Source organism: Streptomyces ipomoeae 91-03 (assembly GCF_000317595.1).
Classification (GTDB): domain Bacteria; phylum Actinomycetota; class Actinomycetes; order Streptomycetales; family Streptomycetaceae; genus Streptomyces; species Streptomyces ipomoeae.
This window is the reverse complement of the sequence record NZ_AEJC01000517.1, coordinates 1-57,671: the sequence shown is the minus strand read 5'-3', so window position 1 is coordinate 57,671 and position 57,671 is coordinate 1. Positions and strand designations below refer to the sequence as shown.

Genomic DNA, 57,671 nt, shown 5'->3' with positions numbered 1-57,671 from the left:
GGCTTGAGCGGGGTGGCGGTGGCGGCGCTCATACGGCGACCTCCTCATAGGCGGGGGACTGCTCGGCGTCCTGCGGGGCACTGGCCTTGTGGCCGGTGAGCGACAGGAACACCTCGTCCAGGCTGGGCAGTTCGGTGCTGATCGAGCCGATCGTGATGCCGCGGGCGGTGATCACGCCCACGACGGCGGTGAGTTGCTCGTCGCTGAGGATCGGGACGAGCAGGGTGCCGTTCTCGGTGTCCACGGTGGTCGTGGCGAGGCCGGTGATGCCGAGCTCGTCCAACTCCTTGGCGAGCGGACGCAGTTGCAGCGGATCGGTCGGCCGGACCCGGAGCGTACGCCCGCCGACCTGGGCCTTCAGCTCCTCGATGCCGCCCTTGGCGATGACCTTGCCGCGGTCGATCACGGTCAGCTCGGAGGCCAACTGCTCGGCCTCCTCCATGTACTGCGTGGTCAGCAGCACGGTCACCCCGTCGGCGACCATGCGCTTGACCTCGGCCCACACCTCGTTACGGGTGCGCGGGTCGAGGCCGGTGGTCGGCTCGTCCAGATACAGCACGGTCGGCTGCCCCATCATGGACGCGGCCAGATCGAGCCGCCGCCGCATACCGCCGGAGTACGTCCCCGCCGGGCGTCCGGCGGCCTCGGTCAGCGAGAAGCGCTCCAGCAGCCCCCCGGCCCGCCCCTTCGCTTCCTTCCTGGACAGATCGAGCAGCCGACCGATCATGTACAGGTTCTCGAAGCCGGACAGCTTCTCGTCCACCGAGGCGTACTGTCCGGTCAGCCCGATCACCCGACGCAACTGCCGCGGCTGCCGTACGACGTCGTAGCCGGCCACGGTCGCATGTCCCGAGTCGGGCGTGATGAGCGTGGACAGACACCGCACGAGGGTCGTCTTCCCCGCCCCGTTCGGCCCGAGCACCCCCATCACGGTGCCCTCACGCACATCCAGGTCGACACCGTCCAGCGCCCTGGTCTCCCCGTAATGCTTGACCAGCCCCCGCACGGTGACAGCGCCCTTCGCGCCGCTGGTTTCCTTGTCGATTCGCGTCATGGCGACGACGATGCCAGCAGCCACCGACAAACCACCGACAGGTCGCCGATACCTACCGACAGGCCGCCGATACCCACCGACAGGATGCGCCTGCCGCCCGTCTCGAAGGCTGCCGGTGCGCCGCGACCGGGGCCGTCTGATGTGCGGGTGTCCTTACCGCTGCCGTGCCGCCAGGTCGGCCAGCACCTGGTGCAGTGGCTCCGTGGCGCGGCGGCGGTACTCCTGGATGGACCAGCCGTTGCCGTCCGGGTCCTTGAAGTACATGAACGTGGCGCCGTCGTTCGGGGCGTACTGAACGGGCTCGGAGACGTCGAGGCCCCGTCCGACGAGTTCGGCGTGGGCCGCCTCGATGTCGGCGACGCACAGTTGCAGGCCCTGGTAGGAGCCGGGGGCCGGCTTCGGGCCCTGGGCCATCTCCCAGATCGTGTCGCCCAGGGCGATCGAGCAGCCGGAGCCGGGCGGTGTGAGCTGGACGATGCGCATGCCCGGCATGACCTCCTGGTCGATGTCGACGTGGAAGCCGACCTTGTCCCGGTAGAAGTCCCGGGCGCGGTCGATGTCGCTCACGGGCAGCGGGATCACTTCGAGCGTGAAGTCCATTGGCGTGACTCCCTTGTCGACGTCGGACGACGCCGTATGGCATCGGATATCAGGTGAACCGCAACCGCGTCGCGTCCGGCTGAACGGCTCCCTCTCACCGAAGCCGAAAACCGTGCCGGGCGCCACCGAGAAGACGAGGGCAGGGCCGGCGCCGTGATCGTCGTCGGCGACGCGGGTCGCCGGCAGCGCGCCGCCCGACCGGACCGCGGGGAGGGGAGTGACGTGGGGGCGTCCGTCGGGTCGTACGGTCGAGATCCAGAACAGCTCGGCCTCGGCCGGCGACGCCTCGGTCGGCGACGCCTCGGCCCCCGGCCAGGCGGGCGCCGTGGCCGCCGGGTCGCTGTAGCGGGGCTGAGGCGGGTCTGCGGGGGCGACGGGGCGAGAACCCCCATCAGCCGCGCACGGCCTCCGTCCCGCCCCTCGATGGTACGTGGGACGCCGCCGACCAGCCCGATCAACCCGTCGACGTGTCGATCGTCACCCGTGCCGCCACCGGCAGATGGTCGCTGCCCGTCTCCGGGAGGTTCCAGGACGCCATCGGTTCCATGCCGCGGACCATGATCTGGTCGATGCGGGCCATGGGGAAGGACGCCGGCCAGCTGAAGCCGAAGCCGTTGCCGGCGGCGCCCTGGGTGGAGCGCATCTGGGCGGTGACGGCGTTGAGGGCGCGGTCGTTCATGGTGCCGTTGAGATCGCCGAGGAGGACGACCTGCTGGATGGGTTCGGCGGCGATGGCCTCGCCGAGGGCGTTGGCGCTCTTGTCGCGCTGACGGGCGGTGAAGCCGGCCTCCAGCTTCACGCGTACCGAGGGCAGATGGGCGACGTACACGGCGACCGGGCCCTCGGGGGTCGTCACGGTGGAGCGCATGGCGCGTTCCCAGCCGAGCTTGATGTCGACGGCCTTGGTGGCGCTCATCGGGTACTTGCTCCACAGGCCGACGGTGCCGACGACCTTGTGGTACTTGTACGTCGGCGCGAGCGCCTTCTCGTACACCGGTACCGCGTTCTCCGACAGCTCCTCCAGGGCCACGACGTCCGCGCCGGAGGCGGCGACGTCGCGGGCCGTGCCTGAGGGATCGGCGTTGTCCGCGTTGACGTTGTGGGTGACGACCATGAGGTCGCCGCCGCTGCCGGTCTTGCTGGTGACGAGTCCGCCGAACATGTTCAGCCAGACGATCGTGGGCACCAGGACCGCGATCAGCGCCGTCGCGGACTTACGGACCAGCGCGAGGAGCAGCAGCAGCGGGATCACCACGCCCAGCCAGGGCAGGAACGTCTCGGTGAGACTGCCGAGGTTGCCGACCGCGTTCGGGATCTGGGCGTGCAGCACCATCACCAGCGCGAGGAGCAGGGCGAGAACCGCGACGACGATGCCGCGCCGCCAGATCCGCCGGTCCCCTCTCCAGCCGCCGAACAGCCGTCCGAACAGGCGCCGAAGCCGGGATCCCTCGCGGCCCTGGCCCGTGCCGCCGCCGCCCGTCTCCGTCATGTACGCCTGCGCCATACCGTCGCCTCACTACCTGCCGTGCACATCGTCCCCCCGCGCCCTCAAGACCCTAGGGGATGATTGCCGTCGATCCTGCCGCCCCACGGCGGCCGTACGGGGACGAGGACGAAAACGTCGCTGTTCGGAGTTCCGAACCCGCGATCACCGCACGGGGTCTGTAACGAAACGCGCACATTGAACCGTGATTCATTTCGCAGTCGGGCGAAGCCCTTCGAGGAGGGTGTCGACGATGCGCACGGCGAGGTCCTCGGGGAGTTCCGCGTTGGGGCGCAGGATGGTGCGGACGAGCATGGGGCCGAAGACCAGATCGCCGACGAGGTCGATGTCCAAGTCGGCGCGGATCTCGCCGTTGAGCTGCCCTCGGCGCAGGACTTCGGTGCCCATCCGACGGCGTGGGGCGACGACGGCGGCGTGGTAGGCGTCCCAGATCTTCGGGCTGCTCTTCATCTGGGCGAAGACGTTGTGCAAGATCGCCGACGACCGTTTGAGCAGCCCGCGTTGGCGCGTCGATTCCAGGAGCACCACCAGGTCGTCACGCAGGGAGGTGCCGGGCAGTTCCGGGTCCGGGGGCTCGGCGGCGCGCACCACATCGAGGAAGAGCTCTTCCTTGCCGCTCCAGCGGCGGTAGATGGTGGCCTTGCCGACGCCGGCGGTGCGGGCCACCCGCTCGATGGACAACTCCGAGAGCGGCACGCCCTCTTCGATGAGCCGCATCACGCACTCGATGATGGAGCGCTCCACGGCCTCGCTGCGGGGCCGCCCCCGCACGGGACCCGCGTCCCTGGCCCGTTCATCTCCGGCCCGGCTTTCGGCGAGGCTCACGGTCGACTCCGTCTCTCTGTCGTTGTGCCCCCGTGATTCTCCCCCGTTGACCGGTGGGGCGGAGGATCCGGCTCCGCCCCGGGTGACCGGACTCAGTGGTCCGCGGTCACCAACTCGGCCTCCTGTTCGCTTCCTTGATCGGTCTTTGCCCTGCCCGGCAGGAACAGAATCATGGCCACCGCCCCGACGACGGCCACGGCCGCGCCGCACAGCGCCGTGACGTGCATGGCGTGCAGGAAGGCGTCGTGGGCCAGGCCGACGAGGGCCGTACCCCGGTCGCCGAGGCGGGCGGCGAAGCCGAGGGTGGCCTCGATGGACTCGGCGGCGGCGTGCGGGGCGCCGGCGGGCAGGTCGCCCTCGATGGCGCCGCGGTAGGCGGTGGAGAGCACGGAGCCGAGTACGGCGATGCCGAGGGCGCCGCCGACCTGGCGGAAGGTGTTGCTGAGGGCGGAAGCGGAGCCCGCCTTCTCCCGGGGCAGGGCCTGCATGATGACCACGCTGAGCGGGGTCATCACATGCGCCATGCCCAGACCCATGGCGAAGAAGATCACTTCGAGGGCCCAGATCGGCGTGTCCGCGTCCAGCCCGGCGAACGCGGCCAGCATCGCGGCGATCAGCAGCATGCCCGCCGTGCACACCGCGCTGTTGCCGAAGCGGTCGACGACCAGCCGGGCGCGCGGCGCGAAGAAGAGCTGCGCGGCGGCGAGCGGCAGCATCAACAGGCCGGTCTGAAGCGGTGAGTAGCCGCGTACGGTCTGGGTGTAGAAGACGGAGAAGAAGGTCACGCCCATCAGCGCGAAGAAGACCAGGCCGATGGTGCCGATGGCGGCCGAGAACACCTTGTTCTTGAAGAAGCCGATGTCGATGGACGGGTGGTCGCTGCGCTTCTCGAACAGCACGAACCCGGCGAGGACCGCGAGTCCGGCCGCGATGGTGCCGAGCACCGTGGCGTCGGTGAAGTCGGCGAGCTGGCCGCCCCGGATGATGCCGTAGACGAGCAGCACGAGACCGATGACGGAGAGCAGTACGCCGACGGGGTCGAGACGGCCGGGGGCGGGGTCGCGGGAGTCGGGGACGAGCCAGATCATCAGGCCCAGGGCGAGGAGCACGATCGGCACGTTGATCAGGAACACCGAGCCCCACCAGAAGTGGTCCAGCAGGACACCGCCGGTGATCGGCCCGATCGCGATGGCGAGCCCGACGCCGCCCGCCCAGATCCCGATGGCCTTCGGCTGCTCGTCACGCTCGAAGACGTTCATCAGGACGGCGAGTGTGGCGGGCATCACGAAGGCGGCGCCGAAGCCCATCATCGCGCGGAACGTGATGAGTTCGGCCGGCGTACCCGACCCGGCGGCCAGCGCCGAGCCGATGCCGAACACGACGAGACCGCCGAGCAGCACCTTCTTGCGGCCGAGCCGGTCGCCGAGCAGCCCCGCGGTGAACAGCAGCCCCGCGAAGACCAGCGTGTAGGCGTTGATCGCCCACTCCAGCTCGCTCTGGGTGGCGCCGAGTCCGGTCGGCGCCGGGGTGGAGATCGTCTTGATGGCGACGTTGAGGATCGAGTTGTCGAGCACCACGATCAGCAGGCTCAGCATCAGCACACCGAGAATCGCCCAACGGCGCCTGTGCACCGCTTCGGGCACTCGCCGTTCGGCAGGGGCGGCAGGAGTAGTCATGCGCTCGACGATAGGCCAGTTCCGATACGGGACCGTCTCGTATCGAAATCCTTTACGGAGGCATGGAGAACGGACCTAGGGCACGGGACGTAGGCGGGGTGGGGGCGGGCGGCGCAGGGCTTGGGCCGTGGGCGCGGGCGGCGCAGGGCGTGGATCGTGGGGCGCGGGCGCAGGCAGCGCAGGACGTGGGGCGCGGGCGGCGCAGGGGGGAAGCCATGTGACGCAGGCGCCGGGGGCGTGGGCGGCCGGTCGGCGGCGCGGGACATGGGGCCTGGGGCCGGTGGCACATGCGCCAAGCCGCGGACGGCCGGTCGGTCCTGCCGGGCGGCGGGATACGTGACCCAAGTCCCGTGCCCCGGTCTGGCCGAGCGTGGCACGAGGTGCCACCATGGAGCTGATCCGGGGACGCCGTCAGGGCGCCTCGAGATGACATGAAGGAGCCGTTGCGATGACGCAGCTTCCTGCTGCCCAGAAGCAGCCGCAGGGTGTACGGCCGGCCACCGACAGCAGCAAAGCGCTGTACGGGGGCAAGAGCACCCGGCGCATCACCGTCCGCGACATCACCGCCGCCAAGGAGCGCGGTGAGAAGTGGCCCATGCTCACCGCCTACGACGCGATGACCGCCTCCGTCTTCGACGAGGCCGGCATCCCGGTCATGCTCGTCGGCGACTCGGCGGGCAACTGCCACCTGGGGTACGACACGACCGTGCCCGTCACCCTCGACGAGATGACCATGCTCTCCGCGGCCGTCGTACGGGGCACCAGCCGGGCCCTGATCGTCGGCGACCTGCCCTTCGGCTCCTACCAGGAGGGCCCCGTGCAGGCGCTGCGCTCGGCGACCCGGCTGGTCAAGGAGGCCGGGGTCGGGGCGGTCAAGCTGGAGGGCGGGGAGCGCTCGCACCGCCAGATCGAGCTGTTGGTGGAGTCCGGCATCCCGGTCATGGCCCACATCGGGCTGACCCCCCAGTCCGTCAACGCCATGGGCTACCGCGTCCAGGGTCGTGGCGAGGAGGCCGCCCAGCAGTTGCTGCGCGACGCCAAGGCCGTGCAGGACGCGGGGGCGTTCGCGGTGGTCCTGGAGCTGGTTCCGGCGGAGCTGGCGGCCGAGGTGACGCGGGTGCTGCACATCCCGACGGTCGGGATCGGGGCCGGTCCCGACACGGACGCGCAGGTCCTGGTCTGGACCGACATGCTCGGTCTGACCGGCGGGCGGGTACCGAAGTTCGTGAAGAAGTACGCCGACCTGCGCACCGTCATGGGCGACGCGGCGAAGGCCTTCGCCGAGGACGTCGTAGGCGGAACGTTCCCGTTGGAAGAGCACTCCGTGCACTGACACCTACGCGCACGGACACCTGAGCGGACACCCAAGGGCCCCAGCGGACCCTGACGATCACAGAACCACCGCGGCACCACAGCAGCCCGCCGATCTTCCCCCGTCGGCGGGCTGCTTCCTGTGCCCCCCCGGGCTCAATCCCAAGGACCCGGACGGCAACGGCTGGAGCCGAACTTCCCCGGCGGTGGGCGACGGAAAGCGAAACGAACCGGCGGTTCCATGCCGCCGGTCCGCTCATGCGACCAAGGCGTCCGACCGGGGCGGGCCGGGGCGGGGGTGCCCCCGCCACCCCACCCCTACAGCACCGGCAGATTCTTCCGCAGCTCGAACTGGGTGACCTCGGAGCGGTACTCCTCCCACTCCTGCTTCTTGTTGCGCAGGAAGAAGTCGAAGACGTGCTCGCCCAAGGTCTCGGCGACGAGGTCGCTGTGCTGCATGAGGGACAGGGCCTCGCCGAGGTTCTGGGGGAGGGGCTCGATACCCATCGCGCGGCGTTCGGCGTCCGACAGGGCCCAGACGTCGTCCTCGGCGCCCGGCGGGAGCTCGTAGCCCTCCTCGATGCCCTTGAGGCCGGCGGTCAGGAGGACGGCGTACGCCAGGTACGGGTTCGCGCCGGAGTCCAGGGAGCGGACCTCCACCCGTGCCGAGCCCGTCTTGCCCGGCTTGTACATCGGGACACGGACCAGGGCCGAGCGGTTGTTGTGGCCCCAGCAGATGTACGAGGGGGCCTCGCCGCCGGCGCCCGCCGTGCGTTCCGTGCCGCCCCAGATGCGCTTGTAGGAGTTGACCCACTGGTTGGTGACCGCGGCGATCTCGGCGGCGTGCTTCAGCAGGCCCGCGATGAAGGAGCGGCCCACCTTCGACAGCTGGTACTCCGCGCCCGACTCGTAGAACGCGTTCCGGTCGCCCTCGAAGAGGGAGAGGTGGGTGTGCATGCCCGAGCCGGGGTGCTCACTGAACGGCTTCGGCATGAACGTCGCCTGTACGCCCTGCTCCAGCGCCACCTGCTTCATGACCAGGCGGAACGTCATGATGTTGTCGGCCGTGGACAGCGCGTCGGCGTAGCGCAGATCGATCTCCTGCTGGCCCGGCGCGCCCTCGTGGTGGGAGAACTCGACCGAGATGCCCATCGACTCCAGCATGGTGATCGCCTGGCGGCGGAAGTCCATGCCGACGTTGTGCGGGGTGTGGTCGAAGTAGCCGGAGTAGTCGGCCGGGGTCGGGCGGGAGCCGTCCGTCGGCTTGTCCTTCAGCAGGAAGAACTCGATCTCGGGGTGGGTGTAGAAGGTGAAGCCCAGGTCGGAGGCCTTGGCCAGCGCCCGCTTCAGCACATACCTCGGGTCGGCGAAGGACGGCGAGCCGTCCGGCATGAGGATGTCGCAGAACATCCGCGCCGTGCCCGGGGCCTCCGCGCGCCACGGCAGGACCTGGAACGTCGACGGGTCCGGCTTGGCGATCATGTCGGACTCGTACACCCGGGCGAAGCCCTCGATGGCCGAGCCGTCGAAGCCGATGCCTTCGTCAAACGCCTGTTCCAGCTCGGCGGGGGCCACGGCCACGGACTTCAGGAAGCCCAGCACGTCCGTGAACCACAGGCGTACGAAACGGATGTCGCGCTCCTCCAACGTACGGAGCACGAACTCCTGCTGCTTGTCCATCTTCCGCTTCCACCCATTCCTTGCTGGTCAGGCCGCCTTGCTCCCGATCACGGGAGGCGGTCGGGCACCTGAGCATGACACCACAACACCGTTTCGCGCGCGTTGCGCACCCTGATCGGCGAACCGACCTCCGGCTGAACGCCCGGCATACGACAGGTGTACCGCTCGCCGCGCCACACCATCGCCGGCCACCGGGCTGTCCACCCGGCAGTCCGTCCCGCCAACCGCTCTGCCGCCCATCTTGCCTGCTCGCGCCGCCATTCGTAACGCCTGCGCCGCCCGACATCCGACGATATCCACGGCTCCCGTGCCCTCGCTCCTCCCCCGACATCCGCACGTAACACCCCTGTCACACCCGGGGCGGGCGGCCCGTGCCCGAGGGAGCATGGAGGCGGGATCCCTCGTTTACGCGGAGGATCAGATCAAATTACGATCGAGTGGTCCGACCGTCCCATCCGCCCCATCCCCCACTAAGGACTCAACCCATGGCCGCCAAGAACAACAGCAGCGCGGCGCGCAAGGCGCGCATCGAGGAGATGCGCCGTGCCGAGCGCTCCCGTGAGCGCCGGAACCGAATCCTCACGATCGGCGCCAGCGTGCTGATAGTCGCCGGCCTCGTGGTGGGCGGTACGGTCCTGATCCAGTCGCAGTCCGACGACAGCAGCGACTCGGCGAGCGACTCCAAGGCCAAGGGCAAGTGGGAGACCGGCTCGGACGGCGTGAAGACCTGGAGCACCAAGCTCACCCAGAACCACGTCACCAAGAGCGTGAAGTACCCGATGGAGCCCCCGGTCGGCGGCGACCACAACCCGGTCTGGCAGAACTGCAACGGCGACGTCTACGACAAGGCCATCAAGAACGAGAACGCCGTGCACTCCCTGGAGCACGGCGCGGTGTGGGTGACGTACAACAGCAAGGCCTCCGACGCCGATGTCAAGGCGCTCGCGGAGAAGGTCAAGAAGACCCCGTACACCCTGATGAGCCCGGTCGAGGACCAGAAGGACCCGATCATGCTCAGCGCCTGGGGCCACCAGCGCACGGTGACCAGCGCCACCGACCCCAACCTCGACAAGTTCTTCGAGAAGTACGTCCAGGGCGAGCAGACCCCCGAGCCGGGTGCCGCCTGCACCAACGGCGTCTCCTGACAGCGGCGGCCTGACACAGTGGGAAGCATGAAGCTCATCGGTTGGATCGCTTCCGGGGCCGCGGCGGTGCTCGTCGCGGCCGGCGCGATCACATGCGCGGTCGCCGACGGCGACGACTCCGGTCTGAAGGCCCCGGCCGCCGACTCCGCGGACGCCGGGTTCGCCCGGGACATGGCGGTCCACCACCAGCAGGCCGTCGAGATGTCGTACATCGTCCGTGACCGCACGGACGACGTGGAGGTCCGGCGGCTCGCCTACGACATCGCGCAGACCCAGGCCAACCAGCGCGGCATGATGCTCGGCTGGCTCGACCTGTGGGGTCTGCCGAAGGTGTCGTCGGACAAGCCGATGGCCTGGATGGGCATGGGCGACATGGCCTCCGGCGAGGACGGCTCCCTGATGCCCGGCATGGCGACCGACGCCGAGATGGACAAGCTCGGCAAGCTCAACGGCAAGCAGGCCGAGATCTTCTACCTCCAGCTGATGACCGACCATCACAAGGGCGGCATCCACATGGCGGAGGGCTGCGTCGCCAAGTGCACGGTCGGCGTCGAGAAGAAGCTCGCGCAGGGCATGGTCGACGCCCAGGAGTCCGAGATCACGCTGATGACCGACCTGCTCAAGGATCGGGGCGCGGCGCCGCGGTCGTGAGCTCGTCACCTGCGTGACCTCGGGGCGCCCCCAGGGGCGTATGCAGCAAATCCCTTGCGCATACGGTTTCTTGGGGCGCCCATACGTTTGCTTGGGGGCTTCTTGGCCCAGCCCTGCCCCTCACCATTCCCTGGCATGAACGGTTCAACGCGAGAGTGATCGCCATCGGGTGAACCACTCCATCCACTCGATCCACTCGCGACGAACCACATCCCAGGGGGTTCTCCAATGAGGTCCAAGAGGACCAGGCGCGCAGCCCTGCGCGCCGGGGCGAGCGCGGCAGCGACTCTGCCCCTGCTCGCCGGCGCGCTGACGCTGGGCACACCCGCGGCGCAGGCCGCGACCGGCCCGGGCCGGGACACACTGCGGGGAACCAGACCCGCGTGGGCCACCGCCGAGGCGGACGCGGGAGCCACCGCCGACGGCTCCCGGCTCACCCTCCGCGTCTATCTGGCGGGCCGGGACGCCACCGGGCTGGCCGCGTACGCCCGGGCCGTCTCCGACCCGTCTTCGGCGTCGTACGGCGAGTATCTGAGCCCCGCGCGGGCCCAGGCCCGCTTCGGCGCGACGAAGACTCAGGTCGCGGCGGTGAGCACCTGGCTGACGTCAGCGGGGCTGAAGGTCACCGGAACGACCCGGCACTACCTCTCCGTGACGGGTGATGTGGCCGCCGCCGAGCGGGCGTTCGGCACACAGCTGCACAACTACCGCAAGGACGGCCATACTTACCGCGCGCCCACGAAGACGGCCTCCGCCCCGGCCGACCTGAACGGCGCCGTCCTCACCGTCACCGGCCTGGACACCGCACCCCACCGGGCCACCCACGACGACCAACTGCCGCCGCCGAGCACGGTGTTCCGCAACGCCGGACCGTTCTCCTCGTACTACGGCTCGAACACCGCGAGCACGCTCCCCGAGGCGTACGGCACGAAGATCCCGTACGCCGTGAAGGGGTACACAGGGCGGCAGTTGCGGGCGGCATACGGGGCGGGGAGCCGTACGGGCAAGGGGGCGCGGATCGCGATCACGGACGCGTACGCCTCGCCGACGATCGCGAACGACGCGGCCACGTACGCGCGGAAGCACGGCGACGCGGCCTACCGGAACGGCCAGTTGCGACAGGTGCTGCCGACGACGTACACACACACCAAGGACTGCGACGCGGCCGGCTGGTACGGCGAGGAGACGCTCGACGTGGAGGCCGTGCACGCCGTCGCGCCCGCCGCGGACATCGTGTACGTCGGGGCCTCCTCCTGCAACGACGACGATCTGATCGACTCCCTCGGGAAGATCGTCGACGGGCACCTCGCCGACATCGTCTCCAACTCCTGGGGGAGCATCGAGTCGGCCGAGACCCCCGACCTTGCCGCCGCCTACGACCAGGTCTTCCAACTGGGCGCGGTCGAGGGCATCGGCTTCTACTTCTCCTCCGGCGACGACGGCGACGAGGTCGCGAACACCGGCACCAAGCAGGTGGACTCACCGACCAACTCCGCGTGGGTGACGGCGGTCGGCGGAACGTCGCTGGCGGTCGGCAAGGGCGACACATACCTGTGGGAGACCGGCTGGGGCACGATGAAGGCCACGCTGTCCGCCGACAGCAGGAGCTGGACGGACTTCCCCGGCGCCTTCACATCGGGCGCGGGCGGCGGCACCAGCAGGATCGTGGCACAGCCCTTCTACCAACAGGGCCTGGTACCGACGGCGCTCGCGACGGCCAACGGCTCCCGGCCGATGCGCACCGTCCCGGACATCGCCGCCATCGCCGACCCCAACACCGGCTTCCTCGTCGGCCAGACCCAGACCCTCCCCGAGGGCGGGCAGGCCTACGACGAGTACCGCATCGGCGGCACCTCCCTGGCCGCCCCGGTCGTCGCAGGCGTCCAGGCCCTGGCCCAGGAGGCACACGGCGGCCACCCGCTGGGCTTCGCCAACCCGGCGATCTACGCCCGGTACGCGGCCTCGTCGCACGGGTCGTACGCGGTGTACGGGCCCAGCGTGTTCCACGACGTGACCGACGACCCCACCGGCTCCGGTCTCGCCGTGGCCCGCGTCGACCACGTCAACGGCTACGACACGACCGACGGGCTCACCACATCGGTCCGCACCCTCGGCCGCGACAGCTCACTGCACGCGGTACGCGGCTACGACGACGTGACAGGGGTCGGATCGCCGGGCAGGGGTTACGTGGAGTCCTACCACCGCTGAGGCGCCGGAGGCCTCACGTCCCGTAGAACAGCTCCTCCACCACCGCCCTGGCCCGCCGCGTGGTCCGCCGGTAGTCGTCGAGCATGTCGCCCACATGCCCGGGGCCGTAGCCCAGGTAGCGGCCCACGGCGGCGAGTTCGCGGGCGTCGGAGGGGAAGGTGTCGCCCGCGCGGCCCCGTACGAGCATCACGGCGTTGCGGACCCGGGTGGCCAGGACCCACGCCTCGTCCAGGACGGCCGCGTCCTCGGCGCCGACCAGTCCGGCGGCGCGGGCCGCGGCCAGGGCCTGGCGGGTGCGGGTCGTGCGCAGGCCCGGCTCGGTCCAGCCGTGGCGGAGCTGGAGGAGCTGGACGGTCCATTCGACGTCCGACAGGCCGCCCCGGCCGAGCTTGGTGTGCAGCGTCGGGTCGGCGCCGCGCGGCATCCGTTCCGACTCCATACGGGCCTTCAGACGGCGGATCTCGCGTACGGCGTCGTCGGCGAGTCCGCCCGCCGGGTAGCGCAGCGGATCGATCAGCTCGACGAAACGGCGGCCCAGATCCTCGTCCCCGGCGACGGGCTCGGCCCGCAGCAGGGCGTGGGACTCCCACACCAGCGACCACCGGCGGTAGTACGCCTCGTACGACTTCAGCGTCCGGACCAGCGGCCCGGACTTGCCCTCGGGCCGCAGGTCCGCGTCGATGAGGAGCGGGGGATCGGTGCTGGGGATCTGGAGGAGGCGGCGCATCTCGGCGACGACCGTGTTCGCCGCGCGGGCCGCCTCCTGTTCGTCGGCGTCGTCCCGGGGCTCGTGGACGAACAGGACGTCGGCGTCGGAGCCGTAGCCCAGCTCGTGGCCGCCGAAACGGCCCACGCCGATGATCGCGAAGCGGGTGGGGAGGGTGTCGCCCCAGCCGTCGCGTACCACGGCCCGCAAGGTGCCTGCCAGCGTTGCCGCCGTCAGGTCGGACACCGCGCCGCCCACCAGGTCCACCAGCGCGCCCTGGTCGGCGGTCACGGGGGACGACTCGGTGCCGTAGGAGCCGACGATGTCCATGGCGGACGTACGGAACAGCTCGCGCCGGCGTACGCCGCGTGCGGCCGTGACCGCCTGTTGGGCGTCGTCGGCGCGGCCCACGGCGGCGAGGATCTCCTGCTCCAGCTGGGCGCGCTCGCGGGGTTCGAGCCCGCCGGCGCCACCGGCGACGCCGTCACCGTCGCCGAGCAGCGCGACCGCCTCCGGGGCGCGCATCAGCAGGTCGGGGGCGAGGCGGCCGGCGGAGAGGACACGCGCCAGGTTCTCGGCGGCGGCTCCCTCGTCGCGCAACAGCCGTAGGTACCAGGGGGTCCTGCCGAGCGCGTCCGACACCTTGCGGAAGTTGAGGAGACCGGCGTCCGGGTCGGCCGAGTCCGCGAACCAGCCGAGGAGCACGGGCAGGAGCGTCCGCTGGATCGCCGCCTTGCGGGAGACACCGGAGGCCAGCGCCTCCAGATGGCGCAGGGCGGAGGCCGGATCGGCGTAGCCGAGCGCGACCAGGCGTTCGCGGGCCGCGTCGGCGCTCAGCCGGCTCTCGCCGGGGGCGAGCTGGGCGACGGCGTCGAGGAGCGGGCGGTAGAAGAGCTTCTCGTGCAGCCGTCGTACGACGGCCGCGTGGCGCCGCCACTCGCGGTTCAGCTCGGCGACCGGCTCCGTGCGCAGGCCCAGCGAGCGGCCGATGCGGCGCAGATCGCCCTCGTCCTCGGGGACCAGGTGGGTACGGCGCAGACGGTACAGCTGGATGCGGTGCTCCATGGAGCGCAGGAAGCGGTACGCGGCGTCCAGCTGGGCCGCGTCCGCCCGGCCCACGTACCCGCCCGCCGCCAGCGCCCGCAGCGCGTCGAGCGTGGTGCCGCTGCGCAGCGAGGTGTCCGCGCGGCCGTGCACCAGCTGCAGCAGCTGCACCGCGAACTCGACGTCCCGCAGCCCGCCCGGCCCCAGCTTCAGCTGCCGGTCGACCTCGGCGGCCGGGATGTTCTCGACCACCCGGCGGCGCATCCGCTGCACATCGGCCACGAAGTTCTCGCGCTCGGCGGCCTTCCAGACCAGGGGTTCCAGCGCGGCGATGTACGCCTCGCCCAGCTCCAGGTCCCCGGCTACCGGGCGCGCCTTCAGCAGCGCCTGGAACTCCCAGGTCTTCGCCCATCGCTGGTAGTACGCGAGATGGCTGCTGAGCGTCCGTACGAGCGGGCCGTTGCGTCCCTCCGGCCGCAGATTGGCGTCGACGGGCCAGATGCTCCCCTCGACCGTCGTCTCGGAGCAGATCCGCATCATGTGCGCGGCGAGGCGGGTGGCGGCACGGACGGCCTTCTGCTCGTCGGCCCCGTCCGCGGTCTCCCCGACGAAGATGACGTCGACGTCGGAGACGTAGTTCAGCTCATGGCCGCCGCACTTGCCCATCGCGATCACCGCCAGCCGGCACTGGGCGGCGTCCTCGGGCGCGGCGGCGCGGGCGATCGCGAGGGCGGCGCGGAGGGTGGCGGTGGCCAGGTCGGCGAGCTCGGCGGCGGCCTGGGCGACATCGGTGGTGCCGCAGACGTCCCGGGCGGCGATGGACAGCAGACAGCGGCGATACGCCACGCGGAGGGACACCGGGTCGGTGGCCTCGGCGAGCCCCCGCTCGAACTCCTCGATCCCCGGATGCAGGTCCTGCGGCTCGTACATCACCAGCGCCTGCCAGTCGTGCGGGTGGCGCGCGAGGTGGTCCCCGAGCGCCGCCGACGCGCCGAGCACGCCCAGCAGACGGTCCCGCAGCGGCTTGGCCGCTATCAGCGTGTCCAGCACCTCGCGGCGCGCCGTGCGGTCCGGCTGCGCCTCCAGCAGTCGTACGAGGCCCAGCAGCGCGAGGTCCGGATCGGCGGTCGCGCCCAGCGCGTCCAACAGGACCGGGTCGTTCCGTACGGCCGTCAGCTCCACGCTCTCCAGGAGTCGCTCGGCGGCCTGCGGATCGGTGAAACCGTGCCGCAGCAGCCGCGAGAAGGTACTGCTCCTGCGCCCCGGCGCCGCCGTCATGCCCGGCCTCCCGTCGAATCCAGGTCGGTTCCCGCTCGATCCCCGCTCGATTCCCGCACGGTTCTCGTTGGGTTCCCGCTCGATCAAGGTCGTACGGGCATGAGCCTAACCGGAGAGTCCGGCTTCGGCGCCGGTCGACTGCGGCCGGGCTACGCCTTCGTCGGGGCCAGTTGCCGGCCGCAGTCGCTCGCTGTCACCGTGCGTGGCAGGGCGTACGGCAGGGAGCCGTACCAGAGGCGGGCCACCGTGTAGCCGAAGGTGAGGCAGATCATGCCGCCGACCGCGTCCAGCCAGAAGTGGTTGGCGGTGGCGACGATGACGACCAGGGTCAGTGTGGGGTACAGCAGGCCCAGTACGCGCACCCATGGGACCGAGGCCAGCGCGAAGATCGTCAGGCCGCACCAGAGGGACCAACCTATGTGCATGGAAGGCATGGCCGCGTACTGGTTCGACATGTTCTTCAGGTCGCCGGAGGCCATGGACCCCCAGGTCTGGTGGACGACGACCGTGTCGATGAAGGTCTCGCTGGTCATCAGGCGGGGCGGGGCCAGCGGATAGAAGTAGTAGCCGACCAGGGCCACCGCCGTCGTCACGAACAGCACCAGACGCGTCGCCGCGTAACGGCCCGGATGACTACGGTAGAGCCACACGAGGACACCCAGCGTGATCACGAAGTGCAGGGTGGCGTAGTAGTAGTTCATGCCGACGATCAGCCATTCCACCGAGTTCACGGTGCGATTGACCGTGTCCTCCACGGCGATCCCGAGGTGGTGCTCCACCTTCCAGATCCAGTCGGCGTTGGCGAGCGCCTGCTCCTTCTGCTCCGGCACCGCGTTGCGGATCAGTGAGTACGTCCAGTAGCTCACCGCGATCAGCAGGATCTCGAACCAGAGACGAGGACGACGCGGAACCCGCAGCCGATGCAGGACCACCTGCTCCGGCGCGTCCGTGACGGACCGGGGAGCGGCCTGCTCCCGGCCTTCCTCCAGCGTCGTCACGGTCGTGTCACCCATGTGCACAGAGTTTGCCAGATAAGGCGTTCCCCTCCGATCATCCTCTGGTCGGGTTCCTCACGCACATTCGTGGGGGTACCTCAGGGGTACGTCTCCTACGCACGTATCACCCCACCTCCCGTTTTGTCCCCCTCAGGTACGAGGCCGCTCCCCAGGGGCCGAAGCGGTCGACCCCCGCACCACCAGCTCCGGCATGAACACGAACTCACTGTGCGGCGCCGGTGTACCACCGATCTCCTCCAGCAACGTACGCACCGCCGCCTGACCCATCGCCGGGACCGGCTTGCGGACGGTCGTCAGGGGCGGGTCGGTGAAGGCGATCAGGGGGGAGTCGTCGAAGCCGACGACCGAGATGTCCCGCGGCACCTCGAGGTCCCGCTGCCGGGCCGCCCGGATCGCGCCGAGCGCCATCATGTCGCTCGCGCACACCACCGCCGTACAGTCCCGCTCGATGAGCGCCGTGGCCGCCGCCTGGCCGCCCTCCAGGGTGTACAGGGAGTGCTGGACGAGCTCGGACTCGATGTCCGCGGTGCTCAGCCCCAGCTGGTCCTGCATCGTGCGCACGAAGCCCTCGATCTTGCGCTGCACGGGGACGAACCGCTTCGGGCCGAGGGCGAGACCGATACGGGTGTGGCCGAGCGAGACGAGATGGGTCACCGCGAGGTGCATCGCCGCGCGGTCGTCCGGTGAGATGAACGGCGCCTGCACCTTGGGGGAGAAGCCGTCCACCAGCACGAACGGCACCCCCTGCGCCCGCAGCTGCTCATAGCGCTGCATGTCCGCCGAGGTGTCCGCGTGCAGACCGGAGACGAAGATGATGCCGGCGACCCCGCGGTCGACGAGCATCTCGGTCAGCTCGTCCTCCGTCGAACCACCGGGGGTCTGGGTGGCGAGGACCGGGGTGTAGCCCTGCCGGGTCAGCGCCTGGCCGATGACCTGGGCCAGGGCCGGGAATATCGGGTTCTCCAGCTCCGGGGTGATGAGGCCCACCAGGCCCGCGCTGCGCTGTCGCAGCCGTACCGGCCGCTCGTAGCCCAGCACGTCGAGGGCGGCCAGCACGGACTGGCGAGTGGTCGCGGCGACGCCCGGCTTCCCGTTCAGGACGCGGCTGACGGTCGCCTCGCTCACCCCCGCCTGGGCTGCGATGTCGGCAAGCCGTGTGGTCACAGCACCGGACTGTACCGGCCGGGTCTCCGCTTGCCCACCGGCCCGGCGCCGGGTGCGGGCGGGGGTGCGGCCCGCTGCGGGCTGCTGCGTCATCGCGGTCCCTCGTGATTCTCGTCGGTGCCCGGTGCCCCGCGTCCGCAAGGGCTGACGGGGTGATGATTGCCGTTCCGGGTCGGCCGTGGCAAGAGCTTGCAGGGTCTTGCACAGTCCCGCCAAGCCCCGCTGATCGGCTCCAACACAGGGTTTCGACCCCGTCGAGCGCAGGTCACGGACACGTAATCGTCACCGGTTCTTGCATTTTTTTGCAGCAAGGTCTTTCGTCCGGCTTGCATCGCTGTTACGTTCTGCCACGCCCGGCGGCATCGGCGCGGCCGGCACCTCGGCAGGAGCGGCGGACGGGGCCCTCTGCCCAGCACACGGGCTTTCACCCTCAAGGAGAACTCATGCGGCGTGGCATAGCGGCCACCGCGCTGGTGGCGTCGATCGCCCTCACGGCGACGGCCTGCGGCGGAAGCGACAGCGGCGAGAGCGCCGACGGTCCGGTCACCATCACCTGGTGGGACACCTCCAACGCCACCAATGAGGCACCGACGTACAAGGCCTTGGTCAAGGAGTTCGAGGCCGCCAACAAGGACATCAAGGTCAAGTACGTCAACGTGCCGTTCGACCAGGCGCAGAACAAGTTCGACACCGCCGCCGGCGCCACGGGCGCCCCGGACGTGCTGCGCTCCGACGTCGGCTGGACCCCCGCCTTCGCCAAGAAGGGCTTCTTCCTGCCGCTGGACGGCACCGAGGCCCTCGCGGACCAGGACAAGTTCCAGGACAACCTGATCAAGCAGGCCCAGTACGAGGGCAAGACCTACGGTGTCCCGTTCGTCACCGACACCCTCGCGCTGGTCTACAACAAGGAACTCTTCGAGAAGGCCGGCATCACCGAGGCCCCCAAGACCTGGGACGACCTGAAGAAGGCCGCCGCCACGATCAAGGACAAGACCGGCGTCGACGGCTACTGGGGCTCCACCCAGGCCTACTACGCCCAGACCTTCCTCTACGGCGACGGCACCGACACCGTCGACGTCGCCGCCAAGAAGATCACGGTCAACTCCGCCGAGGCCAAGAAGGCGTACGGCACCTGGCTGGACCTCTTCGACGGCAAGGGCCTGCACAAGGCCGACACCACCGCAGACGCCTACGCCCACATCCAGGACGCGTTCGTCAACGGCAAGGTCGCCGCGATCATCCAGGGCCCCTGGGAGATCACCAACATCTACAAGGGCTCCGCGTTCAAGGACAAGGCCAACCTGGGCATCGCCACCGTCCCGGCCGGCTCCACCGGCAAGGCGGGCGCCCCGACCGGCGGCCACAACCTCTCCGTCTACGCCGGCTCGGACAAGGCGCACCAGGCGGCAGCGCTGAAGTTCGTCAACTTCATGACCTCGGCGAAGTCCCAGGAGACCATCGCTCTGAAGAACTCCACGCTGCCCACGCGTGACGACGCCTACACCGCCGAGGTCAAGGCCGACCCGGGCATCGCCGGCTACCAGGCCGTGCTCGGCACCGCCCAGCCGCGTCCCGAGCTGCCCGAGTACGGCTCCCTGTGGACCGCGCTCGACACCGAACTGCTCGCGATCGCGGGCGGCAAGGAGTCCCTGGACAAGGGCCTGAGCAACGCGGAGACCGCGATCGCCAAGCTGGTCCCGGACTTCAGCAAGTGACCCCGAGTGGCCGTCGCATCCGACCGGGCGCGGGTTCTCGGGGGACGGATGCGGCGGCCACCGGCCCGCACCCACCTGCTCACCCCCCCAGCGATCTTCCAGAAGGTGTCCAACCATGACCGTCGCCATCGACCGAGCGATCGGCAAACGCCGTGGTGAGCCGGGCGGACGCCGGGGCCCGCTGACCCGTCTGAAGCGGGCGTACCAGCGGTACTGGTACGCGTACGCGATGATCGCCCCGGTGGTCGTCGTACTCGGCGTCCTGGTGCTGTACCCCCTGGCACGCGGCTTCTATCTCACCCTCACCAACGCCAACAGCCTCAACTCGGCCCGCACGATCGGCGTCAACCGGATCGAGGCGACGTACGAGTTCATCGGCTTCGACAACTACGCCGACATCCTGTGGGGCCCGACATCGTACGACCGCTTCTGGTCGCACTTCATCTGGACGATCGTCTGGACGGCGCTCTGCGTCACCCTGCACTACGTCATCGGCCTGGGCCTCGCGCTGCTGCTCAACCAGAAGCTGCGCGGCCGGACCCTCTACCGGCTGATCCTGGTCCTGCCGTGGGCGGTGCCGACATTCGTCACCGTGTTCGGCTGGCGGTTCATGCTCGCCGACGGCGGCATCATCAACGCCGGCCTCGAAGCGCTGCACCTGCCGACGCCGCTGTGGCTGGAGGACACCTTCTGGCAGCGCTTCGCCGCGATCATGGTCAACACCTGGTGCGGGGTGCCGTTCATGATGCTCTCGCTGCTCGGCGGCCTCCAGTCCATCGACGCCTCGCTCTACGAGGCCGCCGAGATGGACGGCGCGAGCGCCTGGCAGCGCTTCCGGTACGTCACCCTCCCGGGCCTGAGGGCCGTCAGCTCCACCGTCGTACTTCTCGGCGTGATCTGGACGTTCAACCAGTTCGCCGTCATCTTCCTGCTGTTCGGCGACACCGCGCCCGAGGCGCAGATCCTCGTCACCTGGGCGTACTACCTCGGCTTCGGACAGCAGCCGCGTGACTTCGCGCAGTCGGCGGCGTACGGCATCCTGCTGCTGGCCATCCTGATCGTCTTCACCTCCGTCTACCGCCGCTGGCTGAACCGCGATGAGCAGCAGCTCGCGATCTGAGGCAGGAGCCACCATGAGCACCACGACGCCCCCGACGACCGTGAAGACCGCTCCGGCGGACCGCACCGTCGCTGATACGACCGCGCCCCGCAAACCGCGCGGACGCGGCGAGCGGGGCCCGGCCGGCACCCTCGCCTCGCACGCGATCCTCATCGTGGCGAGTCTGGCGGCCCTCTTCCCGATCGTCTGGCTGATCTTCCTCTCCCTCGGCCCGGACAAGGACGATTACCTGCATCCCGGGCGCATTTTCGGCAAGATGACGTTCGACAACTACTCGTTCGTCCTCCGGGAGACGCCGTTCTTCGACTGGCTCGTCAGCACCCTCGTGGTCTCGCTCGGCACCACCGTCATAGGGGTGCTGATCGCGGCCACCACCGGCTACGCGGTCTCCCGCATGCGCTTCCCGGGCTACCGGAAGTTCATGTGGGTGCTGCTGGTGACCCAGATGTTCCCGGTGGCCGTCCTGATGGTGCCGATGTACGAGATCCTGTCGGAGCTCCGGCTCATCGACAGCTACCTCGGACTCATCCTCGTCTACTGCTCGACGGCCGTGCCGTACTGCGCCTGGCTGCTGAAGGGCTACTTCGACACGATCCCGTTCGAGATCGACGAGGCCGGACGCGTCGACGGGCTGACCCCCTTCGGCACGTTCGCACGGCTGATCCTGCCGCTCGCCAAGCCGGGTCTGGCGGTCGCCGCGTTCTACAGCTTCATCACCGCCTTCGGAGAGGTCGCCTTCGCCTCGACGTTCATGCTGTCGGACACGAAGTACACCTTCGCGGTCGGCCTGCAGAGCTTCGTCAGCGAGCACGACGCCCAGCGCAACCTGATGGCCGCCACCGCGGTACTGGTCGCGATTCCCGTCTCCGCGTTCTTCTACGTCGTACAGAAGAACCTGGTGACCGGGCTGACGGCGGGCGGCACGAAGGGCTGACGCCGACCCGTACCGACCCGAGACCCCGATGACCTCGCCTCCGCCACGCATTCCCTCACGAACTCCCTCACGAACTCCCTTACGCACCAAGGACGCCATGAGCCAGCACTCCTCCACCGACCCGGCCGAAAACTCCGCTCTCGCCACCGTCGCCTCCCGCCGCGACTGGTGGCGCGACGCGGTGATCTACCAGGTCTATCCGCGCAGCTTCGCCGACAGCAACGGCGACGGCATGGGCGACCTGGAGGGCGTACGGTCCCGACTCCCGTATCTGCGCGACCTGGGCGTGGACGCCGTATGGCTCAGCCCCTTCTACGCCTCCCCGCAGGCCGACGCCGGCTACGACGTGGCGGACTACCGCGCGGTCGACCCCATGTTCGGCAACCTGCTGGACGCCGACGCGCTGATCCGCGACGCCCATGACCTGGGGCTGAGGATCATCGTCGACCTGGTCCCGAACCACTCCTCCGACCAGCACGAATGGTTCAAGCGGGCGGTGGCGGAGGGCCCGGGCTCGCCGTTGCGGGAGCGCTATCACTTCCGCCCGGGCAAGGGCGCAGACGGCGACCTTCCCCCGAACGACTGGGAGTCCATCTTCGGCGGCCCGGCATGGACGCGGGTGACGGAACCGGACGGCAAGCCGGGGGACTGGTACCTCCACCTCTTCGCGCCCGAACAGCCCGACTTCAACTGGGACCACCCGGCGGTGGGCGACGAGTTCCGCTCGATCCTCCGCTTCTGGCTGGACATGGGGGTCGACGGCTTCCGCGTCGACGTGGCACACGGCCTGGTGAAGGCGGAAGGCCTCCCTGACATTGGTTCCCACGACCAGCTGAAGCTCCTGGGGAACGATGTCATGCCGTTCTTCGACCAGGACGGCGTGCACGAGATCTACCGCGAGTGGCGCCTGGTCCTGGACGAGTACGCGGGCGACCGTATCTTCGTGGCGGAGGCCTGGACCCCCACGGTGGAGCGCACGGCGAACTACGTCCGCCCCGACGAACTCCACCAGGCCTTCAACTTCCAGTACCTGAGCACGGAGTGGGACGCGGCGGAGCTGAAGGTCGTGATCGACCACACGCTGGACGCCATGCGCCCGGTGAACGCCCCCGCGACATGGGTCCTGTCCAACCACGACGTGACGCGCCACGCGACCCGCTTCGCGAACGAACCGGGCCTGGGCACGCAGATCCGCGTCGCCGGGGACCGCGAGCTGGGCTTGCGCAGGGCTCGGGCGGCCACGCTGCTGATGCTGGCGCTGCCGGGCTCGGCCTACATCTACCAGGGCGAGGAGCTGGGCCTCCCCGACGTCGTGGACCTCCCGGACGAGGTCCGCCAGGACCCCGCCTACTTCCGAGGCGCCGGCCAGGACGGCTTCCGCGACGGCTGCCGGGTCCCGATCCCATGGACGAGGGCGGGGTCGTCGTACGGCTTCGGCTCGGGAGGCTCCTGGCTGCCGCAGCCGACGGAATGGGCCGAGCTGAGCGTGGAGGCCCAGACGGGAGTGCCGGGCTCGACGCTGGAGCTGTACCGCAGCGCGTTGGCTGTCCGCCGCGAACAGCCGGGGCTGGGCGCGGGCGACGCGGTGGAGTGGCTGAAGTCCACCGAAGGCGTCCTCGCCTTCCGCCGCGGGGAGTTCGTGTGCGTCGCGAACACCACGGGGGAGGCGGTACGGATCCCGGCGTACGGCCGGGTCCTGGTCGCCAGCGGCGAGGTGACCGTGGCGGACGACGAGGCGAAGCTGCCGGGGGATACGACGGTTTGGTGGGCGATGGCCTGAGGACCACGTCAGGACGGGTCTTTCCGTCATCTGCGGTCGATCCTTCAGGGGCCCGCTGCCCGGTTCGGGGCGGCGGGCCCCTGATTTCGGCGCGCTACCGCCACTCCTCCCATTGCTGGTCGGTGTTCTCCGAGCACGTCCACTGAATGGCCTTGATGGCGTCGGTCGTGTCGCTGTAGGGGATGACCAGGCACAGGGCGCTGTTCCGGTTCTTGAGCCGCTTGAGGTCGTCCTGCACCCAGACCTGCTCGTCGCCACGGCCGCAGGGCCGCTGAATGACCGGCTTGCCCCTCGGGCTGTCGTAGCCGTTGGCCAGGCAGTGGCCACTCGCCAGGTTGCGCACCCGGTATCCGCCCGACACGGGTTCGAGCGTCCAGAGCTGGCTCTTGCTGGTCGAGCAGGGCCACTGGATCGCCGGCTCGTCGGCCTTCGTGCTGCTGTAGGCGATGGCCAGGCACTTTCCGGTCCGTCGGTTGTAGAGCCGTACGGGATCCTCCGCGGTACTCCGGTCCTCTTGGGAATCTTTCTTGTCGGGGTCGGTGGTTGGAGGCTTCGAGGCGCCTCGCGGCGCGTCTCCCGGGGCAGGGTCCTTTTCTGGCCGCTGGGTTGCACCGGGTGCGGACGTCGGAGAGGCCGTCGATACCTCCGAAGTGGCCGGCGCAGGAGGTGCCGCCGACGATTCCGGTTTGCTCCTCCGGTCGTTGTCGTGGCCGGCGCACTGCGACGCCTCACCGCTGCAGTTGTTGTTGATCTCCGTTCCACCGCATCCGGACAGGGCCAGGACGACACCCGCCGCCAGCACAGCCTTGCGCAGCACGCCCGCTCTCCCCCTGTTGCCAGGCACTCTCGGGCGTCTCACGGCCTGACGTTCTCAACACGGCTGTTGTCCTCGCCGGCGCACTGCGACGCCTCACCGCTGCAGTTGTTCTGGATGCCGCCGGAACCCGCCAGAAGCATGGCCGCAGCAGTGATCAGCGCAGCGACAAACGTGGCCACCACGGACCCAAGGGCAATCCACTGGTTCCTGGTCAATCGTGCCACTGTCAGCCGTCCCTTCCGCCCCGATTGCGTGAGTACTGTTCAGAACGCTTCCGCTGCCCAAATGGTTACCCAATTCCCTTGCCCGGAACGGCAGTTCGGATCCAGCGAAGCGTGGCCACGCGCGGTGAGGCGTGGCCCGGCGCCCCTCGTTCGCCGCGACAAGCATCTGGCGACAGTCCTGGGGGGCAGGTGAACGCCCCCGCACACAGCCCAAGACCCCACCAACACAGTTGGAAAGCGTGTCGGTCCAGGGCTCAAGGGGGATCGACGGCTGCAAAACGAGTGCCGGCGCTCGGTCCATCGTCGAGGATGCCGTCATGAACAACGACCTGGTGGGGTTCCTCAATGCGCGCCTGGACGAGGAGGCCGATCTGGCCAGGCGCTGCGACAGGGTCTGGACGACCCCACGACCGACCTGGTGATCGACGAGCTGCACGGTTTGAAATCACCGTGACATCCGATCAGTCGTCGATCACCTGGCCCGGTGGGTGACATGTGCCGAACGGCTCGGTCCACCACTCCAGCAGCGGACCGAGCCGTTAATCAGTACCGGCTTACTTCCACATGCATCGGCATTTGCGTCATGTGCGGCTCCGGAGGCAGAGGGGCGCAACCCGATCAGGAGGTCAGGGAGGTCAGGGATTCAACAACTCATGAGAGTGAGGGAGCTGAGAAGGGCACGTCAAGGTCATGAGTGAAGGTTCTTTCTGTTACTTGCAAGACTCTTGCTGTAAACCTTGCGCCAGGGATACGGTCACGCCGCCACCAGGCAAGGGTGCCCGGCTGTCACCGCAAGGAGTTCGCCCGTGATATCGAGATGGACTGTCGCCCTGACCGCGCTCACCGCAGCCGCGGCAACCGTCATGGCCCCCGGCGCCGCCGACACCGCGTACGCCTCCCCGCCCGGCACCAAGGACGTCACCGCGGTGCTGTTCGAGTGGAGGTTTGACTCGGTCGCCAAGGAGTGCACCAACACCCTCGGTCCCAACGGCTACGGCTATGTCCAGGTCTCGCCGCCCGCCGAGCACATCCAGGGCTCGCAGTGGTGGACGTCGTACCAGCCGGTGAGCTACAAGATCGCCGGGCGCCTCGGCGACCGTACGGCGTTCCAGAACATGGTGAACACGTGTCACGCGGCCGGCGTGAAGGTCGTCGTCGACACGGTCATCAACCACATGTCGGCAGGTAGCGGCACCGGGACCGGCGGCTCGTCGTACACGAAGTACAACTATCCCGGCCTGTACTCGTCGTTCGACTTCGACGACTGCACCAGCCAGATCAGCAACTACCAGGACCGCTGGAACGTCCAGCACTGCGAACTGGTGGGGCTCGCCGACCTGGACACGAGTGAGGAGTACGTCCGCGGGGCCATCGCCCGGTACATGAACGACCTGCTCTCCCTCGGCGTCGACGGCTTCCGCGTCGACGCGGCCAAGCACATGGACGCCGCCGACCTGGCCAACATCAAGTCGCGGCTGAACAATCCGTCGGTGTACTGGAAGCAGGAGGTCATCTACGGCAGCGGAGAAGCCGTCCAGCCGAGCGAGTACACGGGCAACGGCGATGTGCAAGAGTTCCGGTACGCGTATGACCTGAAACGGGTCTTTAACAATGAGAACCTCGCCTACCTCAAGAACTATGGTGAGGGCTGGGGTTACATGAGTAGCGGCGTCTCCGGTGTCTTCGTCGACAACCACGACACCGAGCGCAATGGCTCCACGCTCAGCTACAAGGACAACGCCAATTACACGCTGGCCAACGTCTTCATGCTGGCCTGGCCCTACGGCGCCCCGGACATCAACTCCGGCTACGAATGGTCCGACTCGGACGCGGGGCCGCCCAACGGCGGTACCGTCAACGCCTGTTGGCAGGACGGCTGGAAGTGCCAGCACGCCTGGCCGGAGATCATGCGCATGGTCGCCTTCCGCAACGCCACCCGCGGCGAGTCCGTCGCCAACTGGTGGGACAACGGGGGCGATGTGATCGCCTTCGGCCGTGGCAGCAAGGGTTACGTCGCCATCAACCACGAGTCGAGCAGCCTCAGCCGTACGTACCAGACGTCCCTCCCGGCCGGCACGTACTGCAACGTCCAGAACAACACGACGGTGACCGTGAACGGCTCCGGCCAGTTCACCGCCACCCTCGGCTCCAACACCGCCCTCGCGATCTACGCCGGCAAGTCCAGCTGCTGAGCCACCGGCCGACGACCCCCGGCAAGGACAAAACGGCCGCAGCCGCCCTACCCGGCAGCCGGGTCGCCTGAAAACACTTGCCGTCTTTTTCAAGACTCTTGCTGAAATGCTTTCGGCGGCGATACGGTCGCGCGCGGGTCGGCCCCGAAGAGCCGTACGCCGTACAGCGCAAGTCGTACACCGCAAGGAGTCCACGTCTTGATACCGAGATGGCCGGTGCCGTCCAGGCGCCGAACCACCCACGCCGGGCGAGTCGCCGCGGTCACCGCGACCGCGCTGGCCGCAGCGCTCGTCCAGCCCCTCGCCGCCGACGCCGCCACCCCGCCCGAACCCCTGTCCGACGCGAAGCTGGCCGCCGAGCCCGCCCGCCACGACCTCACCCGCGAGCAGTTCTACTTCGTTCTGCCGGACCGTTTCGCCAATGGGGACAAGGGCAATGACAGGGGCGGCCTGACCGGCTCGCGTCTCGCCACCGGGTACGACCCCACCGACAAGGGCTTCTACCAGGGCGGCGACCTCAAGGGGCTGGCCCAGCGGCTCGACTACATCAAGGGCCTGGGTACGACTGCCATCTGGCTCGCGCCCATCTTCAAGAACCAGCCCGTCCAGGGCACCGGTGAGAACGTCTCCGCCGGCTACCACGGGTACTGGATCACCGACTTCACCCAGGTCGATCCGCACTTCGGGACGAACAAGGACCTGGAAACCCTCATCTCCAAGGCCCATGCCAAGGGCATGAAGGTCTTCTTCGACGTCATCACCAACCACACGGCGGATGTCGTCGACTATGAGGAGAAGTCCTACGACTATCTCTCCAAGGGCGCGTTCCCGTATCTCACGAAGGACGGGAAGCCCTTCGACGACGCCGACCACGCGGACGGGAACAAGGCGTTCCCGAAGGTCGACCGGGACTCCTTCCCGCGTACGCCCGTCGTCCCGGACGCCAGGAAGAACCTCAAGGTCCCGGCCTGGCTCAACGACCCGACGATGTACCACAACCGGGGCGACTCCACCTGGGCCGGCGAGTCCGCCACGTACGGCGACTTCGTCGGGCTCGACGATCTGTGGACCGAGCGTCCCGAGGTCGTCGAGGGCATGGAGAAGATCTACGAGCGCTGGGTGCGGGACTTCGACATCGACGGCTTCCGGATCGACACCGTGAAGCACGTCAACACGGAGTTCTGGACGCAGTGGGCCACCGCGCTGGACGCGTACGCGGCGAAGCGGGGGCGGGACGACTTCTTCATGTTCGGGGAGGTCTACTCCGCCGACACGGCCGTCACCTCGCCGTACGTCACCCAGGGGCGCCTCGACTCCACGCTCGACTTCCCCTTCCAGGACGCGGCCCGCTCGTACGCCTCCCAGGGCGGCAGCGCACGGAAACTGGCCGCCGTGTTCGGGGACGACTACAAGTACACGACCGACAAGGCCAACGCGTACGAGCAGGTCACCTTCCTCGGCAACCACGACATGGGCCGGATCGGGACCTTCCTCGAGCAGGACGATCCGAAGGCCACCGACGCCGAACTGCTCGCCAAGGACAGGCTCGCCAACGAGCTGATGTTCCTCAGCCGCGGCAACCCCGTCGTCTACTACGGCGACGAGCAGGGCTTCACCGGCGCGGGCGGCGACAAGGACGCCCGGCAGACGCTGTTCGCCTCGAAGGTCGCCGACTACCTCGACGACGACCAGCTCGGCACCGACCGCACCCACGCCGAGGACGCCTACGACACAAGTGCACCGCTCTACAAACAGATCAGTGCTCTCGCCAAGCTCCGCAAGGCCAACCCGGCCCTCGCCGACGGCGTCCAGACCGAGCGCCACGCCACCGACGGCCCCGGCGTCTACGCCTTCTCCCGTACCGACGCCAGGACCGGCACCGAGTACATCGTCGCCTTCAACAACGCGGACCAGGCGAGGACGGCGACCTTCGCGACCGGCGCGGCCGACATGACCTTCAAGGGCATCTACGGGACGTCCGGGAGCCCCGGCCATGTGACCAGTGGAGCCGACAAGAACGTCACCGTCACCGTTCCGCCCGGCTCATCGATCGTCCTCAAGGCCACCGGCAGGCCCGCCCAGCCCACCACCAAGCCGTCCCTCACCCTGAAGGCCCCGGCCCCCGGCGCCACCGGCACCGTAGAGATCGGCGCCGATGTCGACGGCGGTCAGCTCAACAGGGTCGTCTTCGCCGCCCAGGTGGGCAACGGCAAGTGGAAGACCCTCGGCTCCGCCGACCACGCGCCCTACCGGGTCACCCAGACCATCGACGAGGACATCACGCCCGGAACCACCCTGCGCTACAAGGCGGTTGTGATCGACTCCGCCGGACGTACGGCGAGCGCCATGGCGAGCTCCACCACCGGCACCCCGCCCGCCCCCGAGGTCCCGACCGCCTCCTCGCGGGACTACGCGATCGTCCACTACAAGCGCGCCGACGGCGACTACACCGACTGGCGGCTGTACGCCTGGGGCGACATCGCCGACGGCGAGGGGACCACCTGGCCCGACGGCCATGACTTCATCGGCCGGGACGCGTACGACGCCTTCGCCTACGTCAAACTCAAGCCGGGAGCGTCGAACGTCGGCTATCTCGTCATCGACAAGGACGGCGACAAGGACGTCTCCGCCGACCGCTCGATCGATGTCACCAGGACGGGCGAGATCTGGGTCGAGCAGGGCAAGGAGGCCGTACTGACGGAGAAACCCGCAGCCGACTACCCGGAGCAGGACAGGACCAAGGCCGTCCTCCACTACCACCGCCCCGACGGGAACTACGACGGCTGGGGCCTGCACATCTGGACGGGCGCCGCGAACCCCACCGACTGGTCGAAGCCCCTGGAACCGGTGAGGACGGACGCGTACGGCGCGGTCTTCGAGGTGCCGCTCACCGAAGGCGCCACCAGCCTGAGCTATATCGTCCACAAGGGCGACGAGAAGGACCTCTCCGCCGACCAGTCCCTCGATCTCAAGGCGGACGGCCACGAGGTGTGGCTGCTGAGCAGCCAGGAGAAGTACCTGCTCCCGCAGCCGGCCGGTTCCGCCGCCGCCCTCGACCTCACCACCTCCAAGGCGGTCTGGATCGACCGGAACACCCTTGCCTGGAACGGCGACGAGAGCGCCGCCTCCACCCAGCTGCTGTACTCGCGCACCGGCTCGATCGCCCTCCGGAACGGCACGCTCACCAGCACCGACGAGCGCTGGCTCCGCCTCACCAGGTCCGCCCTCACCGACGCCCAGAAGGCGAGATTCCCGCACCTGAAGTCGTACACCGCCTGGACCGTCGACCCACGCGACCGCGACCGGGTCCGCGAGGCCCTGCGCGGTCAGCTCGTCGCCTCCCAGTGGGCCGCTGGGGGTACCTCCCAGGCGTTCAGCTCCGGGGGAGGTGTGGTGCTCGCGGCGACGGGCGTGCAGATCGCCGGTGTACTCGACGACGTCCACGGAACCGCCGCGTCGGACGCGGATCTCGGCCCCACCTTCCATGACGGCCGCCCCACGCTCGCCGTCTGGGCGCCCACCGCGCAGAAGGTCTCCCTGGACCTGGACGGCACGACCGTCGCCATGCGGCGGAACGACACCACCGGCGTCTGGTCCGTCACCGGCAGCAGGTCCTGGAAGAACAAGCCGTACCGGTACGTCGTGAAGGTGTGGGCGCCGAGCGTCGGCAAGGTCGTCACCAACAAGGTCACCGACCCGTACTCCGTCGCCCTGACCGCCGACTCCGAGCGGAGCCTGGTCGTCGACCTGGGGGACAGGTCCCTGGCGCCGAGCGGCTGGACGTCGTACACGAAGCCGAAGGCCGTACCGCTCAAGGACGCGCGGATCCAGGAGCTGCACGTCCGGGACTTCTCGATCGGGGACAGGACCGTCCCGGCGAAGGACCAGGGCACCTATCTCGCCTTCACCGACAAGGACAGCGACGGCTCACGGCATCTTCGTGAGCTGGCGCAGGCGGGCACGTCGTACGTCCATCTTCTTCCCGTCGCCGACATCGCCACCGTCCCCGAGAAGAAGGCGGACCAGGCGACGGTCGACTGCGACCTCGGCTCGTACGCGGCCGACTCCGACAAGCAGCAGGAGTGTGTGGCCAAGGCCGCCGCGAAGGACGCGTACAACTGGGGCTACGACCCGTACCACTACACGGTCCCGGAGGGCTCGTACGCGACCGACCCGGACGGTACGCGGCGGACGGTCGAGTTCCGGAAGATGGTGAAGGCGCTCAACGACGACGGCCTCGGGGTCGTGCTGGACGTGGTCTACAACCACACCCCGGCGAGCGGGCAGGCGGACAAGAGCGTCCTCGGCAAGGTCGTGCCCGGCTACTACCACCGGCTGCTCGCCGACGGTTCGGTCGCCACCTCCACCTGCTGCGCCAACACCGCGCCCGAGAACACCATGATGGGTAAGCTCGTCGTGGACTCGATCGTCACCTGGGCCAAGGAGTACAAGGTCGACGGGTTCCGCTTCGACCTCATGGGCCACCACCCGAAGGCCAACATCCTGGCCGTCCGGAAGGCCCTCGACGGGCTGACCCCCGCCAAGGACGGCGTCGACGGGAAGAAGATCATCCTGTACGGGGAGGGCTGGAACTTCGGTGAGGTCGCCGACGACGCCCGGTTCACGCAGGCCACGCAGAAGAACATGGCCGGCACGGGCATCGCGACCTTCTCCGACCGCGCCCGTGACGCCGTACGCGGCGGCGGCCCCTTCGACGCCGACCCCGGCGTCCAGGGCTTCGCGTCCGGCCTCTACACCGAACCCAACTCCTCGGACGGCAACGGCACTTCGGCCGAGCAGAAGGCCCGCCTGCTGCACTACCAGGACCTCATCAAGGTCGGCCTGAGCGGCAACCTCGCGGACTACCGGTTCACCGACACCAGCGGCAAGGAGGTCAAGGGCGCCGACGTCGACTACAACGGCACCGCCGCCGGATACGCGGACGCACCCGGCGACGCCCTCGCCTACGTCGACGCACACGACAACGAAACGCTGTTCGACGCGCTCACCTTCAAGCTGCCGAAGTCGACGAGCCCGGCCGACCGGGCCCGTATGCAGGTCCTCGCCATGGCGACGGCCGCGCTCTCCCAGGGCCCGGCCCTCTCCCAGGCGGGCACCGACCTGCTGCGCTCCAAGTCCCTCGACCGGAACTCCTACGACAGCGGCGACTGGTTCAACGCGATCCACTGGGACTGCCGGGACGGCGGCAACGGCTTCGGACGGGGCCTGCCACCGGCGGCGGACAACCAGTCCAAGTGGCCTTACGCCAAGCCCCTGTTGACCTCGGTCGAGGTCGGCTGCGCGCAGATCGAGGGCGCCTCGGCGGCGTACCGGGACCTGCTGAGGATCCGTACGACGGAGAGCGCCTTCTCGCTCGACACCACCGCGCAGGTCCAGTCGACGCTCTCCTTCCCGCTGTCGGGCAAGGACGAGACACCCGGCGTGATCACCATGGAACTCGGCGACCTCGTCGTCGTCTTCAACGCCACCCCCGAGAAGCGGGACCAGACGGTGGCGGACCTCGCCGGGACGGAATACACCCTGCACCCGGTGCAGGCGGAGGGCGCGGACTCTACCGTCAAGAACGCGTCATACGAAGCGGAATCGGGCACGTTCGCCGTTCCGGGGCGGACCGTCGCCGTATTCGCACGGGCGGCCCAGTAGGACGCTAGCTTGGTGGTGCAGGTCGAGAGGGGCCTGCACCACCGAGTCCGAGAGGGGCCCGCGCCATCGAGCCCCGTACCCAGTCCGCACTCCAGCCGGCCCCTTGGGCCTCAGCCCGTCCCGCACGGACGCCCCCTCGTCCCCCTGTCCCCGGGTCCTCCGCGAGCGCCTCATGAGTCTCTTGGTCGACGAAGCAAGCACCACGGTCATGGTGGTCGACGACGCGGCAGCCAGCCGTTACGCCATGGGCGCGGTGCTGCGCCGGGCCGGACACAGCGTCGTCCCGGTCGCCAGCGCCGGCGAGGCCCTGGTCGAACTCGACCTGCGGCTGCGCTCGGGCGCCCTGCCCGATGTGGCCCTCGTCGACGTCGGCCTGCCCGACATGAGCGGCTTCGAACTCTGCCGCCGCCTCAAGGCCCAGCCCCCGACGGCCGCCCTGCCCGTCGTCCACTTCTCCGCCGCGGCCGTCGCCCCCAGCGACCGCTGCCGGGGGCTCGACGCGGGCGGCGAGGCCTATCTGACGGTGCCCGCCGAACCCGAGGAGATCCAGGCCGTCGTACGGGCCGCGGTGCGCGGCGCCCGGATGCGCAACGACGCCGAGGCCCTGGTACGCCGCCTCACGTTGCTGTCCGAGACCATCGTCGACGTCCAGGCCGCCCGCAGCCTGGAGGAGCTGGCCGGTGCCGCCGCCGAGGGAGCCGCCCGGCTCACCCGGTCACCCGCCGCCGTGTTCGTCCTCGGCGAGGACGGCGAGCTGTACAGCGGCACCTCCCGGGCCAGGGCCCGCACCACCCTCCCCGACGCCGGCGCCCACGAGACCGTGGCCCGGCTCATCCGCCGCATCACCGCCGCCGACCCCCGACCGCACGACACCGTCGTACCGGCGCCGCTGTGGCCCGCCGGCTTCTTCCGGCCCGGACTCACCGACGACGCCCACCTCGTGCTCGCCCGCACCGAGGGCGGCACCCCCGTGTGCGTCGCCACGCCGGTGCGTGGGGCGCGCGGCGCCACCCCCGACACCGTCGCCCTGGTCGCCCGCCTCGCCCAGGCCACCGCGCTCGCCGCCCAGCCGCTGCTGATGTACCAGGTCGAGCGGCATGTAGCGCTCACCCTCCAGCACAGCTTCCTGCCCAAACGGGTGCCCGAGTTCCCCGGCCTCGAAGTGACCGTGCGATACGTCCCCGCGTCCCGGCAGACCGAGATCGGCGGCGACTTCTACGCCGCCGTCTCCACCCCCGGCGGCATCCTCACCGCCGTCGGCGACGTCGTCGGGCACTCACTGGACGCGGCCACCGTCATGGTCGAACTCCGGCACGCCCTGCGTGCGTACGCCGTCGAGCAGGCCGACCCCGCCGCGATCGCCGTGCGGCTCGACCGGATGCTCCAGCACTACCACCCCGACGTCACCGCCACCGTCTGTCTCGCTCTCGTCGAGCCCACCAGCGGGCACGTCCGGATCGCCAACGCCGGCCACATACCGCCGCTGATCGTCCACGAGTCCGGTGGCGCCGAGTATCTGAAGGCCGCCGGGCCCCTCCTCGGACTCGGCCTCGAACGGCCCGAGCCCACGGAGACGGTTCTCTTTCCGACGGATCGGCTCCTCATGGTCACGGACGGGCTGATCGAGACCCGGGGGATCGATCTCTCGCAGTCCCTTGAGCACCTACGGGCCGCCGCGACGGGCGCTCCGCTCGGGACCGCCGCGCTGTGCGACACCTTGCTGCACTGTTTCGGCAGGGACCGGGAGGACGACATCGCGATGCTGGCGTTGCGGCTGCGGTTAGGGTGAGCTGACTTTCGTAGAACAGGGGTGCCCCATGCCGCAGATCACTGTTGATTACTCCGCCGTCCTCGCCGATGGCTTCGACCGACCCGGGTTCGCGAGAGCCCTGCACGAAGAGGTCGTACGGACGGCCGCCGCGAAGCCGGAGGCCTGCAAGACGCAGTTCCGGGCCACCGAGGACACGACGGTCGGTGCCGATGTGAGTGGGCATGCGGTTGTGCATGTGACGTTGGGGCTGCTGGCGGGGCGGACCGAGGAGACGAAGGTGGCCCTGACCGAGAATGTGCTGGGGCTGCTTCGGGAGTACGTGAAGCCTTCGGCGGGGCTGGCGCTTCATGCGTCGGCGGAGGTACGGGACCTTGATCCCTCGTACCGGAAGTTCGACCTCTAGGGCCCTAGGGGCTGGTCAGAGCCACAAGGTGCCCTGCCAAGTCGCTGAACGGGCCGTCCTTCGGCTCATCGGCGAGCCTCTTGCGGAGCAGTGCCGCCATTTCCATGTCGTACGCGGCGCTCACGGCCGTCAGCGCCGCGAAATCGTGGACCAACTGGACCTCCAGCTCCTCCCTGGGGATGCGGCGGCCGTCGAGCCATATCAGAGCCGTGGACTCGGCGAGGGAGATCCAGGAGCGGACGACGAGCTCCAGGCGGGCCGGGGGATCTTGGATCTCCAGGTGCGAAAGGATTTGGACATAGGCGGCCTGGCGTACGCCGTCGATCAGGGCGTTGGTGCGGGAGGAGCCGACGGCCGGGCCGCCGCGCATGAGGGCGGCGAAACCGTGGCCGTGTTCGTCGACGAAGTCGAAGAAACGGTGCATGACGCGGAGCAGCCGGGTGCCGAGCGGGCCCTCGTGGGGTTCGATGAAACGGGTGGCCAGATCCTCGGAGGCGCGCTTCAACGCGGCCTCGTACAGGCTGAGTTTGCCCGGGAAGTAGTGGTAGACGAGCGGCCGTGAGATACCGGCCGCCGTCGCTATCTCATCGATGGAGACCTCGTCGGGCGAGCGCCGGCTGAAGAGTTCGAGAGCGACGCCGATCAACTGCTGGCGTCGTTCCTCCACGCCCATCCTGCGGCGCACACCGGTTGTCATACGAACACCTTACCGATTGATTCCGGCCCGCAATGGGCTGGATCGAGCGTGGGTGTTCAGACACGGTCTGTGGGCATCGTCGTCAGAGTCGGTTGATCTCCCGGCCGTTCGCGAGGGTTCCCTTGACCTGGGCCTGTGCGTTCTTCTCGGCCGGTAGGGCGAGCAGGTTGCCCGGTGCCGAGCCGGTCACGTCGCCGCTCGCCTTGATGGAGACGGTGTCCTTGCTGCCGGCGGCGAGGAGGTAGGACTCGCCCGTCGAGGACTTCCAGGGGGCGGCGGCCAGGACATGGGGGTCGGTGGGGCCGCAGGTCGCCCGGTCGTCGACGGCCGCGGTCATGAAGGCGCCGCCGGGAGTGTTGAACTGGGCCAGTACACGGGTGCCCGTGCCCCGCCAGGTCTCGGCCCGGGTGCACACCCAGTCCGCGGTGCCGCTTCCGTCGGGCAGCGGCTGCCGGGCGAACTGCCAGGCGTTCACCGCACGCACGCCCCGCGACCGCACGGCACCCAGCGAACAGGCGAAGGGCGCCCAGGTCTCCAGTGCCTGGGTGGCTTCACGAGCGGGCACGGCCGAGGGGCGGCCGGCCGTGAGATGCGCCGGGACCACCTCGGAGAGATCGGACAGCAGCCAGGTACGCCCCGTGGCATCGGTCAGCTGCAACACCTCCCACGACTCGCACCGCCCGGTACGCACCGCCGGGCTGGCGAACGGCGCCGTCACCCCGTCCTTCGACAGCTCCAACGTCGACGTCTCGGCCGTGGCCCGCGTCAGATCCCGTACGGCCGCCTCACGCACCCAAGGGGCCGTCAGATAGCGGACGTTGCCGTCGACCCGGCCCAGCACCAGCGCGCTCGCCCCGGCGCCGGACGCGCCGTCGACCCGGATCAGGTCGAGGGCGGCGAGGCTCGTGCCGTCGAGCGGCTCGGCGTAACGGGCGATGCGCAGACCGTCGTGGAGCAGGACCACCCGCAGGTTGTCGACCTCGCCCGCGTACAGCAGCTGCGGCGGCCCGGGCGGGGGCCCGGCCGGCGTGCCGAGGGTCACCGACACCTGGACGGACTCGCCGGGCCGGGCCCAGACGGCGAGGGCGCGCCGAAGCAGTCTCCTGTCCTTCTTCAGGTCGCCGCGGGCGGGCCAGGTGGAGAAGTCGGTACGGCCGGTCGACTGCCAGGCCGTGGCCGTCGCCGTGGTCAGTCGGCCCGGGTCCAGCGCGGCCTGGGCCGCCGGGTTCCGTGCGTACGGGGGAGCCGCCGGGCCGTCCGGCCCCCACCACTCACTGGGCAGCCCGAGGAACCCCCCGCACACGGCCAACGCCGCCGTCGCCGCCAGGGCGGCCTTCATGTGCTGGCGGCGCCGCATCAGATCGGTCGGGCGGGCGTACAGCGAACAGGGGTCGAACTCGGCGGAGGAGAGCAGCGCGTAGTACTGCGCCGACACCGAGTTCGCCTCCGTCATCGGTGTCGCCGGGTGACCGACGCCGGCCTCCTCCAGCAACGTCTTGATCGCCGGGTCGGGAAGCTTCTCCAGCCCCCGCAGCACATACACGGCGCGGGCCGGGCAGGACAGCGCCGACAGCCGCTGGTCCAGGGCCAGTTCATCGGCCCCACCCGAACGCGGGAACAGCCGCAGCCCCCACACCCTCGGCAACAACGGCGGCAGCTGCGCCCGCTTCGGCCATGCCTTGCGCCGCAACGGAAGCCCGGCCTCCAGCGCCGTACGAATGACCTGGAGACGGACGTACGCGTACCCCGGATTACGCTCCCGCCCCGTAGCCTGCGCCGGAATCACCGAGGTCGACGTACGCCCCCGAGGCAACGCCCGCTGCACCAAGGCATGCGCCGTCAGCACCCGCCGATTACGGCCCCACGTCGGCGGCAACGTCAGATAGGCCAGCCGAACCAGACGCGGATAATGCTCAACGAGCGCCGCCTCCGCCTGCTCGACATCCACCACCGACTCCTGCGCCCGAGAGGGCGCGGCGCGCCGGGCGACATCCTGTGACTGCACGTTCAGCAGAACGAGCGAATGGTCCGATGGTCACGTAGACGCTCCGCTTCGGGGCCGGGTACGGAGAACTCGGGCGCCTGGGATTGTCGGGCGAGGCGCGGGTTGTACGCGGTCGCTCGCGCCCACGCGGCGGAGCCGCACATCGACACAGCCCCGCGCCCCTTCAGGGGCGCGGGGAACTGCGCGAACGCCCCTCACTCACCCGCACCCGCCAACCGACCCCAACCTCCCGAGCCAATAGGCGGGGGTCGAAGGGGCGCAGCCCCTGGGGACGGGAATGGGTAGGGGCGACGGGGGCGAGAACCGCTACGTGAGCTCCCAGCCGCTGAACTCGACCAGCCCCCGCACCCCCGATCCCCCATTGGTCGCACTCATGAACAGCCCCACATCCTGCGCCCCGGCGGCAGCCCCCGGCACGGTCACAGTCGCCACCACCCGCCAGCTCACCCCCTCATCGGTCGAGCACTCACCCGTGTACGAACCCGAAGCCGCCCGCGTCAACCGCAACAACACCGGCGCCTTGATCCCCGTGATCCGCCGATACGTGTCGAGCGTCCCGTCCCCCGTGCTGTCGTACGACAGCACAACCCCGTTCGCCGGAGTCACCGCCAGATTCAGGAATCCCGGCGCCCCAGCGGTCCCCAGGCTGTTGCGCACCACGATCCCCGCCCGAGCCCAGTTCCCCGTCACCGCCTGCGAGTCGACCCGCAGGGTCACCGACCCCCCGTCCCGGAAGACCCCCTCCCGGTAAACGGCCCCGAACTCGGCGGTCCCCCGCCAAAGATCCGTCCCCGCCCCATCGATGGCGAACCGATCCCCCAACTGCCCGAACACGGCGTCGTTGTTGCTGTACGTGGACCACTCCGCCCCCAACGGCCCCGCTTCGAACAGCGTCCCCGCGAACGCACTGCTCACCCGCTCCTCCCCCCGCGGCCCGTACTCCACGGTGATCGTGTAGGGGTGAGGCCGCAGAGGCCGATCCAGCGGAACCCCGGGCGCGTCGGCACGCCAACGCACCGTCCCCACCCCCGCGGCCGGCACACTCGCGATCGACGTCGGGCCCTCGGCCTCCACCGTGCCGTCGAACCCACTGAGCGCGAAGTCCACCCGCCCCGTGGCCCGCAGCCCATTGACGTTCCGGAACTCGGCCGACACCCGCGCACTCCCACCGGGCGGAAGCACGGCCGGATCCGCACTGACGGCCAGCGCCCCCTGGTACGGCGCCCGCGCCAGCACCTCCCGCACCCGCCCGGCCAGGGCGTACGCGTCCCCCACCGGCCGCAGCGCATAGTCCTTCCGCTCCCGCGTCCACGGTTCCTCGAACGCGAACCAGTCCACGGCCGCCGGAGCGGTCCCCGTGGCGAGCGCGTCCTCAAGGGTGTCGAGCCACTTCTCCCAGCGCGGGACGTAGAAGTCGGCCATGAGGCCGTGCCACTCCCGGTTGCCGTACTCGTGGAGATCCCCCGCGTCGGACGTCGCCCGCCCACCCCACACGGTGATCAGGACCTTCGCCGTCCGTTCGAACTCGGCCCGCTCGGCGTCGTTCGTGGCGAGCAGCCGCGCGTCGTTCACCCACGGCCCCAGCAGGAACGCCGAGTTCGCCCCCGTGACCTCGTCCGACAGCCGCATCAGCCGCAGCCAGAGGGTGGACAGCGCACGGAAGGTCGCCAGGTCCTTGCGCTGGTACGCCGCCCGCAGCTGCGGCAGATACTGGCGGCTGCGGTGCGCGAGCGCCTGCCGCGCCACGTCCACCACGTCGTACTTGTACGCCGCGCTGCCCCGTAACCCGCCCGCCACCCCGAGCAGCCCGGCGAGGGCCGCGTCGAAGCGGCCGGGGTCGTACGTCAGGGCCCTCGGCGCGTACTCGGCGGCCCGGTCGGCGGCGAGGTCGGGGCGGGCGCAGAAGAGGGAGTCGTGCGGATCGCTGCGCTCGACGGCCCGCTGCTGGTACGCGGTGTCGTGCAGCGCCCGCCAGGCACGGCGGGCGGAGTCGTCGCGGGCGCCGTAACGGTAGTCGGCGTACGCCGAGAACCAGGCGGCCCGGTCGATCTTCGTCGGCGTCCACGCCAGTTCGGAGAAGAGCTCGAAGGCGGCCGGGTCGCGATCGGTGGCCTCCGGCATGAACGCCGTACCGGCCAGCGCGCTGTTCGCCTTGTCCCGCCAGGCGAAGAACTTCTCGTTCCAGATGTGCGCGCGGGCACCGATCGTCGTACGGCCGCCGAAGTTGGGGATCGTGCCGAAGCAGTACGGGGTGCCGCCCCAGTCGCGCTCCCGGTCGGTGACGCTCGTGTAGCGGTCGGAGACGCCGTCGACGATCAGCATCCTCGACTTGTCGATGGCGTCCAGGAGTTCGGGCAGGGGGTTCTCCTGCCAGCCGAGGATCACCCAGGTGGCGCCCGGGCGGGCCTTCTGCAGGGCCCGTTCCACGCCCTGCGCCGCGCCCGGCACCGGTACGTCGCCGGCGGTGCCGCCCTCGTGGAGGAGGTCCATCTTGAAGTGGGCCGCCTCGCCGAACACATCCTCCTGGTGGCCGTAGAACGAGGCGGCGACCTTCGCGAAGGAATCGGTGCGCGGATCCAGCCAATCAGGGCGTTCGAAGCCGTGCCAGACACCCTGCGGGACGACGTGCGCGTCACCGCCGTTGCGCTCCACGAACTCCTTGGGGACGTGGCCGTAGTAGCCGGGCAGGACCGGGGACATGCCCAGCTCCCGCAGCCGGTCGGCGATTCGGCGCCCCAGCGCGGCCCGGCGGTCGATCAGCTCGGGGGAGAGCGGGCCGCCGTAGCCGGAGAGGTTCTGGAGCAGCCACCAGGGCTGGTGCGAGGGGGCGGGCAGCCAGGCGCGGGACTCCTCGTCGGAGTAGCCGAAGTCCTTGAGGAGGCGGTGGTAGACGGCCTCCGTGCCCGCGATGACCAGGACCTCGTTGCAGCCGTGCGCGGCCAGGAGGTCGATCTGGCGTTCCCAGTACGGCCAGTCCGCGTACGGGGCCGTGTAGCCGTCGTTGGTGTCGTTGAGGGCGAAGCGGTGGGGGAGGGCGGTGGATCTCTCCAGGGGGCGGGCCGGCGCGGGGAGGCGGCGCGGCAGGTCGAGTTGGCTGCCGTTCCACGCGAGATGGGCACCGCAGACGTACTTGAGGTACCAGTGCACGCCCATGAGCAGGGTGGCCGGTGTCGTGGCCTGCACCTGGACGCGGCCGGTGCCGCCGCTGACGCGGAAACGGTCGCCCGTACCCTCCCTTCTGACGAGAGTGAGCCGGAACTGGTCGGCGTGGCCGGGCAGCAGCCGATTGAGTGCTGCGCGCGCGGGAGCCGTATCGAAGGCAGGGCCCTGGCCGGGGCTCTCAGCGGCGTGGACCGGGACCGTCAGTCCCAGGGTGGTCCCGAGGCCGATGGCACCGGCCGAGCCCAGCACCGAGCGTCGCGACGGAGAGTTCATGACTGTGTGCCCCCTGTGTCGACAGATGCGGCACGCTAACCGGACGGACGCCTGTGCTCAACGGTGCGTACGGAGCTGGCGAGTTCATGTCGCCGGAATGGACCGGAGGTACGACGGATGAAGATGACGCGCGAGAGGCTTGCGGTGCGCAGGCTCGCCATGAGTGCGGCCGGTGCGGCCGCGACCCTGCTGATGCTGACCGGCTGTGGATCGGGCTCGGCCGACGAGGGCGAGAAGATCCCCGAGACGGCCACCGGCACGCTGGAGCACATCGCGGGCGAGGTGGGCTGCAAGCCGGACATACAGACGGACGCCGACACGATCCGTCAGGCCCTCTGCACCAACACCGACGGCGACTTCGACGGCAAGTTCGTCCTCGCGACCTTCGCCACCGACCGCGGACAGGCCGAATGGCTCAGCGGTGCCAAGGACTACGGCGGCTACTACCTCGTCGGCCGCAAGTGGGTCGCCGTCGGCGAGGAGAAGACGGTCAGCGGTCTGCAGAACACGCTCGGCGGCAGCCTGGAGGAGGGCTCCGAGCACATGAACCCCGGTGGCAGCCACAACAACAGCGGCCACGACGGCTGAGCACGCGGGCACCGGGAACGGGGTCGGGGGTCGGGGGCGGGAGGCAAACGAAAGCCGGCGGTGGGAAAACCCACCGCCGGCTTCCTAGTGGCTCAGAGGCTCAGCCCTACTGGCAGTCCTGGCCGCTGTTGATGCACTGGACCATCTGGTTCATCGTGTTCTGGTCGAAGAAGTTGATGAAGTCGTTGTGGTCCGTGATCGCCTTGTGCAGCTGGTCCGGGAAGGAGTCGATCGCGTACGCGTTCTGCAGCTGCCCGTTCTGGATCGACGGCGCCGGGATGTCGTAGACCAGGCGGACCTGGAGCTGGGGGATGGCCTGGAAGCCGTTCGAGCAGCTGCCGTCCGCCTCGACGAAGTCGACGTGCGTACGGTGGTTGGCGCTGTCGATGTTCTGGCCGTCCCAGCAGCTCTGGAAGAAGGACGTCCGCACCACGGAGCTGCCCTGCGGGCAGATCGGGTACTTGTCCGTCACGACCCGGTCCTCGAAGCCGGTGCAGCTCCAGTTCGTGTTGGCGTTGCCCAGGCCGTTCACGAAGGACTTGGCGTCACCGGTGATGATGCGCAGGGCCTGCGGCATCGCGACGACGTCGCCCTTCTTGTTGCCCACGAACTTCAGCTCCGCCTGGCTGGGCTCCACGATCCGGCCGACGTTGCCGTCCTGACCGCCACCGGGGGCGTTGGCGTCGATGTCGTTCGTACCGTCCTGCAGACGAATGACCGGCCAGAAGTACGACGACTTGTCACCCTGGTTCTGGCAGGTGGTCTGCGCGTTGGCCAGGTCCTGGTCGCTCGCGAACGCGTTGTTGCTCTGGTTGCCGACGTAGTCGTGCTGGTGCTGGGCACCGTTGCTGACACCGGGAGCGACGATCACGTTGTCCGAGTTGCGGTTCTCGTTCTCGTTCGTGCCGCAGCTCGTGGTGAACGTACCCGTCGAACCGCTGTCACCGTTCGCCGCCAGACCGTTGCCGTTCACGCCCTTCGGGCCGCCGTTCGGCTGGACGGTGGTGATGTCCACGAAGTCGGCCGCGGCCGGACCGTTGCCGCCCTGCCCCTGGTTCTGGCCCTGACCGTTGTTGCCCTGGCCCTGACCGTTGTTGCCCTGGTTCTGGCCGTCGCCACCCTGGTTCTGGCCCTGGTTCTGGCCCTGGCCCTGGTTCCGGCCCTGGTTCCGGCCACCGCCACCCTGGTTCCGGCCGCCGCCCTGGCCGCCACCGGCGTTGGGCTGGTTCTGGTCAGCCTTCCCCTGGCAGGTGGCGAGCTGTTCCAGCCCCTGCGGAGCCTGGCCGCCCGCGTTCCGGATGTTGGTGCCGATCCGGTCGAGGGTGGCGACTCGCTTGGACTTCAGCGGGCTGAGAATGGCGTTGTTGACGAAGCCGGGGTCTCCCGCCTGGGCCTGCCGGGTGTCCGCCAGGCGCTTGTACGCCTGGGTGATCTGCTGGTCCAGCAGTGCCAGCTCCTTGGCGACGCCCGCGCGCGCCTTCGTGGGCACGCTGGTCAGCTGCTGGCCGACGTCCGGGCAGTCGATGGTGGCCACCTGCGCGGAAGCCAGCGTGCTGTTCTGCTCGGACTTGTTCTCGCCCGCTGAGGCGTAGAAGTTCGCCCAGACCAGCCCGCCGCCCGCGACCGCGAGCGCCGCCGATGCGGCAACGGCCCGAACGGCCAGCGGCGAACGTCGTTTGCGTGTGTTGCGTCCCATGGAACTCCTCTGACTTCCTTGCGGGGCATCGAGGCGCCCGACAGGAGTGAAGCGGCTCCCTCCAATACGGCGCGCGCCTCAGGAGTGTTCAGCCGACTCAGAAATTGCTGAGAGATTCGCGGGACAAACTGGTTTCAACACCCCACGAAATACGGGGAGTTGCAGTTCCGGCACGGGCTGTGCACGGGCCGGGCCCTCGGCGGCGCCCGGGAAGGGCACGTTTCGGCGACGCCGGTCAAGATATGCGTGAAGGACCCCGACGCGCCGATTGTCGGCCTATGTCGCGCTGTCCTGGCCGCGGGCAGTCGTGCCGCTGGGGCGAGGGGGGAGGGCGGGCGCAGCGCGACCCTCAACGTGCCACCGGCGGCGCGTACTTGTACCCCACCCGCCGCACCGTCTGGATCGCCTGCCGGAACTCCGCCCCCAACTTGCGGCGAAGCCGGGCGATATGGACGTCGACGGTACGACCGTCGCCCACATGCCCATAGCCCCACACAGTCGTGACCAACTGATCGCGGGTATGCACCCGGTGGGGATGCGCAACGAGGTGGGCGAGCAGTTCGAACTCCAGGTAGGTGAGGTCGAGCTGCCGCCCGTCGACCTCGGCGGTGCGCTGCACGGTGTCGACGCGGACCAACGGGTCGGCGTCGACACCCCCGGCGGCCGTACCGTCACCCGCCCTCTCGCCCGCGACGCCCAACGGCAGCACCGGCGGCTGCTGGTCGGCCGGCACGAGCACCAGATAGCCGACCATCGGCGGCTGACCCGGCAACGTCGGCAGCGTGTGCTGGGGCGCGGGCAGCCAGGTGGCCCCCGGCGGCAGGAAGTCCGCCACGTTCTCCCCCAGGCTCTCGATCCCGATCATCGCCCCGCCCACGGCACGCAGCCGATGCCGGGCCGAACCGGTGGACGGAGAGGAGGCGGCGGCGACCGACGCGGAGCCCGGGGCGGCGGTCAGAGTGGTGGCGGTCGAGAGAGAACGGGTGTTCGCCATGAGAGGTCAGCTCTTTCGCGCGAGAAGTTCGTCCGGGAGACCTCGACGGCCGGGTTCGTGGCCGGATCCGCCGAGGGACGTACGTCGTTGTCGCGCCGGCCGAAGACCGGGGTGTACGGCTTTAGAGGGCCGGCGCGTTCATCGCGCGGCGACACACCCGGTCGAAGTCGTGGTGCTGACGGGAAGGCCAGAAGGGCTCGAGGTCATGACGACCCGTCGCGCGTCGATTCTGGATACTGGCCATGGCCTCATTGAAGCAGACACAGGCGTCCAGCAGGACCCTCCTCTCACCGCTTGGACGCTTCTCGAACGTGACCCGGATGTGCCAGGACCTCAGCCGACCAGCCGTTTCCGCCAGTCCAGCGGGGTGACGGTGATGGCCGTGCCCGGATCGCCGTCCCACTCCGTGGACAGTCCTTCCGCCGCGAGGGCGGCCACGACCTCGTGCCCGACGGCCGTCGTCGTCTCGGCCGACCCGTCGAACCCGCCGTACAGCAGCATCAGTCCATGCCCGGCGGCGGCGCCCTCGGTGCACTGCGAGTGGAAGAACACGAACCCCCGTGCGCCCTCCGCGCTTTCGGCGCCTATCTCGCTCGTACCGCAGTTGCGGCAGCAGGTGAAGTTCTCCCGGGCCGTGATGGCGTGCTCGGCCTGGAGCGTCTCGAAGGCTCGGGTGATCCGCTCGGGGTCCGTGACCCCGTCCCAGGTCTCCTGCTCGGCGAGCCGCTCGACCCACAGCCGGTCGACGAGCTGCCGGGCCTGCGCGGAGGAGACGGGCCGCTCTCCCCCGCTCTCGGCTTCGCCCGAGCGGGAGGGGCCCCCATCGTCGACCAGATACTCCTCGGCGGCCTCGCTCAGCCGGGCCCGGTCGTCGTACCCGCAGCGCAGCAGTTCCCGTATCCGCTCCTCGACCTCCTCCCGTACGTCGTCCGGGAGTTCCGGCACCTCCTCGGGGGCGTCGTGCTCGACGGCGGTCCACTCGATGCCGGTGTCCCAGCCCTCCACGCGCCGCGCCCAGCCGGTCATGGCCTCGGCGACGCGCTCCCGGTCGGTGAGGACCGCCCCGAAGAACCGGTCGCGTCCCTCCCGGTACTCCAGCTGGTACTCCCCGTCGTCGGCACCGGTTCGCTCGTGCCAGACCTGGATGAAGACATCCGGCACGTCCGGTATCCGCTGCACGACCAGGAACCGGTCGCCCTCACCGCCGATCCGGCACACCAGCTCCCGCAGTCGCTCCGCCGTGATCCGCGCGTGCTTCTGCCAGTTCTCCGTCTCGACCTTGACCGCCAGCTCGGACGCACCGGTCGGGTCGCCCCCGTAGATCTTCATGCCCTCACCATGACATGCCCCACTGACAACGCGATCACGGGGCATGGCGAAGGGGGCGCCCACCCGGACGGTGGACGCCCCCTTCAAGGAACCCTTCGCGGATCCCGCGCGGCGATCAGACCTGGCCGACCTTCTCCAGCGCGGAGCAGCAGGTGTCGACGATCAGACGCGTCACGATGTACGGGTCGACGTTGGCGTTCGGACGACGGTCCTCGATGTAACCCTTGCCGTCCTTCTCGACCTGCCACGGGATACGGACCGAGGCGCCGCGGTTGGAGACGCCGTACGAGTACTCGTTCCACGGGGCGGTCTCGTGCAGACCGGTCAGGCGGTCGTCGATGCCGGCGCCGTAGTTCTTGACGTGGTCGAGCGGCTTCGAGCCCTCGCCCAGCGACTCGCACGCGGTGATGATCGCGTCGTAGCCCTCGCGCATCGCCTTGGTGGAGAAGTTGGTGTGCGCGCCGGCGCCGTTCCAGTCGCCCTTGACCGGCTTCGGGTCGAGGGTGGCGGAGATGCCGAAGTCCTCGGCGGTGCGGTAGAGCAGCCAGCGGGCCACCCACAGCTGGTCGGCGACCTCCAGCGGGGACAGCGGGCCGACCTGGAACTCCCACTGGCCGGGCATGACCTCGGCGTTGATGCCGGAGATGCCGAGGCCGGCCTTCAGGCAGTTGTCCAGGTGGGCCTCGACGACCTCACGGCCGAAGATCTCGTCGGCGCCGACACCGCAGTAGTAGCCGCCCTGGGGGGCCGGGAAGCCGCCCTCGGGGAAGCCCAGCGGACGGGAGCCGTCGAAGAACGTGTACTCCTGCTCGATACCGAAGATCGGCTCCTGCGCGGCGAACTTCTCCGCCACCTCGGTCAGCGCGGCACGCGTGTTGGACGGGTGCGGCGTCATGTCGATGTTCAGGACCTCGCACAGGACGAGGACGTCGTCGCCGCCGCGGATCGGGTCGGGGCAGGTGAAGACAGGCTTGAGGACACAGTCCGAGGCGTGGCCCTCGGCCTGGTTCGTGGATGACCCGTCGAAGCCCCAGATCGGCAGCGCGTCCAGACCGGCGGGCTCACCCGCGATGATCTTGGTCTTGGAACGGAGCTTGGCCGTCGGCTCGGTGCCGTCGATCCAGATGTACTCAGCCTTGAAGGTCACGGGACACATCCTTCGGGGTGGGTCACTAGGCGCAATTGCGGGTGCTGCGGCGCTGCGGCACTGAAACGCCGCGCTGATGCCCGGCAGCCTGTCAACGTGCGATTTCCCGATCATTGCTCGAATGTGAACCCCGTGTTACCGGGGGTCTCTGTGGCGCGATTCACGGCCCGACGCGTTCACACACCCTGGGCCCCGACTGTGAGCCGACGCCGCGGGACGGCTCGTATGCGATGGGGTTGACCGGGCGCCACGGGGTCGACCGGTGCCGTACGTGTCCGAGCGCGCGTCGGCCCTGCCACTCTCCGTGGAGAGCGACAGGGCCGACGGCACTGTCGTACGGCTGTCCCGGACGGCCGCCGATCTTCTCACCTCACCGAGTCGATCAGGCCCGTCGCGCCGCCCGGGCCGGGCTCACCCCACCTTCTCGATCAGGGCGCGGCGGATCAGGAACTTGCCGGGCTCCCTGACCTGCTCGAAGGCGGCGTCGTTCAGCAGAACGCAGCTGCCGGAGACCGAGGTCACCTCCACGGTCGTGGACTTGTCGTTGTCCAGGTTGGTCACCCTCAGCTTCGTACCGGCCGGGAACTCGTCGCTGGACGCCGCCGGGGCGCCGTCCTCACCGGAGAGGGTGACGGTGGAGCCGTCGCAGACCCGCTCGCCGGCGCCGCCCGCGTTCCCCGCGGCCTCGTCGCCCTGGGGGTCCTGAGCCGACTCCCCGGTCTCCGCGGCCGGTGCCGAGGGCTGCGCGGGCTGTGCTGCCCGGGAGCCCTGAGCCGACTCCCCGACGACGCACCCGGACGCCTTCTGCTGGACCTTGATCTGGGCGATGACCGCCTCGCGGTTGGCGATACGTGCCTCCGACTGGGCGTCGGGGTTCGCCTTCTGGCCCGCGATGAACCGCTCGTTGTTGCCGAGCGCGGTGGCCAGCCCCTGGCAGACGTTCGACTCCGCCGCGGTCTGCGCGGCGTTCGACGTGGCCGCCATGGCGAAGGCCCCGCCTCCCGCGACCGCCGCCGCTGTCACGAACAGCGCGACCTTCTTCTTCGTACTGAGCGTTCTCCTACGCGACATGCGCGCCTCCTGAGAGATGGGCGAGCGTACGTCGCTACGTACGAGATGCCGAACGAAGTCACTCAACGGTCACGGGAAACGCTCAAGCAGCGCATGTCACAGCGGACTGGGGCGTCATCCGGCCAGCGCGTCCCGTACGGCCTCCTCCGTACGGGCCACCACCGCCGTGCCGTCGTCCGCGGTGATGATCGGTCGCTGGATCAGCTTCGGGTGCTCGGCGAGGGCCTTGACCCAGCGGTCGCGCGCACCGGCGTCCCGTGCCCACTCCTTGAGGCCGAGCTCCTGCGCCACCGCCTCCTGGGTGCGTGTGATGTCCCACGGTTCGAGCCCGAGCCGGTCCAGCACCTCGCGGATCTCGTCCTCGCTCGGGACGTCCTCCAGATAGCGACGCACGGTGTACTCGGCGCCCTCCGCGTCGAGCAGACCGATCGCGCTGCGGCACTTGGAACAGGCCGGATTGATCCAGATCTCCATGTCGCCAACGGTAGCGGGAGGCCCGCGAAAACCCGTGTCCCACCCGTGTCACAGAAGCCCCGCAAGGCCTTCTGGCCAGGGGCGATTGTCAGTGGGGGGTAGTAAAATAGAAGCAGTGTTCGAGGGTTGCCGACGGGGGATTTCCGGCGGCGCCCAGACCGCGACAGGAGGATGTCCGTGCCCGCTGCCGCACTGAAGTCGAAGCCGCTGCCCACCCAGTCCACCGCTCAGCATCCCGTCCTGCTCGACCTGCCGTACGCACCCGTGGTGAAGCACACACTGCCGCCCGGCCGCCCGCGTGAGTGGTACATCACCCACAACCGGCGTCTGAAGGCCATGCGCCTCGCCATCGCCCTGCTCGACTCCGGTGTCTACATGCCGAACCAGGCGCGCAACGAGACGATCCGGAGCACCGCCGAACTCATCGGGGTGCATCCGCCGTCGGACACCACGTGCCACATGGTGCGGGCGCTGATGCGGTACAGCCGCTGACGTCGTCCCGCTGGGTCGAACCTCCGGTGCCGTCCACTCCTCGGGGTGGGCGGCACCGTTGCGTCGAGAGGGTGTCGAGACGCTGAGGGGTGCCGGTGGGGGAGGGGCTTCGGCTGCCGCCGGGAAGGGGAGGGTCCGGCTCCGGCCAGCAGGGAAAAGGGCGATCTCCGGCCGCCAGGGTTGGCCGGAGATCGCTCTAGCCGTGCCCGCTCGGGGTCCATACGATGCGGTCGCCCCTCGGTCTTCACAGCTCTTTCACAGACGGCGGGGTCGTCGCGCATGCCTCTTGACATGTGCATGTCTCTGATTGGAGAACCCCCCATGGTTCGTGGTCTCCTGATGGGCGGCGCCATGGCCGCCCTCTTCGCCACCGCGCTTCCCGCGCCCACCGCGTCGGCCGAATCGCCGTTCGACAACCCGCCCCCGGACAAGATCGTCATCAAGGTCGCCACGGTGAACGGCTCCGGCTGTCCCCAGGGCACGGCCGCGGTCGCCGTGTCCCCCGACAACACCGCGTTCACCGTGACCTACAGCGACTACCTCGCCCAGGTCGGCGGCGGCGCCCCCTCCACCGCGTTCCGCAAGAACTGCCAGCTCAACCTGATCGTTCATGTGCCGCAGGGCTTCACCTACGCCATCGCGAGCGTCGACTACCGAGGCTTCGCCTCCCTGCAGCGCGGCGCCAACGGCACCCAGAAGGCCTCGTACTACTTCCAGGGCTCCCCGGACACGGCCTCCCGATCTCACGCCTTCAACGGCCCCTACGAGGACAACTGGCAGGCCACCGACGAGACCGACTGGGCCCAACTGGTCTGGGCGCCCTGCGGTGTCGAACGCAACTTCAACGTCAACACCGAGCTGCGCGTGAACCGGGGTACGTCACCGACCAACACCACGAGCTTCATGACCATGGACTCGACGGACGGTGACATCAGCACGATCTACCACTTGGCCTGGAAGGAGTGCCCCGAGGCGTGAGCCGATGGTGCCGGGTGCCCCTGTTGTTCCCGGGCGCCCGGCACACCGTTGTTCCCGGGCGCGCGGCTCACGCCAACTCCCTTTCCAGCGGCGTCCGGAAGCGTGGTGTGACCCGGGTCCCGCCCAGCCACCCCCGCAACCGCTCCGCCTCCACCGCGATGGCGTCCTCGGCCTCCCGGCCCACCCCTTCCGCGTCCAGCACCCGCCACACGATCTCCCCGTCGGACCGTTGGGCCCAGCCCCCCACGACGCGGCCGTCCCACCACACCGTCGGACCCACGTTGCCGCTGCGGTCGAAGAGGGCGGGACGGAGTTCGGGGGAGAGATACCAGTCGCGTCGTTGCCAGCCCATGGCGGTCGCATCCAGGGCGGGCAGGAGCGCGGCCCAGGGTTCGGTGGGGCCGGCGACCGGCTCCTCGTCCCCGGCCACGACGTACCCCGTGCCCTCGTCCAGCGTCACGGTCCGCGCCCCTGTCGCCGTGAGCGCCCGGCGGACCTCCGTCACCCGCCAGCCCGTCCACCACTTGAGGTCGGCCTCGGTCGCCGGACCGCAGACGGCGAGCCAGCGGTCGAGCAGCGACGCCTGGGCCTCCGCCATGTCCAGTTCCGGATGCGGAGGTGCGACGGCCCAGCGGAACTGGCTGGACGTCCAGGAGCCCAGCGGCCGTCCCCGTACGACTCTGCCCTCCACGCCCAGCACCTTCAGCAGTCTGGTCGAGACGGTGTGCATGCCCTCGTAGCTCTTGCCGGCCGCGTACACGAACTGCTCCCGCAACCGCGGTTCGTCCTCGGCGAGTTCGGCCGCCGTCGCCTGGCCGCGCCGGGCCAGTGCGGCCAGCGCCGACTCCTCGACCTCCTTCAGCCAGGCCGCGTCCGGCGCCCCGGCCGCCGCCATGTGCTTCAGCAGCGCGGCCCGCTCCTTGGCGGCGACCGCCATCCCGGTCGAGGCGTGCACCACCGCCGTCAGCTCTGTGGGGAACACGAACACGGTGTGCCGCATGCCGTGCATCCGCACCAGCGTCCGGTCCACGTACAGCGCCCGCTCGGTCTCGGCCACCGTGCGCCCCGAGTCGGCGAGGCGGGCGCCCACCGTCAGATACACCGTCGCGGGATCCGTGCCGTGCAGCGCGACCAGCGAGTCGGCGACCTCCTCCGGCCCCGCCGCCCGCACCGATCCGGCCAGCCGATGCCGCAGCGCCAGCCGCGCCCGCCGCTCGGCCACGCCGATGTACCGCCGCGTCTCGTCCCCCATGCCCGCCGCTTCCGCCCGTCCGCGCTCGTCCTCGAAGGCATCCTGCCCGACCTCACTGACAAACGGCCCCCGATGCCCTCCCACTGCGGTCAGGGCGTAGCGGAGCCGGAACCCCGGAGCCGTGGCGCGGATGAGCGCATCCCCGCTTGACGGCTACGACGCGTACCGCTCCAACAACCCGCCCACATACGCCTCCAGCCGCGCCCCCAGCACCTCCGGCGTCAGATCCGTCCGCCCCAGCTCACGCCACGGCACCGCCACCTTCTCCGCGTCGGGCGCGTAGGCGAGCGCGTCCAGCAGCCGCCAGTACAGATGGTCCTCGTCCCCGGCCAACAGCCGCCCGCCCCGCGCCTCGTACCGCGCACGGAACCCGAGCCCGTGTTCCACCCCGTGCAGCAGCGCCAGCGCCGTCGAACAGTGGGCGACGTCCAGGTCCGCAGGCCCCCACGAGGTCTCCACCCAGTCCACGACCCCGCTGACCCGCAGCCCGTCGCCCGTGCCCGCCCCCGCACCCGTGAACAGGACGTTCCCCGGATGGAAGTCCCGGTGCAGAAAGCATCCTTCGTACGCGGGCGCCTCCCGCCGGATGACGTCCACGGCCCGCTCCCACAATGGCCCGCCGGGTGTGCGGACCCGCTCGGGCGAGGTCCACGCCTGATACGTACGCGGCCGTTCCTCCGGTACGACCGCGTGGATACGGGCGAGCTGCCCGGCCAGCAGGTCCAGCCGTCCGTCCAGGTCCGCGTCGTCCGCCACCCGTACCGACCCCGGCAGCAGAGACATCAACAGCGAGGGATGATCGGTGACTTCGGCGGTCGCGTCGACGGCGTACAGGCGTGGGGCCGGGATGTCGTCGTACGGGGTGAGGAGGGTGAGTACGGCGGCCTCGCGGTTCAACAGCCCGGGAGCGTGCCGCCGGAAGAACGGCTTCACGAACGACCGAAGTACCAGCCCTGTCCCGTCGTCGAGCGTGAGCCGACGCATCTGCGAGGTCCAACCACCCCGCAGAGCGGCCCAGTTCCGTACGCCACGGCCTTCCGGGAGCTGCTCGGCCACCCAGGTCCGGGTCGCCGCCCACTCCTGATCGTCGAATCCCATGGGACCAGCATCCCCGATGAGGAGCCGGTGTCCGCGCCAAGGAGTCGGCATCCCCGATAAATGGGATGCCCCGCACACGCCCCACGAGCATCCTGGAGCAAGCCATCACCCACACCACGACCCGAAGGAGGCCGTCATGGGTACCGTGATCCTCTCGGCGACCGTGGTCCTGGTCGTCCTGGGTTTCTCCAACCAAGTCCTGTGGCTCGCCGCAGTCGCCCTGCTGTACCTGTACATCCGCTACGGCCGCACCGGCGGAGGCTCCTCGGCGGCGTCCGGTTCCCCGGCGGGCGACGGCGCGACACAGCCTGCCACCTACCGCGCGTACCGCGACCGCCGTGACCAGCAGGCGAAGTGGGAGCGCCGCTACCGCCGCGAACGGCCTTTCGAGACCCGCCGGCAGGAACGCGACAGGAGCAACAGGTAGAGCAAGCAACAGGTAGAGCAAGCGGCAGGTAGAGCAAGCGGCAGGTAGAGCAAGCAGCAGGTGGGAACGGAGTGGAGACCGAGTCGGCGGGGTGCCTCGGGGCCCGTCACAACCCCGGGGCACCCCAGATCGGGAACCACCGTTCCAGCTCGGGCTCGATCCGCAGATCGTCCCCGAGTACGGCCTTGACCCGCAGTTCCAGCGCGCTGTCACGCCGCCGACCACCGCCGGCACCCGCGCCGCCACCCACCGGCGCGAACGGATAAAAGGTCCCCCGCTTGTAGAGATAGACAAGCCCCAGCCGCACACCGTCGCCGCCTTGGAAGCCGACCACCGAGCACAGCAACTGCGGCCCGAACCCACCGCCCTCCAACGCGCTGTTGACCGCGTGCAGATCGCTCACCAGCGCGGGCAGCTCCTCCGATCCGGGCCGCCGCCGGGACACCAGCCACGAGTACCCGTACTCGTCCCGCTCGACCTCGACCCCCGTCCCTCCGCGCCCCGCGTCCGCGTCGAGCAGGGCCCGTACGTCGCGTCGTACGTCCTCGAAGGCACCGCCCTCGACGGAGGCGAAGCACACGGCGCCCGTCCCGGTCGGGGTGAGGGAGGCCGCGGCCTGGAGGGTCACCGCGGCGGACGGCAGCGCGAAGAGCCGGTCGAGGTCGGGCGGTACGGGTTTCGTACGGCCGAGGATGATGTCGAGGAGGCCCATGGGGCTCACCCCGCGTTCCCGGACCTGGGAGCGGACGCCTCCCCCAACTCCCTGGAGATACGGCCCAGTTGGTCGAGCCGCTGCTCCAGTGGGGGATGGGTGGCGAAGAGCCGGGCCAGATGCGGCCGGTTGCCGAGCGCCGGGGTGAAGTAGAAGGCGTTGAAGGCCTGCGAGGCCCGTAGGTCGCGGGTCGGGATGCGCGCGATGTCGCCGGTGACCTTGGTCAGGGCGGAGGCGAGCGCCGAGGGCCGCCCGGTGAGCAGGGCGCCCGCGCGGTCGGCGGCCAGCTCGCGGTACCGGGACAGCACCCGGATCAGCAGGAAGCTCAGCACGTACACGGCGGCCGAGATCCCCATCACCGCGCCGAACACGACGGCGGTGTTCTGGTCCCGCCGCCCGCCGAACAGGTGCGAGTAGAACGCGAACCGTACGACGATCCCGGCGAGCACACCGAGGAACGAGGCGATCGTCATGACGGCGACATCGCGGTGCGCCACATGCGACAGCTCGTGCGCGAGCACGCCCTCCAGTTCGTCCGGCTCCAGCCGCCGCAGCAGCCCGGTCGTCACGCACACCACCGTGTGATCGGCGTCCCGCCCGGTCGCAAACGCGTTCGGCATCTCCATGTCCGCCACCGCGACCCGGGGCTTCGGCACATCCGCCACGGCACACAGCCGATCCACCACGCCGTGCAGCCGCGGATACTCCTCCCGCTCCACGACCCGCCCCCGCATCGCGTACAGGGCCACCCGGTCGGAGAACCAGTACTGCGCCGCCAGGGCCCCCGCCGCGATCACCACGACCAGCACCCACGACTTCAACAAGGCGATCAACGCGGCCACGAACACCACGTACAACAACCCGAGCAGAAACACCGTGACCGTCATCCGCACGGTCAGCCGAGGATCACTCCGCACCCGGTAGGACATCCGTACCACCTCACCCAGGCAGCCCCTCGCCCCGACTTCCATTGTGCGCCCGGCTCAGCCCCCGGCCCCCGCCGGTCTGGCCGGCCCACGCCCGCAGCTTGCGGTCCGGGTCGTCCAGCAGCGCCACCGCCGCCCGTCGCCGTGCGACCCCGCCCCGAGCGTCCAGCAACCGGAACGCGGCGACCCGCGTGTGCCGGGCCCGCCCGGCCCCGAGCCGCTCCATCAGCCACTCCTCGGGCAGCAGACCCGCCGACGGCAGCAGGGCGACGGTCGTCTCGCGCACGACGCCCGGGTGGGAATCGTCGAGCAGGGGCCGCAGTCGTCGTACGTCGGACACGTCCAGCAGCCGCAGGGCCGCCACGGCACGGGCTCGTACTCCGAGTGCCGGATGGGCGAGCAGGGGCCACAGCAGCTCGGCGTCCGCCCGCTCCCCGCACTCGGCGAGGCCGACGACGCTCCCGGGGCGCAGCGCCGGGCTGTCCGGCGCCGAGCACCAGGACCGGTACAGGGGCAGTGGGTCGGTCCCGTACTGCCGTACGACGTATCGCGCGCAGGCCCGCACCAGCGCGGACCTGTCACTCAGGTACTCCACCGCGCGCTCCGGCCGCCCGGCCCGCCGCAGCGCCGTGACCCCGGCGGATCGGGCGCGGGGGTTGCGGGCGGTGAGGAGCGGTTCGAGTACGTCGTCGTACGAGTCCCGTACGGAGGCTGCCAGGGCGGCGTCCGCGCACAGGTTCTCGACGACGCCGTCACCGTCCCGGGCGGCGGCGCGCGCCAGCGCGGCGGGGGAGAGGCGTCGTTCCTCGATCGCCAGGCGGTACACGAAGCGGCGTACGGCGCGCTCGGGGGCGGTGAAGAGGGGCGCGAGCCGGTCCAGCGGGGCCCGGCGGAGGACCTCGGCGAGCAGTTCGGTGGCGAAGACACCCCGGTCGCGGTGGCCGACGAGCAGGATCAGCGGGGTCAGGGCGACGGCGGTGCTCACGTCGAGCGCCTCGCGCAGCAGGGCCCGGGCCCGCTCACGTACCGGCGCGGCCCAGTCGGCGGTGCGGACGACGACCAGCGGCAACAGGTCCGTATGCCGCATGGCGGGCCGCAGCGCCGCCTCGCGGACCCGGCCGTCGTGGTGACACAGGGCGAGCGCGAGCTGGGCCTCGGTCGGTTCCCCGCGACTCGGCAGGGCGGCGAGCCGGGTGCGTCGGCCCTCGGCCTCGTCCCTTGTCGGCAGCGGGTCCCAAGTGGTCCAACTGCGTGTGCCCGCGTCCAGGTCGAGCCAGGCGGCGGGAGAGGCGATGTCGACCGCGTCCCGCAGCGCCACACCTCGCGCCAGCCTCCGTGCCGCCTCGCCCCCGGCCCAGAAGTTCTCCCGCACGCCCGAGCCTCAGTACGACGACCGATAGTTGATGTATCCGATCAGCGCGATGAGTCCCGCCACGCAGCCGAACACGATCAGCGTCGAGACCCACGACGAGCGGCGCGGTGCCGCCGGGCCCGGGGCGGCGCGGAAGGGCTGCGGCGCGGGTGGGTTCTCCTTCCAGCGCGCGGCCAGCATCCGGGCCCGTGCGGAGGGCTCCTTGTGCTCGGCGCTGTCCGCCCACTTGAGGTCGAACTCCCGCTCGCTGTCGTCCTGTTCGGGCATCCCCGTATCTCCCCGTTGTCCTTCTCGAATGTCCTTCTCGAACAGTCGTGCCAGAAACCATACGACGGCGCCCCCGCCCTGAGAAACCAGGAACGGGGGCGCCGACGGAACAGCGACCGGTGAACGGCCTACGCGTCGATCACACGTCGAAGTACAGCTCGAACTCGTGCGGGTGCGGACGCAGCTGGAGCGGGGCGATCTCGTTGGTGCGCTTGTAGTCGATCCACGTCTCGATCAGGTCCGGCGTGAAGACGTCGCCCTGGAGGAGGAACTCGTGGTCGCGCTCGAGGGAGTCGAGGACGGCCGGGAGGGAGGTCGGGACCTGGGGGACGCCCGCGTGCTCCTCGGGGGCGAGCTCGTAGAGGTCCTTGTCGATCGGCTCGGCCGGCTCGATCTTGTTCTTGATGCCGTCCAGGCCCGCGAGGAGCAGCGCCGAGAAGGCCAGGTACGGGTTGCCGGAGGAGTCGGGCGCACGGAACTCGACGCGCTTGGCCTTCGGGTTCGAACCCGTGATCGGGATACGCATGGCCGCGGAGCGGTTGCGCTGCGAGTACACCAGGTTGACCGGCGCCTCGAAGCCCGGCACCAGACGGTGGTACGAGTTCACCGTCGGGTTGGTGAAGGCCAGCAGCGACGGGGCGTGCTTGAGGATGCCGCCGATGTAGTAGCGGGCGGTGTCCGACAGGCCCGCGTAACCGGCCTCGTCGTAGAAGAGCGGGGAGCCGCCCTGCCACAGCGACTGGTGGACGTGCATGCCCGAACCGTTGTCACCGAAGATCGGCTTCGGCATGAACGTCGCCGTCTTGCCGTTCTTCCACGCCACGTTCTTCACGATGTACTTGAAGAGCATCAGGTCGTCGGCGGCGGCGAGCAGCGTGTTGAACTTGTAGTTGATCTCGGCCTGGCCGGCGGTGCCCACCTCGTGGTGCTGGCGCTCGACCTTCAGGCCGGACTTCTCCAGCTCCAGGGAGATCTCGGCACGCAGGTCGGCGAAGTGGTCGACCGGCGGGACCGGGAAGTAGCCGCCCTTGTAACGGACCTTGTAACCGCGGTTGTCCTCCAGCGCACCGGTGTTCCAGGCGCCCGCCTCGGAGTCGATGTGGTAGAAGGACTCGTTCGACGAGGTGGCGAAACGCACGCTGTCGAAGACGTAGAACTCGGCCTCGGGACCGAAGTAAGCGGTGTCGGCGATACCGGTGGAGGCGAGGTACGCCTCGGCCTTCTTCGCCACGTTCCGCGGGTCACGGGAGTACTGCTCGCCCGTGATCGGGTCGTGGATGAAGAAGTTGATGTTGACCGTCTTGTCCTTGCGGAACGGGTCGACCCGCGCGGTGGACAGGTCGGCACGCAGCGCCATGTCGGACTCGTGGATGGCCTGGAAGCCGCGGATCGAGGAGCCGTCGAAGGCCAGCTCCTCGGCCGGGTCGAAGGCCTCCGCCGGCACGGTGAAGTGCTGCATCACGCCCGGCAGGTCGCAGAAGCGGACGTCGATGAACTTGACGTCCTCGTCCGCGATGAACTTCTTGGCCTCGTCGGCGTTCTGGAACATCCAGCTCCTCCTACTCCCGACGTCCTGCCGGGGTGGTAGTTCGTTCGTGCGGCCAGTGCGGTGGCACACGCTGACCTCGACACTAGGGACGGGTGATTTCTCGTACGTGACCCATTTGTTTCGCACAAGTTAACCGGACATCCCGCCCGGCACCCCACCTGTCCATATCGCAGAACGGTCCCAGTACGGTGGACGCGTGGACAAGAGGCAAGCAATCGGATCCTGGCTCTCCGGCCCCCGTGCGGCTGCGGAAGAAGCCGGTGTCGACTTCGGATACCGGGGCGAGCAGCTGGGTCTGCCGGAGGAGGGGCCGGGCTCCATCGCCCGCCCCGGACGGCGCCTCGGCGCCCTGGCCGTCGACTGGGGGCTGTGCCTCTTGATCGCATACAGCTTGATCGCGGACAGCTACAACGAGGCGGCGCGAGTCTGGGCGCCGCTCATCCTCCTCGCGCTGATGGCCCTCACCATCGGTACGGTCGGCTTCACCCCGGGTAAGCGCCTCTTCGGCCTTCGCGTGGTCGCCCTGGACACCGGCCGCGTCAACCCGCTGCGAGCCCTGTTGCGTACGGTCCTGTTCTTCCTGGCCATCCCGCCCCTGATCTGGGACCGCGACGGCCGGGGCCTCCACGACCGGCTGGCGGGCACCGTGGAAGTGCGCATCTAGCGGTTGTACGACGAAG

General features: G+C 69.8%; 46 protein-coding genes (1 of these 46 running past the window's edge). 18 read left to right on the top strand and 28 right to left on the bottom strand.

The annotated features are described in order from the left end of the window. The 3 genes from STRIP9103_RS33670 to STRIP9103_RS33660 form a co-directional block, all read right to left on the bottom strand. On the bottom strand, window positions 1-32 hold the 5' end (the start) of the coding sequence (locus STRIP9103_RS33670; RefSeq protein WP_009328204.1) for an ABC transporter permease. The gene continues 799 nt to the left of window position 1, outside the view; the window shows 32 of its 831 coding nt (coding positions 1-32); it begins with the start codon at window positions 30-32; its stop codon lies beyond the left edge, outside the window. Next, window positions 29-1,054 (bottom strand): ATP-binding cassette domain-containing protein, encoded by a 1,026-nt coding sequence (locus tag STRIP9103_RS33665; RefSeq protein WP_234022368.1) that lies wholly within the window; start codon window positions 1,052-1,054, stop codon window positions 29-31. Before STRIP9103_RS33665 ends, STRIP9103_RS33670 begins: the two co-directional genes overlap by 4 nt. Window positions 1,055-1,207: 153 nt before the next feature. After that, the gene (locus tag STRIP9103_RS33660) at window positions 1,208-1,654 is read right to left on the bottom strand and encodes a VOC family protein (protein ID WP_009328228.1); all 447 of its coding nucleotides are present in this window, start codon (window positions 1,652-1,654) and stop codon (window positions 1,208-1,210) included. Window positions 1,655-1,871: 217 nt separating this feature from the next. Here STRIP9103_RS33660 and STRIP9103_RS53790 point away from each other — a divergent pair, with 217 nt between their 5' ends. Further along, entirely contained in the window at window positions 1,872-2,000 is a 129-nt protein-coding gene (locus STRIP9103_RS53790; RefSeq protein ID WP_009328178.1) for a hypothetical protein, read from the top strand. A gap of 108 nt (window positions 2,001-2,108) precedes the next feature. Here the strand turns inward: STRIP9103_RS53790 and STRIP9103_RS33655 are convergent, their stop codons facing one another. The 3 genes from STRIP9103_RS33655 to STRIP9103_RS33645 form a co-directional block, all read right to left on the bottom strand. Beyond that, on the bottom strand, window positions 2,109-3,158 hold the full coding sequence (locus STRIP9103_RS33655; RefSeq protein ID WP_009328211.1) for an endonuclease/exonuclease/phosphatase family protein: 1,050 nt from the start codon (window positions 3,156-3,158) through the stop codon (window positions 2,109-2,111). A 189-nt stretch (window positions 3,159-3,347) separates the two neighbouring features. After that, complete coding sequence (locus tag STRIP9103_RS33650; RefSeq protein ID WP_009328222.1) at window positions 3,348-3,983, bottom strand: TetR/AcrR family transcriptional regulator; 636 nt, start codon at window positions 3,981-3,983, stop codon at window positions 3,348-3,350. Window positions 3,984-4,075: 92 nt separating this feature from the next. Continuing rightward, window positions 4,076-5,659, bottom strand: coding sequence for an MFS transporter (locus STRIP9103_RS33645; protein ID WP_048821460.1), 1,584 nt, complete (start codon window positions 5,657-5,659; stop codon window positions 4,076-4,078). A gap of 448 nt (window positions 5,660-6,107) precedes the next feature. Between STRIP9103_RS33645 and panB the strand changes: the two genes are divergently transcribed. Next, window positions 6,108-6,992, top strand: a complete 885-nt coding sequence (gene panB / locus STRIP9103_RS33640) for a 3-methyl-2-oxobutanoate hydroxymethyltransferase (protein WP_009328163.1) — start codon at window positions 6,108-6,110, stop codon at window positions 6,990-6,992. Window positions 6,993-7,288: 296 nt separating this feature from the next. Here panB and STRIP9103_RS33635 read toward each other — a convergent pair whose 3' ends face one another. Next, complete coding sequence (locus STRIP9103_RS33635) at window positions 7,289-8,650, bottom strand: glutamine synthetase family protein (protein ID WP_009328185.1); 1,362 nt, start codon at window positions 8,648-8,650, stop codon at window positions 7,289-7,291. A 485-nt stretch (window positions 8,651-9,135) separates the two neighbouring features. Here STRIP9103_RS33635 and STRIP9103_RS33630 point away from each other — a divergent pair, with 485 nt between their 5' ends. The 3 genes from STRIP9103_RS33630 to STRIP9103_RS33620 all read left to right on the top strand — a co-directional run bounded on the left by STRIP9103_RS33630 (window position 9,136) and on the right by STRIP9103_RS33620 (window position 12,654). After that, window positions 9,136-9,795 carry a DUF3105 domain-containing protein gene (locus STRIP9103_RS33630; RefSeq protein ID WP_009328227.1) on the top strand — a complete coding sequence of 220 codons (660 nt, stop codon included), beginning with the start codon at window positions 9,136-9,138 and terminating at the stop codon, window positions 9,793-9,795. Window positions 9,796-9,822: 27 nt separating this feature from the next. Beyond that, the gene (locus STRIP9103_RS33625; RefSeq protein ID WP_009328233.1) at window positions 9,823-10,446 is read left to right on the top strand and encodes a DUF305 domain-containing protein; all 624 of its coding nucleotides are present in this window, start codon (window positions 9,823-9,825) and stop codon (window positions 10,444-10,446) included. Between the two features lie 228 nt (window positions 10,447-10,674). Next, window positions 10,675-12,654 carry a S53 family peptidase gene (locus STRIP9103_RS33620; protein WP_009328165.1) on the top strand — a complete coding sequence of 660 codons (1,980 nt, stop codon included), beginning with the start codon at window positions 10,675-10,677 and terminating at the stop codon, window positions 12,652-12,654. 13 nt (window positions 12,655-12,667) lie between these two features. Here STRIP9103_RS33620 and STRIP9103_RS33615 read toward each other — a convergent pair whose 3' ends face one another. The 3 genes from STRIP9103_RS33615 to STRIP9103_RS33605 form a co-directional block, all read right to left on the bottom strand. After that, a complete protein-coding gene (locus tag STRIP9103_RS33615; protein ID WP_009328187.1) occupies window positions 12,668-15,682 on the bottom strand; it encodes a bifunctional [glutamine synthetase] adenylyltransferase/[glutamine synthetase]-adenylyl-L-tyrosine phosphorylase in 3,015 nt (1,004 codons plus the stop codon). Between the two features lie 149 nt (window positions 15,683-15,831). Next, complete coding sequence (locus STRIP9103_RS33610; protein ID WP_048821459.1) at window positions 15,832-16,695, bottom strand: phosphatase PAP2 family protein; 864 nt, start codon at window positions 16,693-16,695, stop codon at window positions 15,832-15,834. Between the two features lie 132 nt (window positions 16,696-16,827). Further along, window positions 16,828-17,862: a LacI family DNA-binding transcriptional regulator gene (locus tag STRIP9103_RS33605; protein WP_267950643.1), complete on the bottom strand. Its 1,035-nt coding sequence runs from the start codon at window positions 17,860-17,862 to the stop codon at window positions 16,828-16,830. A gap of 443 nt (window positions 17,863-18,305) precedes the next feature. Here STRIP9103_RS33605 and STRIP9103_RS33600 point away from each other — a divergent pair, with 443 nt between their 5' ends. The 4 genes from STRIP9103_RS33600 (at window position 18,306) to STRIP9103_RS33585 (ending at window position 23,411) form a co-directional block, all read left to right on the top strand. Then, the gene (locus STRIP9103_RS33600; RefSeq protein ID WP_009328168.1) at window positions 18,306-19,577 is read left to right on the top strand and encodes an extracellular solute-binding protein; all 1,272 of its coding nucleotides are present in this window, start codon (window positions 18,306-18,308) and stop codon (window positions 19,575-19,577) included. Window positions 19,578-19,692: 115 nt separating this feature from the next. Further along, on the top strand, window positions 19,693-20,697 hold the full coding sequence (locus STRIP9103_RS33595; protein ID WP_009328232.1) for a carbohydrate ABC transporter permease: 1,005 nt from the start codon (window positions 19,693-19,695) through the stop codon (window positions 20,695-20,697). A gap of 13 nt (window positions 20,698-20,710) precedes the next feature. Continuing rightward, window positions 20,711-21,631 carry a sugar ABC transporter permease gene (locus STRIP9103_RS33590; RefSeq protein WP_009328210.1) on the top strand — a complete coding sequence of 307 codons (921 nt, stop codon included), beginning with the start codon at window positions 20,711-20,713 and terminating at the stop codon, window positions 21,629-21,631. 97 nt (window positions 21,632-21,728) lie between these two features. Further along, window positions 21,729-23,411 (top strand): glycoside hydrolase family 13 protein, encoded by a 1,683-nt coding sequence (locus tag STRIP9103_RS33585; RefSeq protein ID WP_009328203.1) that lies wholly within the window; start codon window positions 21,729-21,731, stop codon window positions 23,409-23,411. A 94-nt stretch (window positions 23,412-23,505) separates the two neighbouring features. On the opposite strand, the gene STRIP9103_RS33580 is transcribed toward STRIP9103_RS33585, so the two are convergent. Next, window positions 23,506-24,228 carry an RICIN domain-containing protein gene (locus tag STRIP9103_RS33580; RefSeq protein WP_009328196.1) on the bottom strand — a complete coding sequence of 241 codons (723 nt, stop codon included), beginning with the start codon at window positions 24,226-24,228 and terminating at the stop codon, window positions 23,506-23,508. 38 nt (window positions 24,229-24,266) lie between these two features. Next, window positions 24,267-24,443, bottom strand: coding sequence for a hypothetical protein (locus STRIP9103_RS50265; RefSeq protein WP_158696934.1), 177 nt, complete (start codon window positions 24,441-24,443; stop codon window positions 24,267-24,269). Window positions 24,444-25,315: 872 nt separating this feature from the next. On the opposite strand from STRIP9103_RS50265, the gene STRIP9103_RS33575 reads away from it, so the two are divergent. The 4 genes from STRIP9103_RS33575 to STRIP9103_RS33560 all read left to right on the top strand — a co-directional run bounded on the left by STRIP9103_RS33575 (window position 25,316) and on the right by STRIP9103_RS33560 (window position 34,482). Beyond that, complete coding sequence (locus STRIP9103_RS33575; RefSeq protein ID WP_374005686.1) at window positions 25,316-26,644, top strand: alpha-amylase; 1,329 nt, start codon at window positions 25,316-25,318, stop codon at window positions 26,642-26,644. A gap of 198 nt (window positions 26,645-26,842) precedes the next feature. After that, window positions 26,843-32,308, top strand: coding sequence for a pullulanase-type alpha-1,6-glucosidase (pulA, locus tag STRIP9103_RS50915; protein WP_009328198.1), 5,466 nt, complete (start codon window positions 26,843-26,845; stop codon window positions 32,306-32,308). Between the two features lie 172 nt (window positions 32,309-32,480). Continuing rightward, window positions 32,481-34,097: a fused response regulator/phosphatase gene (locus STRIP9103_RS33565; protein WP_048821458.1), complete on the top strand. Its 1,617-nt coding sequence runs from the start codon at window positions 32,481-32,483 to the stop codon at window positions 34,095-34,097. A gap of 28 nt (window positions 34,098-34,125) precedes the next feature. After that, window positions 34,126-34,482: a 5-carboxymethyl-2-hydroxymuconate Delta-isomerase gene (locus tag STRIP9103_RS33560; RefSeq protein WP_009328191.1), complete on the top strand. Its 357-nt coding sequence runs from the start codon at window positions 34,126-34,128 to the stop codon at window positions 34,480-34,482. Window positions 34,483-34,486: 4 nt separating this feature from the next. Here STRIP9103_RS33560 and STRIP9103_RS33555 read toward each other — a convergent pair whose 3' ends face one another. The 3 genes from STRIP9103_RS33555 to STRIP9103_RS33545 all read right to left on the bottom strand — a co-directional run bounded on the left by STRIP9103_RS33555 (window position 34,487) and on the right by STRIP9103_RS33545 (window position 40,619). Continuing rightward, window positions 34,487-35,179 carry a TetR/AcrR family transcriptional regulator gene (locus STRIP9103_RS33555; RefSeq protein ID WP_009328219.1) on the bottom strand — a complete coding sequence of 231 codons (693 nt, stop codon included), beginning with the start codon at window positions 35,177-35,179 and terminating at the stop codon, window positions 34,487-34,489. Window positions 35,180-35,261: 82 nt separating this feature from the next. Continuing rightward, window positions 35,262-37,184: a hypothetical protein gene (locus tag STRIP9103_RS33550; RefSeq protein WP_048821457.1), complete on the bottom strand. Its 1,923-nt coding sequence runs from the start codon at window positions 37,182-37,184 to the stop codon at window positions 35,262-35,264. Between the two features lie 306 nt (window positions 37,185-37,490). Further along, window positions 37,491-40,619: an alpha-N-acetylglucosaminidase TIM-barrel domain-containing protein gene (locus STRIP9103_RS33545; protein WP_009328151.1), complete on the bottom strand. Its 3,129-nt coding sequence runs from the start codon at window positions 40,617-40,619 to the stop codon at window positions 37,491-37,493. Window positions 40,620-40,736: 117 nt separating this feature from the next. Here STRIP9103_RS33545 and STRIP9103_RS33540 point away from each other — a divergent pair, with 117 nt between their 5' ends. Next, on the top strand, window positions 40,737-41,207 hold the full coding sequence (locus tag STRIP9103_RS33540) for a hypothetical protein (RefSeq protein ID WP_009328205.1): 471 nt from the start codon (window positions 40,737-40,739) through the stop codon (window positions 41,205-41,207). A gap of 106 nt (window positions 41,208-41,313) precedes the next feature. Here STRIP9103_RS33540 and STRIP9103_RS33535 read toward each other — a convergent pair whose 3' ends face one another. The 6 genes from STRIP9103_RS33535 to STRIP9103_RS33510 form a co-directional block, all read right to left on the bottom strand. Next, on the bottom strand, window positions 41,314-42,903 hold the full coding sequence (locus tag STRIP9103_RS33535) for a DUF1996 domain-containing protein (protein ID WP_009328225.1): 1,590 nt from the start codon (window positions 42,901-42,903) through the stop codon (window positions 41,314-41,316). Between the two features lie 349 nt (window positions 42,904-43,252). Continuing rightward, window positions 43,253-43,897 (bottom strand): winged helix-turn-helix domain-containing protein, encoded by a 645-nt coding sequence (locus tag STRIP9103_RS33530; RefSeq protein ID WP_009328220.1) that lies wholly within the window; start codon window positions 43,895-43,897, stop codon window positions 43,253-43,255. Window positions 43,898-44,230: 333 nt separating this feature from the next. Continuing rightward, a complete protein-coding gene (locus STRIP9103_RS33525; RefSeq protein WP_048821456.1) occupies window positions 44,231-45,226 on the bottom strand; it encodes a DUF6891 domain-containing protein in 996 nt (331 codons plus the stop codon). Window positions 45,227-45,341: 115 nt separating this feature from the next. Then, window positions 45,342-46,373 (bottom strand): glutamine synthetase, encoded by a 1,032-nt coding sequence (gene glnII / locus STRIP9103_RS33520; RefSeq protein ID WP_009328214.1) that lies wholly within the window; start codon window positions 46,371-46,373, stop codon window positions 45,342-45,344. A gap of 411 nt (window positions 46,374-46,784) precedes the next feature. Next, a complete protein-coding gene (locus STRIP9103_RS33515) occupies window positions 46,785-47,444 on the bottom strand; it encodes an RlpA-like double-psi beta-barrel domain-containing protein (protein WP_009328155.1) in 660 nt (219 codons plus the stop codon). Window positions 47,445-47,558: 114 nt separating this feature from the next. Continuing rightward, window positions 47,559-47,918, bottom strand: a complete 360-nt coding sequence (locus STRIP9103_RS33510; protein WP_009328234.1) for an arsenate reductase family protein — start codon at window positions 47,916-47,918, stop codon at window positions 47,559-47,561. A gap of 177 nt (window positions 47,919-48,095) precedes the next feature. Here STRIP9103_RS33510 and STRIP9103_RS33505 point away from each other — a divergent pair, with 177 nt between their 5' ends. Together STRIP9103_RS33505 and STRIP9103_RS33500 are read left to right on the top strand one after the other, a co-directional pair. Further along, window positions 48,096-48,410, top strand: coding sequence for a hypothetical protein (locus tag STRIP9103_RS33505; protein WP_009328218.1), 315 nt, complete (start codon window positions 48,096-48,098; stop codon window positions 48,408-48,410). Window positions 48,411-48,731: 321 nt separating this feature from the next. After that, window positions 48,732-49,388, top strand: coding sequence for a DUF4360 domain-containing protein (locus STRIP9103_RS33500; RefSeq protein WP_009328156.1), 657 nt, complete (start codon window positions 48,732-48,734; stop codon window positions 49,386-49,388). Window positions 49,389-49,455: 67 nt separating this feature from the next. Here STRIP9103_RS33500 and STRIP9103_RS33495 read toward each other — a convergent pair whose 3' ends face one another. Next, entirely contained in the window at window positions 49,456-50,640 is a 1,185-nt protein-coding gene (locus tag STRIP9103_RS33495; RefSeq protein WP_048821455.1) for a winged helix DNA-binding domain-containing protein, read from the bottom strand. A 153-nt stretch (window positions 50,641-50,793) separates the two neighbouring features. Beyond that, window positions 50,794-51,738 (bottom strand): phosphotransferase family protein, encoded by a 945-nt coding sequence (locus STRIP9103_RS33490; protein WP_009328194.1) that lies wholly within the window; start codon window positions 51,736-51,738, stop codon window positions 50,794-50,796. A 136-nt stretch (window positions 51,739-51,874) separates the two neighbouring features. On the opposite strand from STRIP9103_RS33490, the gene STRIP9103_RS33485 reads away from it, so the two are divergent. Further along, window positions 51,875-52,165 carry a hypothetical protein gene (locus STRIP9103_RS33485; protein WP_009328159.1) on the top strand — a complete coding sequence of 97 codons (291 nt, stop codon included), beginning with the start codon at window positions 51,875-51,877 and terminating at the stop codon, window positions 52,163-52,165. Window positions 52,166-52,271: 106 nt separating this feature from the next. Here STRIP9103_RS33485 and pspAB read toward each other — a convergent pair whose 3' ends face one another. The 5 genes from pspAB to glnA all read right to left on the bottom strand — a co-directional run bounded on the left by pspAB (window position 52,272) and on the right by glnA (window position 56,991). After that, window positions 52,272-52,877, bottom strand: coding sequence for a PspA-associated protein PspAB (gene pspAB, locus STRIP9103_RS33480; protein WP_009328174.1), 606 nt, complete (start codon window positions 52,875-52,877; stop codon window positions 52,272-52,274). A 5-nt stretch (window positions 52,878-52,882) separates the two neighbouring features. Beyond that, window positions 52,883-53,806, bottom strand: coding sequence for a zinc metalloprotease HtpX (htpX, locus tag STRIP9103_RS33475; RefSeq protein WP_048821464.1), 924 nt, complete (start codon window positions 53,804-53,806; stop codon window positions 52,883-52,885). Window positions 53,807-53,816: 10 nt separating this feature from the next. Beyond that, window positions 53,817-55,175 carry a hypothetical protein gene (locus STRIP9103_RS33470; RefSeq protein WP_009328173.1) on the bottom strand — a complete coding sequence of 453 codons (1,359 nt, stop codon included), beginning with the start codon at window positions 55,173-55,175 and terminating at the stop codon, window positions 53,817-53,819. Between the two features lie 9 nt (window positions 55,176-55,184). Continuing rightward, entirely contained in the window at window positions 55,185-55,442 is a 258-nt protein-coding gene (locus STRIP9103_RS33465) for an SCO2583/SCO2584 N-terminal domain-containing protein (protein ID WP_009328207.1), read from the bottom strand. A 139-nt stretch (window positions 55,443-55,581) separates the two neighbouring features. Then, on the bottom strand, window positions 55,582-56,991 hold the full coding sequence (glnA, locus tag STRIP9103_RS33460) for a type I glutamate--ammonia ligase (protein ID WP_009328162.1): 1,410 nt from the start codon (window positions 56,989-56,991) through the stop codon (window positions 55,582-55,584). Between the two features lie 196 nt (window positions 56,992-57,187). Here glnA and STRIP9103_RS33455 point away from each other — a divergent pair, with 196 nt between their 5' ends. Then, window positions 57,188-57,655 (top strand): RDD family protein, encoded by a 468-nt coding sequence (locus STRIP9103_RS33455; RefSeq protein ID WP_009328172.1) that lies wholly within the window; start codon window positions 57,188-57,190, stop codon window positions 57,653-57,655. The last annotated feature ends 16 nt before the right edge of the window (window positions 57,656-57,671 follow it).

Excerpts from the sequence above, each read along its gene's own strand:
- STRIP9103_RS33665 (WP_234022368.1), bottom strand. The coding sequence starts at position 1,054 with ATGACGCGAATCGACAAGGAAACCAGCGGCGCGAAGGGCGCTGTCACC.
- STRIP9103_RS33575 (WP_374005686.1), top strand. The coding sequence starts at position 25,316 with ATGGCCCCCGGCGCCGCCGACACCGCGTACGCCTCCCCGCCCGGCACC.
- STRIP9103_RS33645 (WP_048821460.1), bottom strand. The coding sequence starts at position 5,659 with ATGACTACTCCTGCCGCCCCTGCCGAACGGCGAGTGCCCGAAGCGGTG.
- STRIP9103_RS33495 (WP_048821455.1), bottom strand. The coding sequence starts at position 50,640 with ATGGGGGACGAGACGCGGCGGTACATCGGCGTGGCCGAGCGGCGGGCG.
- glnA (WP_009328162.1), bottom strand. The coding sequence starts at position 56,991 with ATGTTCCAGAACGCCGACGAGGCCAAGAAGTTCATCGCGGACGAGGAC.
- STRIP9103_RS33515 (WP_009328155.1), bottom strand. The coding sequence starts at position 47,444 with ATGTCGCGTAGGAGAACGCTCAGTACGAAGAAGAAGGTCGCGCTGTTC.
- STRIP9103_RS33660 (WP_009328228.1), bottom strand. The coding sequence starts at position 1,654 with ATGGACTTCACGCTCGAAGTGATCCCGCTGCCCGTGAGCGACATCGAC.
- STRIP9103_RS33560 (WP_009328191.1), top strand. The coding sequence starts at position 34,126 with ATGCCGCAGATCACTGTTGATTACTCCGCCGTCCTCGCCGATGGCTTC.
- STRIP9103_RS33465 (WP_009328207.1), bottom strand. The coding sequence starts at position 55,442 with ATGCCCGAACAGGACGACAGCGAGCGGGAGTTCGACCTCAAGTGGGCG.
- STRIP9103_RS33500 (WP_009328156.1), top strand. The coding sequence starts at position 48,732 with ATGGTTCGTGGTCTCCTGATGGGCGGCGCCATGGCCGCCCTCTTCGCC.
- STRIP9103_RS33490 (WP_009328194.1), bottom strand. The coding sequence starts at position 51,738 with ATGGGATTCGACGATCAGGAGTGGGCGGCGACCCGGACCTGGGTGGCC.
- panB (WP_009328163.1), top strand. The coding sequence starts at position 6,108 with ATGACGCAGCTTCCTGCTGCCCAGAAGCAGCCGCAGGGTGTACGGCCG.
- STRIP9103_RS33610 (WP_048821459.1), bottom strand. The coding sequence starts at position 16,695 with ATGGGTGACACGACCGTGACGACGCTGGAGGAAGGCCGGGAGCAGGCC.
- STRIP9103_RS33485 (WP_009328159.1), top strand. The coding sequence starts at position 51,875 with ATGGGTACCGTGATCCTCTCGGCGACCGTGGTCCTGGTCGTCCTGGGT.
- STRIP9103_RS33625 (WP_009328233.1), top strand. The coding sequence starts at position 9,823 with ATGAAGCTCATCGGTTGGATCGCTTCCGGGGCCGCGGCGGTGCTCGTC.
- STRIP9103_RS33600 (WP_009328168.1), top strand. The coding sequence starts at position 18,306 with ATGCGGCGTGGCATAGCGGCCACCGCGCTGGTGGCGTCGATCGCCCTC.
- STRIP9103_RS33535 (WP_009328225.1), bottom strand. The coding sequence starts at position 42,903 with ATGGGACGCAACACACGCAAACGACGTTCGCCGCTGGCCGTTCGGGCC.
- STRIP9103_RS33635 (WP_009328185.1), bottom strand. The coding sequence starts at position 8,650 with ATGGACAAGCAGCAGGAGTTCGTGCTCCGTACGTTGGAGGAGCGCGAC.
- STRIP9103_RS33565 (WP_048821458.1), top strand. The coding sequence starts at position 32,481 with ATGAGTCTCTTGGTCGACGAAGCAAGCACCACGGTCATGGTGGTCGAC.
- STRIP9103_RS33620 (WP_009328165.1), top strand. The coding sequence starts at position 10,675 with ATGAGGTCCAAGAGGACCAGGCGCGCAGCCCTGCGCGCCGGGGCGAGC.
- STRIP9103_RS33525 (WP_048821456.1), bottom strand. The coding sequence starts at position 45,226 with ATGAAGATCTACGGGGGCGACCCGACCGGTGCGTCCGAGCTGGCGGTC.
- STRIP9103_RS33615 (WP_009328187.1), bottom strand. The coding sequence starts at position 15,682 with ATGACGGCGGCGCCGGGGCGCAGGAGCAGTACCTTCTCGCGGCTGCTG.
- STRIP9103_RS33590 (WP_009328210.1), top strand. The coding sequence starts at position 20,711 with ATGAGCACCACGACGCCCCCGACGACCGTGAAGACCGCTCCGGCGGAC.
- STRIP9103_RS33545 (WP_009328151.1), bottom strand. The coding sequence starts at position 40,619 with ATGAACTCTCCGTCGCGACGCTCGGTGCTGGGCTCGGCCGGTGCCATC.
- STRIP9103_RS33595 (WP_009328232.1), top strand. The coding sequence starts at position 19,693 with ATGACCGTCGCCATCGACCGAGCGATCGGCAAACGCCGTGGTGAGCCG.
- htpX (WP_048821464.1), bottom strand. The coding sequence starts at position 53,806 with ATGTCCTACCGGGTGCGGAGTGATCCTCGGCTGACCGTGCGGATGACG.
- STRIP9103_RS33585 (WP_009328203.1), top strand. The coding sequence starts at position 21,729 with ATGAGCCAGCACTCCTCCACCGACCCGGCCGAAAACTCCGCTCTCGCC.
- STRIP9103_RS33555 (WP_009328219.1), bottom strand. The coding sequence starts at position 35,179 with ATGACAACCGGTGTGCGCCGCAGGATGGGCGTGGAGGAACGACGCCAG.
- STRIP9103_RS33530 (WP_009328220.1), bottom strand. The coding sequence starts at position 43,897 with ATGGCGAACACCCGTTCTCTCTCGACCGCCACCACTCTGACCGCCGCC.
- pspAB (WP_009328174.1), bottom strand. The coding sequence starts at position 52,877 with ATGGGCCTCCTCGACATCATCCTCGGCCGTACGAAACCCGTACCGCCC.
- STRIP9103_RS33630 (WP_009328227.1), top strand. The coding sequence starts at position 9,136 with ATGGCCGCCAAGAACAACAGCAGCGCGGCGCGCAAGGCGCGCATCGAG.
- STRIP9103_RS33510 (WP_009328234.1), bottom strand. The coding sequence starts at position 47,918 with ATGGAGATCTGGATCAATCCGGCCTGTTCCAAGTGCCGCAGCGCGATC.
- STRIP9103_RS33540 (WP_009328205.1), top strand. The coding sequence starts at position 40,737 with ATGAAGATGACGCGCGAGAGGCTTGCGGTGCGCAGGCTCGCCATGAGT.
- STRIP9103_RS33655 (WP_009328211.1), bottom strand. The coding sequence starts at position 3,158 with ATGGCGCAGGCGTACATGACGGAGACGGGCGGCGGCGGCACGGGCCAG.